Here is a 51,280-nt window from a genome sequence, read left to right on the forward strand (position 1 = left end):
CAGAAACGAAGATCAGATCAAGCTGGCCGGATCACACCGAAACGCGTGGCTGAATGATACCGGAATCGGTGGCCAGACAAACCGAAATACGCACCAATGAAAGCGTATCCCACGCTACCGCAGGCCAACATGGCCAAAGCAATCGGAATACGAATACTCATTAAAACGAGTAGTATGCCCATCATGAGAAAAGCGAGCTGGATATTACTCATAAATGTCATCCTCTCGACGGCTGAGCAGTTGTACTAAACCACAGAGGGTACAAACTGAAAAACTAACGACACCCACAAGATAAACCCACCAGATCTGCAACTCTAAGATCATGGTTTGTTCCCAATATTCTTTGGATTCCATACCACTTAACGCCATACGATAAACGAACAGCGCAGACACTAAGGTAAATAGCAAATGCCCAGTGTTATCTAACAGGCGAATCGTATTCGGATGACAGCCAGAAGTGAAAAGGTCGACGATCACATGACCCTTACGCAAGTAGCACTCCGGTAGAAACAAAAATACCGATATGGCTAAGCCAACTTCCGTCAGCTCATAATCACCTTCTACCGACTGGCCAAAAAAGGTTCTGCCGATGATGCTGACGACCGTAGTGATCGCCAGCGACAGCATGATTAGGCCCCCTAGTAGAGCAAACCAGTAGGAAAGTCTCCTAAGGGCTGCTCCAAATACATCAACTATGTAAAGCTTCATGCGTCTTCACCAGCTCGAATTTACATCGATTCGTATTTTTTAATCAGGCCTTCCGCTTTGTCTAATAGACGTTTTGCGTCGTAGCCATCGTCATTCATTTCTTCGATCCACTGTGCTCTTACCGGAGCCAGTTGCTGTTGCCACTGGTCATATTCTGCTCCTTGAATGTAGTCAAAAGAATTACCGTTATCGACGGCATACTTGCGAGCAAATACCTCATAGTTATCGAACAGATCGCCGATATGGCCTGCTAGGGTGATACCCGAGTTGTCGTCAATCACTTTTTGTAGATCCGCTGGCATCGACTCATAGACGTCTTTATTCATGGCGAAAATGAAGAACTGAGCATATAAACCTCGATCTCCCTTGATCTCAGTGTGGTGTTTTACCAGCTCATAAATTTTGGTCGGCAGCACCACTTCGTAAGGCAAGGCGGATACATCCAGCACGCCTTTGGAAATAGCGCTAGGCATTTCAGTGACCGGCATGAAAAGAGTGTTCGCATTCATCAACTTGAATGCTTCCGCCATCACTTTGTTTGGTGCGCGGACTTTCAAACCATCTAAGTCTGCCGCAGTCTTGATCGCTTTTTCGCGAGAGTGAAGTGATCCAGGAGCATGGGTGTGCATGGCTAACACATGGACATCTTTGAGCTCTTCTTGCATTTCCTGTTCAGCGTATTCTTGTAGTGCCATGCTGGTTGCTTTGGCAGTACCTGGCATAAAAGGTAATTCGAAAACAGTGGCTTTCGGAAAACGACCAGGGGTATAGCCACCCACAGTCCAAGTAATGTCAGAAATGCCTTTGCGTACTTGGTCGAACAGTTGTGGTGGTTTACCACCGAGTTGCATGGCTGGGAACAGTTCGATATCGATACGACCATTGGATTCCGCTTCCACCTTTTCTGCCCAAGGCTGTAGGAATTGGGTATGTGCCATCGACATCGGCGGTAAGAAATGGTGCAGCTTCAGCGTGTAATCCGCTTCCGCCATGGCATTGAAGGAGAGTACTGCGCCTGCAATCAGGCCTAGGCTTTTGCGTCCTACGTACTTCATTTGTCCACCTCACATTTTTCTTTTTATAAGAGATTATTGTTTGCCGTCAGTCCTGTCTGGCTGCGGTTAATATATTTCTGGCATAAATTGTTTAGCTGTTCAACAATTATCTTTATAAAATTTTTGACTAATCCATAACAAAAAGAGAATGCCCTCTAAAAACCTATTTTCGCGGTATAAATTTGTCCAACGAGAAAACAAATTATTTGAAAAATAAATAGTTGTAGTGTACAACAAAAAATAATGATTTAGACGAGCTTGTAGAATCAATAGCTCGCACGCCTAACAAAACTAACAACAGCAGGTGACACATGAGTAAAGTAATAACGATCGATGAAGCTGCGGCACTGATTAAAGACGGCGATTCTGTCGCTTGGTCCACGGTCGGTATGTCATTTTTTGCCGAAGCGATTGCCACTAAACTAGAGCAACGCTACCTCGACACAGGCTACCCCAAAAATCTGACTTTGATCCATGACTGTGGTTGTGGGGACGGTAAAAATGGTGGTATGTCGCACCTTGCTCATGTGGGTCTAGTTAAACGCTTGATTTCTGGCCATACCGGCCAAGCACCAAAAATGGCGGAGTTGGTGGCGAAAGACGCTATCGAGGCTTACCTGCTACCTCAGGGCGTACTAACCACCATGTGGCGTCAGATCGCCGGTAATAAGCCTGGCGTCATCACCAAAATCGGTATGGGCACCTATGTAGATCCATTGGTGAGCGGTGGCAAGGTTACGTCGCTAGCCACTGAAGACCTCGTGAAGCGCATTGAAATCGAAAACGAAGAATGGCTGCTTTACAAAACCTTCCCCCTTGATGTGGTAGTGATTCGTGCGACCACGGCGGATGAAAATGGCAACCTATCCGTCGAAGAGGAAGCCATGTTGGCGGAAATCCTGCCGATGGCTCAAGCGGCCCGTAACCGTGGTGGTATCGTTATTGCCCAGGTGAAATACCTAGCTGAAGCCAAAACCCTGAAACCAAAAGATGTCAAAGTTCCTGGCGTTTTGGTGGATTACGTTACCGTAGCGCCTGCTGAACAGCACATGCAAACCATCGCCACAGTTTATAACCCATCCCTTGCTGGTAATGCCAAAGTGCCACTGAATGCGATCCCGCCAATTCCATTTGGCGAGCGCAAAATTATTGCCCGCCGTGCCGCTTTAGAATTATCTGACAACGCTATCGTTAACTTAGGTATTGGTATGCCTGATGGGGTTGCGTCCGTGGCTGCGGAAGAAGGTGTCGCCGGTCGCTTTATGCTGACTACCGAATTGGGTACTTACGGTGGTATCCCTGCTTCTGGCGGAGACTTTGGTGCAGCCTGGAACGCTGAGGCGATTATTGAGCACGAAGCCCAGTTCGATTTCTACGATGGTGGTGGTTTAGACATTGCCTTCCTTGGTTTGGCGCAGGCGGATCAGCACGGCAACTTGAACGTAAGTAAGTTCGGCCCGAAAGTAGTTGGCCCTGGCGGCTTTATCAATATCTCCCAAAGCGCCAAGAAAATTGTCTTCTGCGGCACCCTAGTGAATGGCGCCAAGCTGGCCTTCGCTGACGGCAAAGTGTCGGTCGTTGAAGAAGGGCGCACCCGTAAATTCGTACAACAAGTAGACCACATTACCTTTAGTGGTGAGTTTGCCCGTGCCAATAACAAGCCGGTTTTATTTGTGACCGAGCGCTGTGTGTTGGAACTGCGCCAAGAAGGCGTGGTGTTAACCGAGGTGGCACCGGGATTGGATCTGGAAAAAGATGTGCTGAGTATGATGGAGTTCACCCCGATCATCGCAGACGACTTGAAAACCATGCCGGCAGAAATTTTCCAAGAAGCTTGGGGCGGGTTAGCGGCTCAAATGGATGCCCAGTAATCAGCTTAATCCAATAACAAGAATAACGGAGTTTAGATATGGCTATGCAAAATGTAGAAATCCCTTACGGTGCTTACTGGAGTACCCCATTTGCCAAGTGGCAGGGTTCGTTGCAGTACCTGCACTCGATGAAATTTGCGGCTCACGTAGCAAAGCAAGAGCTTGCCAAGCGCAATATTGACCCAACCGTATTTGATTCGGGTGTGTTGGGGATGACGATAAACCAATACCAATCTTTTAATGGTGCTCCTTGGCCGCTACATGATTTGGGGGCAACTCATACTCCCGGTCACGCGGTGAATCAGGTGTGTGCTACCAGTGCCCGTGGTTTGTTTGCGGCCGCATCAGAAGTGATGTCGGGCATGGCTAACGTGGCTTTATTCTTAGCAGCGGACCGTTGCTCTAATGGCCCCCACATAGTTTACCCGAATCCCAAAGGTATTGGCGGTGCCGGTGAATCGGAAGATCAAGTGTTCTACAACATGATGAACGACCCCATGGGCGGACATTCCATGATGCAGACCGGTGAAAACGTCGCTCGTCGCTTTGATATCACTCGTGAAGAACTGGATGCAGTGACTCTGCGCCGTTACGAGCAATATCAAGAAGCGTTGAAAGACGATCAAGCCTTCCAGAAACGCTACATGACCTTGCCACTTTCTGTGCCGACACCAAACTTCCAAAAAGAAGCCTGTGTCATGACCGGAGACGAAGGGGTATTTCCAACTACAGCAGAAGGTTTGGCGAAACTCCGTCCAGTACAAGAGGGCGGTGTGATTACCTTTGGTAACCAAACCCACCCGGCGGACGGTAACGCAGCAGCAATCGTTTGTTCCAGCGATCGTGCAGCAGAGTTGGCTACTGATGCCTCGATCAAGGTGGAAGTGCTTGGCTTTGGTCAGGCCCGTGATGACTTGGCTTATATGCCGGCAGCGCCAATTGAGGCGGCTCGTCGTGCTCTACAAAACGCTGGCATTAGTATCGATCAAGTCGATGCGATCAAAACCCATAACCCGTTTGCGGTAAATGATGTGGCCTTTGCTAAAGCCCTTGGTGTAGACGTGATGCAGATGAATAACTACGGCTGTTCTTTAATTTGGGGGCACCCACAGGGCCCAACTGGCTTGCGCGCCATGATCGAAATGATCGAGGAATTGGTGTTGCGGGGTGGTGGCTATGGTCTGTTTACCGGCTGTGCAGCGGGTGATACCGGTATGGCAGTGGTGTTGCGAGTGAGTGACCGTTAATCGTTTTGGTGACGATTTTTCAGCCACGCTTCGGTGTGGCTTTTTTTTGAAGAAACACAATAGTTGAGTTTGACATTTGTTTAGTAGTACAACTATTATTTGTTTAAGATAAATAACAGGTGGGCTTATTAGAGTCTGCTTAGCCCATAAACATAAAAATAGAGGCGCGCTAATGACAACGTACCAATACATCCAATTTTCCGCTGAGAATGGCGTTGGTCATCTTCGCTTGAACCGACCAGAAAAGAAAAACGCCATCAATGATGCTCTCTGTCTAGAAATTGAGCATGCCTTTATCAACCTTCCCGAAGACGTCAACGTCATTGTGCTTTCTGGCGCCGGTCCAGAGTTTTGCGCTGGTCTAGACCTTGCTGAGCACAAAGCCCGTGAGCCATTTGAAGTAGTGAAGCACTCTCGCATGTGGCACCGAGTATTCGGTCACATTCGTAACTCCGGTATTCCCGTGGTGGCAGCCATGCAAGGCGCGGTAATCGGAGGGGGGCTTGAGTTGGCTATCTGTGCCCATGTGCGTGTGACCGAAAAAGGCACTTTCTACCGTTTACCAGAAGGCCGTCACGGTATTTTCGTGGGCGGAGGTGCATCGGTGAACGTTGCTCGTGTGATTGGTACAAGCCGCATGACGGAAATGATGCTCACCGGTCGCGATGTGGATGCTGAGGAAGGTTACCGCATCGGTTTGGGTCACTATGTGGTTGAGAACGGTGAAGCCTTAGCTAAAGCTCAGGAAATTGCCGCAGGCATTGCGAAAAACTCCAAATACTCTAACTGGGCAATGAGTACTGGCTTGGCACGCATTAGTAGTATGGCGGCAGAAGAAGGTCTATACACCGAGTCTCTAATCTGCGGTATCACCCAAACCAGTGACGAAGTGAAAGCTCGCATCGATGCTTTCTTAAATCGTAAGAAAAATCAGTAATCCCCGGGGAGTTTCAATATGCAAATTCAAGATCGTCATTTTGTTGTTACTGGCTCTGCCTCAGGAATTGGTGAAGCCGTAGCGCGTCGTTTACACCGTTTGGGTGCTCGCGTTTCGCTAGCGGATATTAATGAAACCGGTTTGCAGCGTGTTGCTAGTGACTTAGGTGAACGGGCCCAGTACGCGATTACGGATATCGCTGATGAAGCCTCGGTGACCGCTTCTTTAGATCAAGCTGTCGCCGCTTTTGGCGAAATTCATGGGGTGATCAATTGTGCGGGTATTCCAGGTGCAGAGCGCGTGGTTGGTCGTGAAGGCCCGCACCGTTTAGCGACATTCGAGCGTGCCTTGCGCATTAACTTGCTCGGCACCTTTAATATGATTCGTCTAGCGGCGGATAAAATGCAACACAACGAGCAGCAACCGAATTTAGAACGTGGTGTCATTATCAATACTGCATCAGTTGCTGCATTTGACGGGCAAATCGGTCAAGCGGGCTACGCAGCTTCGAAAGGTGGCGTGGTTTCTATGACCTTGCCAATCGCCCGTGAATTGGCACGCTTCGGAATCCGTGTGATGACGATTGCGCCGGGGCTATTCAAAACCCCGATGATGGATGTATTACCCGAGGAAGTGCAGCAATCCTTAGGGGCGGCAGTGCCATTTCCACCGCGTCTTGGTGACCCAGATGAGTATGCACAGCTAGCGCAACAGATCATCGAAAATAGCATGCTCAACGGCGAAGTGATTCGCCTAGATGGTGCTATTCGTATGGCGGCTAAGTAGGAGGCAGTCCATGAGCTATCAAGCCCCTTACCAAGATATGCAATGGCTGATGCAGCAAGCTTACCAAGCCCAGCAGCTAGCGAATTTTGACAGCTTGGCGGATTTCGATCTTGATCTAGCCAACGCCATCATCGACGAAGCCAGCAAGTTCGCTAGTGGCGTGCTTGCCCCGTTGAATGTGGTGGGTGATGAAGAAGGTTGTCATTTTGCCGACGGAAACGTGACCACTCCACAGGGCTGGAAAGACGCTTACGCCCAGTTTCGCGATGCGGGCTGGATTGGCTTAGCTTTACCTGAAGAATACGGTGGTCAAGGTCTACCCAAGTATATCGCCCAGCCAGTCAATGAAATGTGGTTATCGTCCAACTTGGCGTTCGTCATGTTTGCGGCGTTGGCGCAAGGTGGCTCTGAAATTCTGCTGAAATTTGCCTCTGACGAGATCAAAGCCCGTTATTTAAGCCAGATTGTTACCGGCGAATGGACGGTTGCTATGGCGTTGACGGAACCCAATGCTGGTTCGGATCTTGGTGCGCTATCCACCAAGGCTTTGCCACAGGAAGATGGTACTTATCTGATCAAGGGGCAAAAGATTTACATCACCTACGGTGAACACGATATGGCGGACAACATTGTTCACCTGGTGTTGGCCCGTACGCCGGATGCACCAGCGGGCAGCCGTGGTATATCCCTATTTGCCGTGCCCAAGTATCGAGTGCAAGCCGATGGTTCACTAGGCGAGTTCAACGATATCCGTTGTACTGGTATCGAGCATAAGACTGGCCTACACGGCAGCCCGACTTGTTCTATCAGCTATGGCGATAACGATGCCTGCCAAGGCGAGCTCATCGGCGAATTAAACCAAGGTTTAATGGCGATGTTCGTGCTAATGAACGAGGCTCGATTAAGTTGTGGTATGCAAGGTGTTGCCTTGGGCGAACTTGGCTTCCAAAAAGCCCTGCAATATGCACAAGAGCGGGTCCAAGGTGCCGGTTACGATGGTCAGCGCGTTACCATCATTGAACATCCTGATGTGAAACGTATGTTGCTGAGCTTGCGGGCGGAAACCTTTGGTTTACGTGCACTTGGCTATCAAATTGCTGCCATGATCGATGTGGCAGAGCAGAGTGACGACAAGGATCAGCGTCGTGCCATGCACCAGCAAATCGCCTTGCTGACGCCTATTTTTAAAGGCTTCTCCACCGAACAAGCCAACATTATGGCGGGTACCGCGGTGCAAGTGTTTGGCGGTATGGGCTTTGTGGAAGAAACCGGCATTGCACAAGTCATGCGTGATGCTCGCATCATCACCATATACGAAGGCACCACCGGTATTCAGTCTAAAGACTTGGTGTACCGCAAAGTGCGCGCTGACAAAGGTGCAGCGGTGCAAGCTTTGATAGCGAGCATGAAAGCCTCATTAGCGGCGGCTCGTGAAATTGCGCCATTGCAGGCTAGTGCCAGTCGCTTTGACGTGGCCCTAGAGCAATTGGAGATAAGTTTGTCACAAGTGCTATTGGATGAAGCCCAGTCGAATGCCGGTTTAGACGCCTTATCGGTGCCTTTTCTAATGGCGATGGGCGGTATTTGTTGTAGCTGGCAATTGCTGCAAAGTGCTGTTACGGCTTATGGGGAGCTAGCCAACGATGAGACTTACTTCGGTAATGTGATGGCATTGTGTGACTATTACAGCAGCTATCATTTACCCCACGCTCAGGCGTCGTTAACAACCGTAATGAGCGGCTCGCAGGGAGTTGACGCTTATCGGTTTTGATGAGTATTAGGCCCCTTGGAAGGGGCCACAGATCTTCTTTGTATTAATAAGAATAAGAAGTCCGAGGAGTTACCGATGACATCCGAATTCCATCCAATCAAGGTGGTCAGTTTTCCTGTTGCAGTCGAAAAGCGCAGTAATGGGGAAATGATCGTGCGCAGTGAAGAGCCACTTGGCGAATACGCGCGCAGTTTGACGGATCGCTTAGCCTATTGGGCTGAAACGACCCCTGATACCGTGTTTGTCGCCCAGCGGGATAAGCAAGGTGAGTGGCAAACCTACACCTACGCCCAAGCACTAACTAAAGTGCAGCAATTAGCCTCTTGGTTGTTAACCCAGAATGTTTCCGCCGAGCGCCCCATAGCATTTTTATGTGGCAACAATGTTGAGCATTTGTTGTTAGCCTTGGCCGGTTATTACATTGGTGTACCGCACTCACCGGTATCTCCGGCGTATTCGCTAATCGCGACGGATTACACCAAGCTAAAACATGTACTAGATACATTGACTCCAGGATTAGTGGTCGTTGACAAGTTAGCGCCGTATGAAAATGGTATTGCCGCAGCTTGCGCAGCAGATGTGCCGGTGGCCGTGATTGAGGGTGACATTGAAGCTCAGAAAATCAGTAACCCAACCTTGGCCTTTACCGATTTCTGGGATACCGCAGTTGACGTTGCTATCGAGGACCGCAATCAAGCGGTAACTGGCGATACAGTGGCCAAGATCCTATTTACCTCCGGCACTACAGGGATGCCAAAAGGTGTCATTAACACCCAGCAGATGTTGTGTGCCAACGCGGTCATGATTCGTGAAACCATGGCGTTTTTAAAAGACGAAGCGCCAGTCATGGTGGATTGGCTGCCGTGGAACCACACCTTTGGTGGTAACCATAACGTAAGTATCGCTTTGTACAACGGCGGTTCATTCTATCTAGACGATGGTAAGCCTACGGATAAGTTGTTCCATAAGACGCTGAATAATCTAGCAGAAGTTGCTCCGACTGTTTACTTCAACGTGCCGAAAGGCTTTGAGTTGTTGGTGAAAAAGCTGCAGCAGGATGACGAGTTAGCCGCGAAGTTCTTCTCTCGTTTACGCTTTATGTTCTTTGCCGCTGCCGGCATGGCACAGCATATTTGGGATGATATTGATGCGTTATCGATCAAACATACCGGCCACAAGATTCCGATTTTGACTGGTCTTGGTTGTACCGAGACCGCCCCATCGATCACCTTTGCCTCGATCGAAGAAAGCGCGTCGGGTGTGATTGGTACGCCAGCGCCCGGTATCACTTTAAAGCTGGTGCCGAATGCAGGCAAACTCGAAGCTCGGGTGAAAGCGGTGAATGTGATGCCGGGTTACTGGCGTCACCCTGAGCTGTCGGAAAAAGCTTTCGACGAAGAAGGCTTCTACTGCCTTGGTGATGCGTTCGCCTTTATTGATGAAAACGCCCCAAATCGTGGCTTCCGGTTTGATGGGCGCGTGTCGGAGGATTTCAAGCTCGACAGCGGTACTTGGGTTAGTGCGGGTACCTTGCGCAGCAAATTTATCAGTGCCCTAGCACCTTTGGCTCAGGACGTAGTGTTGTGTGGTGAGAATCGCGAATGCATTACTGCGTTGGTATTTCCCGACATGGTGCACTGTGAGGCATTGGTAGCGGGCGGAGCCGAGTTAACCCCAGAAGAGCTTGTCGCCCATCAAGCGGTGCGTACTGCCTTTGCCGAGAAAATGGCGGCCTTTGCGGCTCAGGGAACTGGCGGTTCCACCGTAGTGCAACGCATTATTTTACAACATGTTCCCCCCAGCCTTGATCGCCATGAAGCAACGGATAAGGGTTCCTTGAATCAACGGAATGTGCAGTCCAATCGTGCGGACCAAGTGGAAGAGCTTTATCAGGAACCATTTTCTGAGCGGGTAATTTGCGTGCCCTAGTTGGCAACAGGCAGAAATAGTCAGCAGACAAGTTAAATAGCAGATTTAGGTGACAACAATGAAAGTACTAGTCGGTGTAAAACGCGTAATAGACTACAACGTAAAAGTACGGGTGAAGTCAGACAATACCGATGTGGATCTTGCCAATACTAAGATGGCGATGAATCCATTTTGTGAAATCGCCCTGGAAGAAGCTGTTCGCTTAAAAGAAGCGGGCGTTGCCACAGAAGTGATTGCCGTGAGTGTCGGCACCAGCGCTAGCCAAGAACAACTGCGTGCAGCCATGGCGCTAGGGGCAGATCGTGCCATTTTAGTGGAAACTGATGAAGTGGCTGAACCGCTGCATGTGGCGAAGGCCTTCGCTAAGTTGATGGAGCAGGAAGACATCGGTTTGGTGATGTTGGGTAAGCAGTCCATCGATTCTGATAACAACCAAGTAGGTCAGATGTTGGCAGCGTTGACTGGCCGTCCTCAAGGTACCTTTGCTTCTAAAGTGGTGGTCGAGGGCGAGCAAGTCACAGTTACCCGTGAGATTGATGGTGGTTTACGTACTGTGCGCCTGGCATTGCCTGCCATCGTGACCGCCGATTTGCGTTTGAATGAACCTCGTTTTGCCAAATTGCCTGACATTATGAAAGCCAAGCGGAAACCCCTCGCGACGACTAACTTTGCTGACCTTGGTGTGACTGTGAAGCAAAGTATGCGTCTTGACCGTGTGGATGTGCCAAGCGTGCGCAGTGGTGGCGTCAAAGTAGAGTCAGTGGATGAATTGATCAGCAAACTTAAAGACGAAGCGAAGGTGATTTAAATGACAACTCTATTGATTGCAGAACATAACGGACAACAATTGGCGCCAGCAACATTGAGCGCGTTGACGGCCGCTCAGCAAATCGGTGGCGACATTGCCATGTTAATTGCCGGCGCTGAGGTTACAGCTGTGGCTGAACAAGCTGCCCAATGCGCAGGCGTTGCCCAAGTATTGGTGGCACAAGATGACAGTTTACGTTACGAGTTAGCGGAAAATCTGAGTGCGCTGATCATCTCTTTAGCCGGTGATTACAGTCATATTGTCGCGCCGTCTAATTCCATCACCAAAGATGCAATGCCCCGTGTAGCCGCTTTGCTAGACGTGGGCCAGTTATCGGATATTACTGGTGTGCTAAGCGCGACCCAGTTCCAACGTCCTATCTATGCGGGAAATGCGATTGCCACAGTAACATCATTGGATGATAAGCAGGTGATTACCGTACGTGCTGCCTCCTTTGCCAAGGCTTCCGCACAAGGCGGCAGCGCTACTGTGACCTCTGTTGCCGTGCCAGCGGGCAGTGGTTTATCGACTTGGGTGGCAGATGAATTGACGGTATCCGAACGTCCTCAGTTAACAGCTGCAGATCGTGTTGTTTCTGGTGGCCGTGGTGTAGGTAGCAAAGAAAACTTTGCACTACTTGAGTCTCTAGCCGATAAACTAGGGGCAGCCCTAGGTGCATCCCGTGCGGCAGTAGACGCTGGTTTTGTCTCCAATGACATGCAAGTAGGGCAAACTGGTAAGATAGTGGCCCCCGAGCTGTATATGGCATTTGGTATTTCCGGCGCAATTCAGCACCTTGCCGGTATGAAAGATGCTAAAGTGATTGTAGCGGTGAACAAAGACGAAGACGCCCCGATTTTCCAAGTGGCGGATTACTACTTGGTCGCTGATTTGTTCGATGTGCTACCAGAGCTAATCGAAAAACTATAGTTTTAAGAGGAGTACCCTATGCGTGAATCGATGGAGTTTGATGTTGTAATCGTTGGCGCAGGCCCATCCGGTCTTTCCACTGCCATTCGTTTGAAACAGCTGAATGCGGATCTCAACGTCTGTGTATTGGAAAAGGGTTCAGAAGTGGGTGCGCACATTTTGTCCGGTGCGGTGTTTGAACCACGGGCATTGAATGAGCTGTTCCCAGACTGGCAAGAGCTAGGGGCTCCTCTGACCACGCCAGTAACGAAAGACGAAGTGTATCTGCTTAAAGGTGAACAAGGAGAACGGGAGATCCCTCACGCCTTAGTGCCCAAGCCCATGGTCAATGATGGCAATTACATTATCAGTGTAGGAAATCTCTGTCGTTGGCTGGCGGAGCAAGCGGAAGGGCTGGGTGTTGAAGTGTTCCCAGGTTTCGCTGCCGCTGAGATTCTGTTCCATGAAGATGGTTCCGTCAAAGGAGTCGCAACCGGGGATATGGGGGTTTCTGCCAGCGGTGAGCAGCTTGCTACCTATATGGAAGGGATGGAGCTCCATGCCCGTTATACCGTGTTTTCCGAGGGTTGCCGTGGTCATCTAGGTAAACAGCTGATCGAGCGCTTTAACCTTGATCAAGGCAAAGACCCACAACATTATGCAATCGGTATCAAAGAACTGTGGCAGATTCCCGCAGATAAGCACCAACCCGGTTTAGTGATTCACGGTTCTGGCTGGCCACTTGAAGATGCTAGTGGCGGCTTCTTCCTTTATCACGGCGACAACCAGCAAGTCATGGTCGGGCTGATTGTCGATTTGAATTACAAAAACCCTTGGATGAGTCCTTATGAGGAATTTCAGCGGTTAAAACATCATCCATTATTGGCTCAGTACCTTACGGGTGGTGAGCGGGTGTCCTACGGTGCCCGCGCCATAGCCAAAGGGGGCTGGAATGCACTGCCCTCGATGACCATGCCTGGAGCTCTATTGGTGGGTTGCGATGCGGGCACCTTGAATGTGGCCAAAATCAAAGGGACTCACACTGCCATGAAGTCCGGCATGATCGGTGCCGAAGCCTTGGCTCAGGTATTGGCAGATGAGAGTAAAGCTTGGGACAGCACCTTTGCGCAGCTATTTGATGCCTCTTGGCTAAAAGAAGAGTTATATCAGACTCGTAACTTTGCCCCTGCCATGCATAAGTTTGGCACTTTGTTGGGTGGCGCCTTTAACTTTGTTGATCAAAACCTATTTAAGCTGCCGTTCACTTTACATGACACAAGTTTGGACCATGCTCAGCTGTTGCCAGCGGATCAAGCGCCGAAGATCGATTACCCGAAACCCGATGGTAAGCTCAGTTTTGACCGCCTGTCTTCGGTGTATTTATCGAATACGAACCATGAAGAAGACCAGCCTTGTCACTTGGTATTAAAAGACAGCACTATCCCGACAGGGGAGAATCTCACCCGCTTTGCCGAGCCTGCCCAGCGTTATTGTCCAGCGGGGGTTTACGAGATTATCGAACAAGATGGCGGGCCGAAATTACAGATTAATGCGCAAAACTGTTTGCACTGTAAAACCTGCGATATCAAAGATCCGGCGCAAAACATCACTTGGGTGACGCCAGAGGGTACTGGTGGGCCGAATTATCCGAATATGTAACGCTTTGCCGTTGCTGTATTGTCAAAGCCGAGTCGGGTGTTATGCCTGACTCGGCTTTTTTGTCCTGCCACAAATAACCCTTTTCCGATTCTGACAATCTCGCTGCAATCGGGTATGCTCTGCCCCATTAAACGATTAAACCGTAAGGGAAGGGTGCCAATACCCCATGCGAGAATTTGAGCTGATTCGTAATATTTTCCAAGCATCTACCATGGCCAGCATCGAGGGACGTGGGGATTTACTGCTCGGCATCGGCGATGATTGTGCCCAAGTGCAAATACCTGCCGGTCAGACATTGGTGTTTTCCATGGACACCCTCGTTGAAGGTCGACATTTTCCATTTGATGCGGACCCTGTGGATATTGGCTATCGGGCGGTGGCAACCTGCGTCAGTGACCTAGCGGCGATGGGGGCGAAACCAGCTTTTTTTACTTTGGGCTTAACCTTGCCAGAGTCTGATCCCCAATGGCTCGCAGGATTGGCGCAAGGTATGGCAGAGCTGGCTGAACCTATCGGTTTGGTCTTACTTGGCGGTGATACCACTCGCGGGGCATTGACCATCACTTTGCAGGTGCACGGCTATGTGGAAGCGGAGCAAACCCCAAAGCGCAGTGGCGCAAAACAGGGAGATGATATCTATGTCACTGGTTTACTCGGGGATGCCGCCGCCGCAGTGCCGATTATGACCGGCGAGCTGCAAGTTACTAACGAGCGCTTTGACTATTTCTATGAACGCTTTTGGCGTCCTACGCCACGCCTAATCGCGGGGATGGCATTGAAACGCTGCGTGTCCAGTATGATGGATATTTCTGATGGGCTTGCCCAAGATTTACAGCATATTCTCACGGCGTCTGGAGTGGGAGCTCGCCTTGATCTTGCGAGCTTGCCGGTATCTGAGCCTTTAAAACAGTGGCAGCCCGATCATGCCTATACCCTTGCCCTCACCGGTGGGGATGATTACGAACTGTGTTTTACCGCCCCCGTGGCGATGCGCGACGAGATTCAGTTAATCACCCAAACTTTACATTTGCCCTGTACCCGTATCGGCGAAATCACGGCTTCTGGTTTTGAAGTCGAAGGCTATCAAGGGGATTTGCAGGGCTGGCAGCATTTTTAAGAACCGACGAATTACTAGAAGAGACTTCCCATGAGCAATAAACCTGTTGTGCCGGATTCGGTCTGGCGTAACCCGATACACTTTCTGGCCTTCGGCTGTGGCTCCGGTACGGTGGATAAAGCCCCCGGTACCTTTGGTACACTAGCGGCGATTCCGCTTTATCTGTTGATGCAAAACTGGTCGGACAGTAATTACTTCATGATGTTGCTAGTTGCCACTGTCATTGGGGTATTTCTATGTGATCGTACGTCTAAAGACCTAGGCGTTCACGATCATCCGGGTATCGTCTGGGATGAGTTTGTAGGGTTCTGGATTACCATGTGGATGGCGCCAGCAGGCTGGTTCCCCATTATTCTGGGTTTTGTGTTGTTTCGCGTGTTCGATATCCTCAAACCTTGGCCAATCTCTTGGGTGGATCGTCATGTGCATGGCGGCTTTGGCATTATGCTGGACGATATTTTAGCCGGTGTGATGGCCTTTCTTGCGTTGCAGGGACTGCTTAGCCTATTCGGTATTTAAGGGTGGGCAGTGACTGGGGAACTAATATGAGCACAGATCAGGCACGGCAGATCTACTTGTTGCAACAGATGGGGGTAGTGACTTGGCTACCTAAAGAGCAGCCCCAGCCTGCGCAGGTGGACTTTTTTACCACCCCTTGGCCCACTGCGACCGATGTTGCGTCTGCTGTTCCGTCACCGATTCAGCCTACAGTAGCGAGCTTTGCAGAACCTCCTAAGCCCTCACATGAGCCCAAAGCACCGCCCCAACAGCAGCAACAATCCGTCGCATCACTGCGAGAACAGCTCAACACCGATGACGGTATCTTGGTCGAAGACCTGCAGCCCATTGTTGAAAAAGCGGTTCATATTGAAGTGGATGATGCGCCGATAACGGTTGGTTTGCCTCGCCCGGTACGTATGTTGGGGTATCAACTAACCCAGCGATTATTCCTGCTTACGGATGTGCCACTTGCCTTTGATCAAGACGAGGCCGTCGATCAGCTGGCCTTGAGTCTTGCCAAGGCGTTGTTAAAAGTGGATATCGAAGAATGGCAACGTAGCCAATTTGTCTGGCCGGGACCGTTACGTAATCCCCATTTGATCGTTAAACAGGATTGGGCATTAGGCGCTTTTGCAACCTTTTTAACCCATGGGTTACGGCAACTGGGTGATCAGCCTTGGTGTATTGTAGCAGGAGAGCAAGCCCAAGCTTATTTAGATGGTCTTGATGGACAAGCCTTGGCTGGTGTGCGTCTTGCCCGTATCGACGGTTTGACCAAGCTATTGCGTATCCCGGCTTTGCGTAAAGAGGCATGGCAGCAATTGCAAACCGCTTTTTTCTCTTAGGAGTAATCATGTTTACCCTGCGTGCTGCGCTAGCAGCTGATACGGAATCTATACAGGCGCTTAATCAAATCCATAACCCACACCCTTGGTCATCGAAGCTGGTTAGCGACGCTTTGGCTGAACGTCAGAATTGGGTGCTGCTCAATGGGGAAAATGTGGTTGGCTGGTTAACCTGCTCCAAACTATTTGATCAAAGTGAATTGGAATTAATTCTAACCCACCATGATATTCGTGGACAGGGAGGCGGTGCTCAGCTGATGGCAATTTGGATTAGCTGGGCTAAAGAACAGAAAGTAAGTGAGTGTTTACTAGAAGTGCGTGAGAGCAATTTCGGCGCCATCCATTTGTATAAAAAATTTGGCTTTGAGTCGGTTGGTTTCCGGAAAAATTACTACTCTACAGAAGACGGCGGCTATGAACACGCCTTACTAATGAATTTAACATTGAACTACGAGGATTAGCCCATGACTACGGCTCTAGTTGCCATTGCCAACGGCAGTGAAGATATTGAAGCGGTCACCATTATCGACGTATTACGCCGCGGTGGCGTAGACGTGACCGTCGCTAGTGTGCATGACGTGAAGCAGGTCATTGCCGCTCGCGGCTGTCGCATCGAAGCGGATGTGTTGCTTAGCGAGGTTGCTGGGAAACTGTTTGACGCTGTGGTGCTGCCCGGTGGTATGCCAGGGGCGGAACATTTACGTGATAGCAAAGCATTGATTGATCTCATCGAGCAGCATGATATTCAAGACGCGCTAATCGCTGCTATATGTGCGGCGCCGGCTTTGGTATTGGGAACCCATGGCTTTGTTATGGACAAACAAGCGACTTGTTACCCTGGCTTTGAAGAGCATCTAAAAGGAGCGGAATATCTTACCGATGAACCTATCGTTATGGACGGCAACATCATCACCGCACAAGGCCCCGCCATGGCGATGGCGTTTTCATTGGCTGTATTGGCAAATTTAGAGGGCTATGAGAAAGCTCAAGAGGTAGCAAGCGGTTTGTTGTGCTAGCTCAATCTTGTCTTAATGGTCAAGGAAAATGCCGTAAAATGGCGGATTCTTTCGGGCAAGTAGACGGGTTTCGTATAGACGCTTAGGCGAGATAAGAGTAAAATTGGACAAATTTTTTGGTCGCAGCTGACCATAACCGGCTCGAACTCAGCTGTGATCCCACCGCGATTTCTTTAAAGCGAGATAAACCTCCGGTTTGTCTCGCTTTTTTGCAACCATAGATAGGCTCTAAACGGGAGGTTCCTTTGGCAACATCAGCGATTCTCGCTCTGGAAGACGGCACGATATTTAAGGGAGTGTCGATCGGAGCGGATGGCTCCTCAACCGCAGAGGTTGTATTTAACACCTCTATGACCGGTTATCAAGAAATTCTTACTGACCCTTCCTACGCACGACAAATGGTCACCTTGACCTACCCACACATCGGCAATACCGGCGTTAACTCTGAAGACGAAGAGTCTAACCAAATTTGGTGTGCAGGTTTGATCATTCGTGATTTACCACTACTGGCAAGTAGCTGGCGTAAACAAGAATCCTTAGACTCGTACCTAAAACGCAAAGGCGTTGTCGGGATTGCGGACATTGATACCCGTAAACTAACGCGTATTTTGCGAGAAAAGGGTGCTCAAGCTGGCTGCATTATGGCCGGTGATAACATCAATGAGGAAGAGGCGGTTGCCGCAGCGCGCGCTTTCCCTGGTCTAAAAGGCATGGACTTGGCGAAAGAAGTCACTTCGCAAAAATCTTATGAGTGGACCGAGTCGACTTGGGATCTTGTGAACGGACATACCACCCCAGCTGAATTTCCATTCCACGTTGTCGCTTATGACTACGGGGTGAAAACAAACATTTTACGTATGCTTGTTGAGCGTGGTTGCCGCTTGACTGTCGTACCTGCGAAAACACCAGCGAGCGATGTGCTTGCGCTTAATCCAGACGGTGTTTTCTTATCTAACGGCCCTGGTGACCCAGAGCCATGTGATTACGCTATCGCCGCGATCAAAGCGATCCTAGAGACTGAAATTCCCGTGTTCGGTATCTGTTTGGGTCACCAATTGCTGGCGCTAGCAAGTGGCGCGCAAACCGTGAAAATGAAGTTCGGTCACCATGGTGCGAACCACCCAGTGCAAGATATCAAAACTGGCCGAGTTATGATCACTAGCCAGAACCACGGTTTCGCCGTAGATGAAGCAACGTTGCCAGCTAATCTTGAAGCGACCCACAAATCCTTGTTCGACGGTTCTTTGCAAGGTATTTCCCGCACTGACAAAAAAGCGTTTAGCTTCCAAGGTCACCCGGAAGCGAGCCCTGGCCCACACGATGTAGCGCCTTTGTTTGATCAGTTCATTGAAAACATCAAAGCCACCAAAGCCTAAGCGAGAACGAGAACACTATGCCAAAACGTACTGACATAAAAAGCGTCCTGATCCTAGGTGCTGGCCCGATTGTCATCGGTCAGGCCTGTGAGTTTGACTACTCGGGCGCGCAAGCGTGTAAAGCTCTACGTGAAGAAGGCTTTCGCGTTATCCTGGTAAACTCTAACCCTGCTACCATCATGACAGACCCGGTGATGGCGGATGCCACTTACATCGAGCCGATTGAGTGGAAGACGGTTGAAAAAATCATCGAGAAGGAACGCCCAGACGCGGTGCTTCCAACCATGGGTGGTCAAACGGCATTGAACTGTGCTCTTGACCTTGAGCGTCACGGTGTACTTGCTAAGTACAATGTTGAAATGATTGGTGCAACGGCCGATGCCATCGACAAAGCAGAAGACCGTCACCGTTTCGATGAGGCAATGAAGTCTATCGGCCTGGAGTGTCCACGTGCGGGTATCGCCCACAATATGGACGAAGCGCTGAAGGTTTTAGACGAAGTTGGATTCCCATGTATCATTCGTCCTTCTTTCACTATGGGAGGTACCGGTGGTGGTATCGCCTACAACATGGAAGAGTTCGAAGAAATTTGTACTCGTGGCTTGGATCTTTCGCCAACCAACGAACTGCTAATCGACGAATCTTTGATCGGTTGGAAAGAGTACGAGATGGAAGTGGTTCGTGACAAAAACGACAACTGTATCATCGTCTGTGCCATCGAAAACTTCGATGCCATGGGTGTCCACACCGGTGACTCCATCACAGTAGCACCAGCGCAAACCCTGACCGACAAAGAATACCAAATCATGCGTAACGCTTCTTTGGCGGTATTGCGTGAAATCGGTGTAGAAACAGGCGGTTCGAACGTACAGTTCGGTATGGATCCTAAGACTGGCCGTCTAGTGGTCATCGAGATGAACCCACGTGTATCTCGTTCGTCTGCCCTAGCATCGAAAGCAACTGGCTTCCCAATTGCGAAAATCGCCGCGAAACTGGCGATTGGTTACACCCTTGATGAGCTACAAAACGATATCACTGGTGGTCTAACGCCAGCGAGCTTCGAGCCATCAATTGACTATGTGGTAACGAAGATTCCTCGTTTCACCTTCGAGAAATTCCCAACTGCCAACGACCGCCTAACTACCCAAATGAAATCTGTGGGTGAGGTGATGGCCATTGGTCGTACTTTCCAAGAGTCTGTACAAAAAGCCCTGCGTGGCCTAGAAACGGGCACAGACGGTTTCAACCCAATGCTAGACTTCGCCAAAGAAGATGCCAAAGAAAAGCTAATGGGTGAGTTAAAATCCCCAGGTGCTGATCGTATTTGGTACATCGGTGATGCGTTCCGCTCCGGTATGAGCGTTGACGAAGTTTACGCGGTAACTGGGGTTGATCCTTGGTTCTTGGTGCAGATCGAAGATTTGATCAAAGAAGAAGCTGAGCTATCTGATAAAGGCTTAGCGGATATGGATTACGATTACCTACGTCGTCTGAAGCGTAAAGGCTTCTCTGATAAGCGTATCGCTGATCTATTGCATGTGACCGAGAAGTCCTTGCGCGAGCGCCGTTACCATGTAAACGTCCACCCAGTGTACAAGCGGGTTGATACCTGTGCCGCTGAGTTCGCGTCCAACACGGCTTACATGTACTCCACATACGAAGATGAATGTGAAGCAGCGCCTTCTGATCGTGAAAAGGTAGTGATTCTTGGTGGTGGTCCAAACCGTATCGGTCAAGGTATCGAGTTTGACTATTGTTGTGTGCACGCAGCCCTTGGTTTGCGTGAAGACGGTTTCGAAACCATCATGGTGAACTGTAACCCAGAGACCGTATCTACCGACTATGACACCTCTGATCGTCTCTACTTCGAGCCAGTTACCTTAGAAGATGTACTAGAAATCGTACGCAAAGAGAAACCTAAAGGCGTTATCGTGCAGTTCGGTGGTCAAACTCCGCTGAAAATCGCCCGCGCTTTGCAAAACGAAGGTGTGCCAATCATTGGTACTACCCCAGAAGCCATTGACCGTGCGGAAGACCGTGAACGCTTCCAGAGCATGATCCAGCGCCTTGGTTACAAACAGCCAAACAACGCTACCGTCCGCTCTACTGAACAAGCGATCGCGAAAGCGGCACAAATCGGTTACCCATTGGTGGTGCGCCCATCTTACGTACTGGGTGGCCGTGCAATGGAAATCGTTTACAACGAAGCAGAGCTAATGCGCTACATGGGTTCTGCGGTAAAAGTTTCTAACGACAGCCCAGTACTACTAGACCACTTCTTGAACGCTGCCATCGAAGTCGATATCGACTGTGTTTCTGACGGTCAGCAAGTGGTAATCGGTGGTATTATGCAGCACATCGAGCAGGCGGGTGTTCACTCTGGTGACTCAGCTTGTTCTTTGCCTCCTTACTCCCTACCTGCGGATATCCAAGACCAAATCCGCACCATGATCAAGCGTATGGCGCTTGAGCTAGGTGTAGTGGGTTTGATGAATACCCAGCTTGCCGTGCAAGATGGTGAAATCTACGTGATCGAAGTGAACCCACGTGCGTCTCGTACCGTGCCGTTCGTGTCCAAATGTATTGGACGTTCTCTGGCGCAAATCGCAGCGTTGGTAATGGCGGGTAAAACTTTGGCTGAACTTGGTTTCACTGAAGAAATCATTCCGTCTTACTACAGCGTGAAAGAAGCGGTGTTCCCGTTCAACAAGTTCCAAGGTGTTGACCCTATCCTTGGCCCTGAAATGAAATCTACCGGTGAGGTTATGGGTGTAGGTGATACCTTCGCCGAAGCCTTCGGTAAAGCGGCGCTAGGTGGCGGTACTGTGTTGCCAACTTCTGGCCGTGCCTTTATGTCGGTACGTGATCAGGATAAACCGGGTGCTGTAGATGTGGCGAAACGCTTGATCGAACAAGGTTTCTCCATCGTTGCAACGGGTGGTACGGCGGATTACCTAGCCGAGCACGATGTTGCTGTGAGCAAGGTGAATAAAGTCACTGAAGGTCGTCCACATATCGTTGATATGTTGAAAAACGGTGAGATTGACTACATCATTAACACCACTTCCGGTACCCAAGCGATTGCGGATTCTTCTGTGATTCGTCGCACCGCATTGCAGCGTAAAGTGTGCTACACCACGACACTTGCTGGTGCCGAAGCGACTAGCTTAGCGATCAGCCTAAAAGGTGAGACCGTCGTTAGACGACTACAAGATTTACATTTGGGGAAATAATGAAAAAGGTACCAATGACAGTGGGCGGCGAAGCGCGTCTACGCGAAGAGCTTAACCACCTGAAATCCGTGGCCCGCCCGCGCGTAATCGAAGCGATTGCAGAAGCTCGCGAACATGGTGACTTAAAGGAAAACGCGGAATACCACGCCGCCCGCGAAGAGCAAGGCTTTATCGAAGGTCGTATTAAAGAGATCGAAGGTAAATTGTCTGAATGCCAAGTGATTGATGTGAAAAGCATTCCTCACACTGGAAAGGTAGTGTTCGGTACCACAGTGACCTTATTCAACGTTACGACTGAAGAAACCGTGACTTACCAAATCGTGGGTGATGATGAAGCCGATGTGAAGCAGAAGAAAATTTCTTACGCTTCACCCATCGCCAAAGCCATCATTGGTAAAATGGAAGGGGACGAAGTGTCCATCCAGGTGCCAAGTGGTGAAGTGGTATACGAAATCGAAGAAGTACAGCATCTGTAACGTTTAATTACATTTGTTCACAAAAAGCGCCCTAGGTTAACCTAGCGGCGCTTTTTTATTACCAAATACCCGTTAAGATGAGTCTATCCACGCCGATAAACTGGTAAATAGGCCAAGGTAACGAAGCAAATAAATGAACATCAGTAAAATTTTGCTGGTGCTGATAGGGATATGTGCACTAACGGGCTGCGGGGAAGAAGAAGATATCTACGGCTATAAAGTCGGCGATCCCCGTTCGCCTGCAGCTAGCGGAAACGGTGGTGGCTCGGTAACGACCCCATCGGGTGAGACATCTTCCACTATCACCTTATCCGTTACGCCCGCAAGTACGCAATTTACCGCCAGTTGGAATGCGGTTACTAGTGCAACTTCCTACAGTCTTTATTATGCCGAGGAATCCCTATCGGCTCTCACCAATATTGAAGATTATGCTTCAATCCAGTCTGCCGTTTTGGTACCTAACTTGTCAGCCACTACGCTTTCGCATACGGTGGATTCTCTCAACAACGGCACAATGTACTACGCCGTTATTGTTGCAATGAGTGGAACCAGTATCCTTTCTCAGTCTTCCCAACTAACTGTTACCCCCTCAACTATCACGGCAGAGCTAACCAATGATCAGCTGTTGAACGATACTGGAGCCACCTACTCTGTGACAACTGAGCTCCACGACGTTAAATGCTTAACTGGGCTGAGTGTCGCCCAGCAAGACTGTTCTTTTGGTAGGGATGTTTCCAATTATGACCCGAGCGATGGTGTCGCTGGTTTTAGCTTTGCCAAAATTGATGCTGATGGAAAAGAAATTACAGATTCCACCAGTGACTGGGACTGTGTAAAGGACAACTATACCAAGCTAATGTGGCAGCGTAAGAAAGGTGGTAATGGTGTAGTGGGTGACGAGCATGCACTAAGTGATGCAGACGATGGCTTTACTTGGTACGAGCCATCTCTTTTGGCGAGTGGGGTTACTAGCGGGACTGAATCAGGGAGTACCCCAAACTCCTGTGCCGGATATTCAGCTGGTAACGTGCTGTGCAATACCAGTGCTTATGTGGCACGGGTAAATAGCGCTAAGCTATGTTCCTTTGGTGATTGGCGAATGCCGACATCTAATGAGTTAATGGGTATTGTGCTATATAAATCGATCACTCCCTCAACCACTGTTGACGGAATAGATGAAGATTTTTTTCCATTTCCAGATGCGACGCTGCGTGGGGAATATTGGACGGGGAGCCCTTATAAAAGCGATTCTGGCTCGGAAGCTTGGCGGGTAGTGCTACGGGACACAAGCTCAACCACGAAGGGTAAATCTGTTGGTATTGTGAAGCCGGAAACAAAGGCTTCTACGCTAGGAGTGATTCTTGTGAGGGATGCTAGTAATGATTGACCTTAAGCTATCTCGTTTACTATTCCTTTGTTTCTTAAGCTCTGGTTCTTATGTCGTGTCTGCTGGCTGCAATACGAATATTGCTGAGACGACTCCAACAAGTCGATTTGTCTTCAGTACGACCGATGAAGTAGTAATTGATAAGTCGACGGGCTTGATGTGGAAGCGTTGCATTGAAGGCTATTCAGGTGAGAGCTGCGAAGTAGATGATGGGTTTAAGGCGGTAACCTATGAGCAGGCACTCACCAACGTTGAAACCTTAAATAAAACCGGTTTTGCCGGCTTCAAAGACTGGCGTATGCCAAATATCAAAGAACTGCGCAGTATTGTGGAAGAAAGCTGTTCTGGCTTGGCGCTTAATGAAGAAGTATTCCCTTATCTTAGTAAAGACAGCGTTGAACAGAAATTTAGAGAAATCATGTCTAATACTCCTCGTTCTTACCGAGAGTCGGGGGCGGTTTGGATCTGGGGAATTGATTTTGATGACGGTAGCGTGGTGCCTTTTTCCTTAGAGTCATCGAATCAGGCATCGGACTCAATTAGCGGAGCAGTGCGTTTAGTCAGAAATTACGCAAACTGAGTTGGTGAAAGAATCAGCGACTACGTCAACAATGTAGTCGCTGACACTATTTGATACTAGCTATTCGCCTGCTTAAACGCCGCAATCGCCGCTTGTGTGGAAGCATCCAGCTCTTGGTTATCCGTATCGGCCACCAAACGATTATAGATATCTGTCCCCAACACTTTGCCCAGTTCTACGCCCCATTGGTCAAAGGAGTTAACGCCCCAGATAGTGCCTTGCACAAAGGTGCGGTGCTCATACAACGCAATCAGAGAGCCTACGGTGAATGGGGTCAGTTTGTCTGTCAGTAACAAGTTGCTCGGGCGATTGCCTTTGATCACCTTATGAGGGGCAATGGCTTTCACTTGCTCCTCACTGGCACCCGCTTGGCGTAGTTCCGTTTCGGCTTGTTCCAATGTTTTGCCAACCATTAGTGCTTGTGCCTGACTTAGGCAGTTGGCAAATAGCTGGGCATGGTGGTCCGCCACCGGATTGTGGGTGGTGAGTGGTGCAATAAAGTCCACTGGGATAAGGCGTGTGCCTTGATGCAATAGCTGGTGGTAAGCGTGCTGACCGTTAGTACCGGCACCACCCCAAATTACTGGGCCAGTGTCAGTTTCGACACCACTACCATCCACTAGGTTGGCTTTACCATTACTTTCCATATCCAATTGCTGAATATGCGCTGGCATGGCCCGTAAAAAGTGGTCGTAAGGAATCAATGCATGGGTTTGAGCATTGTGAAAGTTGCTATACCAAACACCAAGCGCTCCCATAATCACAGGTAGGTTGTGCTCAAAGGGCGTGTTTTTAAAGTGCTCATCCATGGCATAAGCGCCATCCAATAGCTCGTAGAAGCGCTCCATGCCGACGGCAACGGCGATAGGGAGGCCAATCGCTGACCATAGAGAATAACGTCCGCCAACCCAGTCCCACATAGGGAAGATATTTTCTTCCGCCATGCCAAACTTCACCGCTTTTTCGACATTGGAGCTGACGGCAGCAAAGTGCTTTTTAATATCGCTTTCCGGTACGCCTTGGTCGATACACCATGCCCGGGCTGCATTGGCATTGTACAGGGTTTCCAATGTGCCAAATGACTTGGAGGAAACAATAAACACGGTGGTTTCGGCGTTAAGTAATTTCAGTTTTTCACTGATGTCTGAGCCATCAATATTGGCGACAAAGTGTACTTTGATATCATCCCGTTTGTAGGGGGTAAGTGCCTCAGCAACCACTTTGGGGCCGAGATAAGAGCCACCAATTCCAATTGAGACCACATCGGTGATTTTTTTATCCGTGTAACCACGCCATTCACCGTTGTGTAGTTGGGTAACAAACGTTTCCATCTGCGCGAGTGTGCTGCGTACTTCGTCGAGTACATTAACACCGTCCACAATCAGAGATTGTTGGGCTTTGGCTGCCCGTAGCGCCACATGCAGTACCGGGCGGTCTTCCGTGTTATTAATGTGTTCACCGTTAAACATGTTCGCAATCGCCGCTTCCATGCCGGACTCCCGTACAAGCTGCGTCAACAATGACAGGGTGGCATCATTGGCGCGGTTCTTAGAGTAGTCCAGCGTCCAGCCTCCGGCATTTGCTTGGTAGCGCTTAGCGCGCTCGGGGTCTTGGGTAAATAAAGACTGGATAGTGACATCGGCCATATCGGCTTGGTGCGAGCGTAACGCTGTCCAAGCGGGGTGATGCGTAGGTGAACTCATTACAATCTCCTTGGTACGTTGAAAAGAAAGTTAAGGCAGTTCGAGCGTGATGTTATCAATCAGTCGTGCTTTGCCTAAAAATGCAGCGGCCAAAATGACCAAGCGTTTCTCTTCCTCTGTCGGTGTTTGTAAATTATGTTGTGCGCGAATTTCAAAATAATCACGACGGAAACCAGCCGCTTCAAGCTTCTGTTGAGCCTGTTCACGGAGCTGATCGTGATCAGCGCAACCTTGCATGAGTTCCTGTTTGGCCCACACAAGGGTTTGGTATAGAGCAGGGGCAACGGCCAATTCTTCCGGGGTTAGGTAACCGTTACGGGAGCTAAGCGCTAGCCCTTGCTCATTACGGGCAATATCCGCACCAATGATTTCGACATTGGAGCTTAAGTCCCGGGTCATATTTTCGATGACTTTCAATTGTTGGTAATCTTTGTTACCAAAAATCGCGACATCGGGTTGAACGATATTAAATAGTTTAGTCACCACCGTGGCGACCCCAACAAAGTGCCCTGGGCGGGAAGCGCCACAAAGAATGTCGGAAAGGCCAGTTACTTCGATTTGGGTTTGACTGCGTTTGCCATCTGGGTACATTTCCCGTGCATCTGGCGCAAACAGAAAGTCACAACCGTCTGCTTCTAAATGGCGTTGATCTTCTGCTAGTGTGCGCGGGTAGCGTTCCAAATCTTCATTAGCGGAGAACTGCATGGGGTTTACAAAAATAGAGGAAACCACCACATCGCCAAGCTCTTTAGCCTTGCGGATCAGTTGCAAGTGGCCGTCATGCAAATTGCCCATGGTCGGTACGAAAGCAATACGTTTGTCTTGTAGGCGCAGGGTCTTTAGCGCTTGACGTAGTTCGGCGACGGTATGAAAGGTTTTCATGAATTGAATCCATGTTCAGGGGCTGGGAAAGTTTGGGATTTCACTTCGCTAACATAAGCCTCGAAGGCTTCTTGAATGCTGCGACCATCGGTTAAAAAGTTTTTTACGAAACGTGGTCGGCGTCCTAGGTTGGCACCCAGCATATCGTGCATCACTAGTACTTGTCCGTCAGTATGTGGGCCAGCGCCAATACCAATAGTGGGTACCGGAACGGCTTCTGTCAGGCTTTTGGCTAGTGTTGTTGGGATGCATTCATACAACAAAATATCCGCGCCAGCGGCCACTAATGCCAGCGATTCTTGCATGATCAAATCTGCAGCTGCTTGATCTTTGCCCTGCAATTTGTAACCACCTAGTTTATGCACCGCTTGAGGAGTTAGGCCAAGATGGGCGCAAACCGGAATGCCGCGTTCACTAAGTAGTTGTACCGTATCGCACAGCCAAGCACCGCCTTCAAGCTTCACCATCTGGGCTCCAGCTTGCATAAGCTTCGCCGCATTATCTAGGGCTAGTTCTGGTTTGCTGTAACTCATAAAGGGCATGTCCGCCAAAATGAAGGCGTTACTGTTACCTTTTTTCACTGCTGCTACGTGGTAACACATATCATCGATGGAAACCGGTAAGGTGCTATCTTGTCCCTGAATGACCATGCCGAGGGAGTCACCTACTAGAATGGTTTCTACTCCGGCCGCATTCATCACATGGGTGAATGTGGCGTCATAGGCCGTGAGGCAGGTAAACTTTTCTTGCTCGGACTTCATCTCCTGTAAGCGAGATAAGGTTACAGGACGAGCCAACTTTTTCGCTGAAGTGTCTGCGTACATAGTAGTTATTCTGTGGCTATGGACACCAGATCAGAGGTGTCGAGTTGCTGTAGATGCTCGGCAACGGTTTTGCCATTGCTTAGGAGCAGCTCGGGAGCGATGTCGAGTAAAGGTCGGATCACGAAGCCTCTCTCGAGCATAAAGGCGTGTGGTACCGTTAACCGCTCGCTTGCAATGATATCATCATTAAACAAAAGAATATCCAGATCCAGTGTGCGTGGCCCCCAATGGCGTTCCCGTACGCGGCGATGGTCTTGTTCAATCGCTTGTAATAAATCTAAGGTCTCTTCCGCAGATAGCATAGTGGCAAAGCGCGCTACAGCATTCACGAAGTCGGGCTGATCTTGTGGGCCTACCGGCTTACTGCGGTACAAGGCTGAGACTTCCAGTTGTTGTATTTCCGGATGTTGGGCCAAGAAAGTTAAGGCGGTTTGTAACTGCTGTACAGGCGTGTCTAAGTTGCTGCCAAGACCGATATATACCAAGTTCATACTTAATCTTCCTGTTGTCGACGCACCGTGTTGCTCTTTCTGCGGTGCCGTGGTCGGCGGCGTTTCTTTGCGTCCCCCGGCTCCTTGCTGGCAGTGACTTTATCTATCAGCTGACGCTGTTGATTTTCTGGTGCATGTTGGAATGATTCCCACCAGCTACCAAGACCGTCAAGGGCTTCACCACTTTCCTCACGAATCAGGAGGAAGTCAAAAGCGGCACGAAAGCGTGGGTGACTAAGTAGGATAAATGGGCGTTTGCCATGACGCTTCGGTAGGCGTAGTTGTAAGTCCCAAATTTCCCGCATTGGGGTAGAGAATCTTCTTGGGATCGAGGTCGAAGCAATTTGATTATCCAACACCATGGTGGCAGCGTGATGCAGAGCAGGAGTCGTTGGCATGCCTTGTTGTTCAAATTCGCTTTGACGCAGCAGCACGCTTGGCCAAAGCATGAACGCATAGAGAAAATACGGAGCGGTTGATTTGCCGCTCTGGATTCGCTCATCGGTGTTTTCTAGGCCGCGCAGAATAAAGCGTTCTGCTGAAAATTGGCCTTGTTTCCATTCTCGGTCAAGCAACGCATCTGCATCCGGGAATAAATACTTAAATAGACCAAACTCTCGCAAGAGGGTGAAGGTGCGCACACCATTACCGCTGCTGAGGAGCTTCAGCACTTCCTCGAACAAACGTGCAGGTGGAATGTGGTCGAGCAAATGGGCCATTTCCTTAATCGGCGCTTTGGTTTGTTCTTCAATCTCGAAGTTCAATTTTGCGGCAAAACGAATCGCCCGTAGCATTCGAACAGGGTCTTCTTGGTAGCGCGCACGTGGGTCGCCAATAATGCGAATTTGGCGCTGCTCAATATCTTTTAAACCGCCGCAATAGTCATGGATAGCGAAGTCTTTGACGTTGTAGTAGAGCGCATTAAAAGTAAAATCTCGGCGTATCGCATCTTCATCAATAGTACCGTAGACGTTGTCCCGCAATATGATGCCATGGGCAGAGCGGGCGGTATCTTTATCTTTTAATGACTTGGGAGCGGTTGGCGCGCTATCAGCTTGATTGGCTCGGAAGGTGGATACTTCGATAATTTCTCGACCATAGGTCACATGTACCAACTTGAAACGCCGTCCAATTAAGCGGGAATTGGCAAAGATGTCATGCACTTCTTCCGGTGTGGCATTGGTAACCACATCGAAATCTTTGGGTTCAATACCAATCAGGTGGTCACGAATGCAGCCACCTACCAAGTAGCTTTCGTACCCCGCTTCCTGTAGGCGATAAAGCACCTTCAAGGCGTTTGGGCTAATGTTTTTTCGGGATAAGGTGTGTTTATCTCGAGGAACCACAATAGGGTATTGGGGCTGTGTTTTCGTACCGAGTAAGGAAACGGTTTTACGAACCAAAGACTTAATTCCTGTCAACATTCTGGGAGGTTTTCACTCATTAATGACTGTGCAGGTATTTTACACGTGAATCAGGGATTTAACAGGATAAACAGGGTATTTAAGAGGGGATATATGAACTAGGTGAGAAAGAAAATAATCGCTTTGGATACATTGAAGATATTAGTTCCGAAAACAAAGTGGGTGCTGCTTCTGCAGTTCTACTCACATCTTATTTTTATTTTTGCTATGTTTTCATTGCCTTATCCAAGGCCGGTATATCTAGAAAGATCAATTATCCAAAGCGATTTTTCATCCATAGCTCCGCGTTTTATTTTTATTGTCCGGAGCTATGGTGTTCCTTGGTGTTGTTTTTATTCTAGGAACGTTACGATGATTAACTTATTGTTATTTTTGTCAATCTTCTTATCGTTGTGCCATGTATAAGGCATTTGTTGTGCCAAAAAGTGCAACTTAATGAAATATAAGGATTTTAAAGAAAATCTGTGCACTTTTTTTACGATTTTAGTGTGTCTATATGGGTATTTTGGTAGCAAGTGTTACCATCAATTTGTTACCTTTCTTGGGATGCCAAGTTTTTGGCGTCGTTCCCAGAGGTTTTTGCGAGAGATGCCCAGTGATTGGGCGAGTTGGGTTTCGGTAAGCTTGTTTTGGTGCGCCAGCACGTATTGTACGAAATAGTCATCGAGGGCATTCCCTGTATTGGGGTGGCTCGTCGCTTCGGTTGCTGGTGTGCTGTCCATGGGAGTTTTTTGGGTCAGACGCGCTAATTTCAAGTTGTCTGGGTCGAGTTTGTGGTCTGGGCTTAAGATAACAGCCCGTTCAATGGCGTTTTCAAGTTCTCGTACGTTACCAGGCCATGAATGGGAGCGAATCGCTTGATCAAAGCGTTTACTGTAATTGGGGATGGGCTTGCTGTGTTTTTGGCATGCTTTGACTAGCAGTGTTTGAGCAATGATAGAGATATCGTCGCCACGCTCTCTAAGGGGAGGTAGCACCAGTTCCATCACATAGAGTCGGTAGTATAAGTCTTCCCGAAATAGTCCCTGGGCAACCATGTGACGCAAATCTCTGTGGGTGGCAGTGACGAGTCGAATATCTACTTTGGTGGAGGTGACAGCGCCAACGCGGCGAATCTCGCCTTCTTGCAATACCCGTAATAAGCGTGCTTGTGCCTCTAAAGGCAATTCACCAATTTCGTCCAGAAATAAAGTGCCTTTGTCGGCGGCAAAAATAAGGCCGTCCCGAGCGGATACGGCTCCGGTAAAAGCGCCTTTTTCATGACCAAAAAGCTCTGATTCAATTAGGTTTTCCGGTATCGCAGCACAGTTAACGCTAATAAGGGCATTGTTTTTGCGTGAAGATAGATTGTGTAATGCTTTGGCGACCAGCTCTTTACCGGTACCGGATTCGCCATGTATCAGCACGGTGGCGTTAGTGCAGGCTACTTTCTCCAGTTCGCGAAACATCTCTTGCATGACAGGGCTTTCGCCAATAATGCCGCTTTCAGGAGAGCCCAGTCGGGCGCCTTGTCCTTTTAGCTGCGAAAATAATTGTATGTCTTCACTGGTATTATGTGGTGTGGTGGTTAGGGAGGCAGTAGTTCTTTCGTTCTGGTCGATAGCGTTAACGACTTGTTCCAACAAGGTGTGGCCATCGGTCGGTAGCGGTAAGTAGTAGCGCGCTCCGTTCGCCATATACTCCACCGCACTGGTCAAGCTAGGGCGCTGATCTAGGATTAAAAACGAGGTGGAGCCAATGTGCTGACGCAGCTCCAACGGTGATAGTTCGCTGCTGGCGTTATCCAGCAGAATCAGGTCAAAGTCCGTTAGCTCGTAGTACTTTTGTGCTTGTTCGAGGCTGGTGCTGTGGTTGAGATGGAAGCCATTTCTGGTCAGGCTGCGCTCCAGCTCTTTGAGCGGTGATTGCTCCGAGCAAATCATCATTATGTGGTACACGTCTGTCACCTCCAGTAACTGTTGTTACCATTGTAAACAGATATTTATTTGGGGTGTTAGTTCAAAATACTAGTGATGCAAGGTCTGGTGGCGATAATTCAATTTTATCTGGGGCAAGCCGCTGTGGAGACCATTGGGGGATGGCCGCGTCTAGGATCCCTTTGGCAGAGTGTGCGGCTTCGTCTACGTTGATCTTTAGATAAGCCAACGCTTTGCGCAGCACCCGAAGATCAGCCATGGGGATCGGCTTGGCATGATTTTGCTTGCTAAGCTTGCGTCCATCGCTACCCATGATTAAGGGGAGGTGGGTCATGGTTGGTGCTTGCCAACCTAGCAGTTGATAGAGATGTAGCTGCTGTGCTGTCGTATCTATCAAGTCTGCACCACGCACGATATGAGTAACGCCCTGTAGATGGTCATCGACTACTACCGCCAGCTGGTACGAGAAGTAACCATCCTTACGTTTTAATACGGGATCGTTAGCTGGTTCTGCTAAAGATAGATAGAGATTTCCTTGAATAGCATCGTGTAGATGGAAGGTGTTGGCAGGGCACGCTAGACGCCAAGAATGGGGTAGTCTGGTATGGCTATCGCAACGTGTGGGGTGCAAGCCCGCTTGAGTTTGCAGTTGTGCCCTAGTGCAGTTGCAAGGGTAGAGCTGATCAAGCTCATGTAGGCGTTCCAGCTGCTGCTGGTAAAGGTTTAAGCGATCAGACTGAAATACTGGAGGAAGATCAGATTCCAACCCGTAACTTGCCAAGGTTTGTAAAATATGGCTGGCGTGTTCCGGCTGACAGCGAGTGCCATCAATATCTTCAATACGTACTAGCCATTGGCCATGGTGTTGGCGAGAATCAAGGTAGCTTGCTAGTGCGGTGACTAACGAGCCAAAGTGCAAAGGGCCGGTTGGCGAAGGCGCAAACCGGCCTATGTAGCTAGAGGCTGACATTAACCGCCGATTTGTTTCTCTTTTAGTTCGGCTAGCGTTTTGCAATCGATACAAAGGGTAGCGGTTGGACGAGCTTCCAAACGACGGATACCGATTTCAATGCCGCACTCATCACAGAAACCGTAGTCGTCATTATCAATACGATCGATGGTCTGAGAGATCTTCTTAACCAGTTTGCGTTCACGGTCACGGGCGCGCAGCTCGAGGCTGAACTCTTCTTCCTGACTGGCACGATCGTTAGGATCCGCATAGTTAACCGCTTCTTCTTGCAAATGATGAACGGTACGGTCAACCTCTTCCATTAGGTTTTGTTTCCAGTTGCTCAAAATACTGCGAAAATGCGCCAACTGTTTCTCGTTCATGTACTCTTCACCGTCCGCCGCAACGTAAGGGGTGAAGTTATTCATCAATGATTCAGGGTTCGTTTTTGGCATAGCATTGCCTCACTTCACAGGTGTTCCTTGTGGTAACCTGCACTGATTGCCTTAGGGTTAAATTTTCGGGCGGGAAAGTTATCAGATAATCGGTCAGTGCTCCACTATTTTTTCTATTTAAACGCGCGCTGACTTTCATCATAGAGATAGAGGAAATATGAGTTCAGATAAGCTGGCGCAACGTGTAGCGCAAATTGCTCCTTTTCAGGTGATGGCAGTATTAGCAAGGGCAAAAGAGCTGCAAGCACTAGGGAAGGATGTGATTCATCTAGAAATCGGGGAGCCAGATTTTACGGCACCGGAACCCGTCGCAGAGGCAGGAATGCAGGCGATTGTAGCCGGTCATACCGGCTATACCGCTGCTCAAGGCTTGCCAGCCTTGCGAGCTAAAATCAGTGATTACTACCAAAAACGTTACCGAGTTAATGTGGCGCCGGAGCGAATTTTTATTACCCCGGGCGCTTCTGGTGCCTTGCTATTATTGAGTTCTTTAATGGTTGATGCGGGGCATGAAGTCTTGATGCCGGATCCAAGTTACCCCTGTAATCGCCACTTTCTCGCCCAAGTAGGAGCCAAAGCTCGGCTGCTACAAGGGAGCCAGAATGCTCCATTTGTGTTGGACTTGGAAACGTTAGTTAAGCACTGGGGGCCTCAAACTCAGGGAGTATGGTTGGCCTCACCGGCGAATCCAACCGGAAGTGTATTACCCCGTGATTATATTGAACAAGCGTGGGGTGTGGTGGAGTCCCTTGGGGGACATCTGTTGGTGGATGAGATTTATCAAGGACTTGTATACGAGGGGGAAGATTTTACCGCCCTTGGTATCAGTGACGAAATCTTTGTAGTGAATAGCTTTTCCAAGTTTTTTGCTATGACAGGGTGGCGTTTGGGTTGGTTAGTGTTGCCGGAGTGGGCCATTGAGGGGACGACGAAACTGGCGCAAAACCTGTTTATCTCAGCTCCTACAGTGGCGCAGTATGCGGCGCTGCGAGCCCTTGACGATGATGTGCTGGAGATTTGCGAGCAGCGTCGTCAAAGTCTAGCGCGTCGTCGGGAAGTATTGGTGAATGGCCTAAAAGGCTTAGGTTTACCAATAGCCTCGCCAGCACAAGGGGCATTCTATGTTTATGTAGATATTTCTGCATATACCGATGACGCAATGCAATGGTGTTTGCAGCTATTAGAAGAGGAGTTTGTTGCGTTGACTCCGGGAGCTGATTTTGGCCACCACGATGCCCACAAGTATGTGCGGTTTGCCTATACCTGTGATGAGGCACGTTTAGATCAAGCGCTAGTGAGGATTGCGCGCTTTATCGGTAAGACTGAATAAAGCGCGCTTTGACTTAATCTGCATAGAAGCGAGTGATGTCTTTTAATACCTCAAGACTGGTTGCGGCCGGCATGGTTTTGTCGGTCGGGTTGAGGTTCGGGTCAGAGACTTCATAATTGCCGGTTGGGTACGTGGTAATAATCCTATCTTGCATTACGACCCCGTAATTAAAGTAGCTGTGTACCAGTGCCCACTGATGTGACACTTCATCAAATAGTGATCTGCCAGTGCTGTACTCAGCCATTGGCGTCGCTATGCCCAACCCTTCATGCATAATTGTTGGCACTAGGTCGTAGTGGGTGGTGCGATGGGTAAAGGTTTGTTGCGCTTTGCCCGGCCATAAAATAAGTAGGGGTACGTGGATTTGATGTTCGGTAAAGTTGCTCCCGTGCCCCCAGTAGTTTTTTCCTGTTTCGTTAAACTCTTCACCATGGTCTGAGGTGATGACTACGATGGTGTTATCGAGCTGGTTAGTCTGTTCTAGGTGCCTTATCACTCGTTCTATTTGAGTGTCAACGTAGCGCAATGCAGTTCGGTAGCGGTTCTTGTAAGGTGCTGGGTCGAAATCCGGCCCCAGTGCCACATGATCTACCCGTTCCCAGTAAGGCTCGAATTTGGGCGCAAAGTCCGGTGGTGGCGCATAACCATGGGCAGCATCATAGAATAAAAAGCTAAAGAAGGGTTTTTCGGCCCCAGCAGAGAAGCGAATAAAGTCGTCAGTAATTTGCTTGTCCCGCTCGTAAGGTGTGTTCCCCGGCGTATCTTTACGTAGGTCTGTTACCGAGCTAAACACATTACGGTGAAAAGTAGGGTTGATTAAGGTGCTAGAGCCATAAATACCAAGTTGGTAGTTGTTTTCCTGTAGGGTGCGAATGAATACCGCTGGGCGCTGTAAGGCGGTAAAACTATCCCAGTAAGTTGGCGGTAGCGCGTAAAACAGGCTAAATACTCCGCCCTTTGTCACATTACCTCCGCTAATATGGTCTTGGAACCATTGTGCATTTTGGCGTTGTGTCAGACTGTAGGTAAACGGCGTGGTGGTTGGATCAAGGTTGTCACCGCGCCAGGCATCGACAGCAAGAAAAACAATATTAGGCGCTGCGTCTGTCGTGATTGGGTAGCCGTGGTCTGGGTAGTTAAGGCTATTGGATGCCGCAACCGTCAGGTTTGGAGTTTGCACCACGGTACGCGGATCAATCCAGCCTTGCCGTGTCAAAAAGTCGACTGCAGTAGCTGGTTGGTAGAGCGGCAAGTGACGAGTCATCGCACGTATTTCGGCATTACCGTGGGCGTCGTACCAAATATGGAGCGCGTTAGCACTAACAAAACAGGCCAACACGATACTAGTGTATAGCCAGCGACTACCGCGCCAGCGATTCTGTAACGTGGTGCGTATCGCCCACCATAAAGCGAGACCGTTGACAGTTAAGATAGCGCCAACTTTTAGGGTGGTAATGAAAATAGTGTACCAAGATAGATCAATGACTTGGCTGGCACCCTCTCCAAATACTAAACTCCAAACGAAAGCGCCAAGGTGGAAGCGGTATAAGCTGTAGACCTCTGTGTCCACATAGAGTAGTAGTAGGCCAGTGCCACTGATGAGCCAAGCAGCAATACTCGCTAGCCAGAGTTGTTTCACAAGCCAGGTTATCAGCACGTTTAGCAGAGTAAATAGCAGGCAAAGTAGTCCGATTTGTCCAATAAACGCAGCAGTTAAATAGGTGTGCCCAAGCCCTGAATAGGTCTGAATGTAAGGCAGGTATTGTAGTGCAAGTAACAAGGCGATTGCGGTAAAGGCTAAGCCATGCAGCATACTAGCTTTGGCCCACTGCCAACGGCTGATTGATATTGGTCTCATTTTGGCGTGTTTCTATCGATACTGTTTGAATTTCATTTTATTGGCGGCATTATACCCGACTCTAACCCATTTCATCTGGAATAGACTGTGGAAGAACGCAAAGTAAATTTATGGCGTCGCTTAGCGGCGGGCTTTTATGATTCATTGCTGCTGATTGCGATGTATTTTTTGGTGGGCTGGCTAATGGTGATGCTAAACGATGGTGAAGCGGTAGAAGGGCCTTGGCTATTCTGGTTGTTGCTGTTGGTAGCAGAGATATTTTTTGCCAAATTTTGGTGTAACCCAGGGCAAACCTTGGGCATGCAGGTATGGAAATTTCGTGTGGAGCAGTTGGATGGGCGTCCGCTAACGTTTCGTCAAGCTACCGCCCGTTTGCTGTTTTCATTGGTGTCTTGGGGATGCTTAGGCTTGGGTTTTCTTTGGGCGTTATTCGACAAAGAGCAGCGTACTTGGCATGACATTTGGTCACAAACCCGTTTGGTATACATCGACCATAAAAAGAACGCAAAAGCCGGCTAGCTTTTGCGTCTGATAAGAATTAAACCAATCGCAAAGCATACCAAAATTGGGATCATTACTCCCATGAATGGTGGGATGCTTGTGAGTAGCGACATGCGCCCAAATAGCGACAACCCGTTTTGAAATGCTACTCCGATAATAACGCCGGAGAAAATGCGCCCCCCCATAGAAGAAGAGCGTAACGGCCCAAACACCGTGGACATGGCAACAATTACTAGGGCGATGGAGGATAATGGTCGCAGCAGCTTCGTCCAGAGCTCTAGGCTGTATGGGCCGTCATTTAGCCCTTCACTAGTCAGGTAGCTGGCATACTCGTACAACTCCGTTAAAGAAAGGTTGGCTGGTTCCTGTGTCGATAGGTAAAGATGGCGCGGCTGTAGCGTTGCTTGCCAGTTTTGCTCCGGCCGTGTTTCTATCATGACCTTATCTGGTGTGAATATTGTTTTGCGGACGCCTTCTAAGCGCCACTCATCATTTCCTAAATAGACGGCTTTGTCTGCGTCGATAATGGCATTCAGCTTTACGTCATCCCGGTCAAAAATTCGCAGGCCATAAAGAACTTGATTCGCATCCGCAGCATTGATGTAGACATAGTTACCGTTGACTTTTACCCATGTACCTCCCTGGAGAGAGAAGTCGTCTACGCGGCGTTGTTCCGACTGTTGCAGAATCAAAGCTTTTTGATCAGCAACGGGAGAAACATATTGAGAAATACCGAGCCCTGCTAATGCGAGCACTAAGATTGGCTGGCAGGCGGAAATGCCGATGCGCCAGATGGGAGTACCGGCTGCGCGAATTACCGTAATTTCGGAAGTGGTTGCAAGTGCTCCCAAACCTACCAACGTGCCAATTAGGCAAGATACGGGTAGGTATTCAGCAAATTTACTGGGCATGCCGTAGCCCAGTACCAGCAACAGGGAGGAGGTGGTAAAGCGCTCATTAACCTTTTGAATTTGATCAATAAAGGTGATGATGAAATCCAATCCGAGTAAGGTGAGCATGACAAATAGCACAGACCAAAGTACGGTCATGCCAACATATCGGTCGATTTTACTTAGTAGCACCATTCACTCCTTGATTTTTGGGTAGCTTGGCGGTTCGTCGACGGAATACTTGGTTAAATCCTAAGAACAGGTAAGCGGCGATGACTGCGAACAAGGCATGTGCCCACCACAAGCCGTACTTAATGGGGATCTGCTGCTTCTCAATGGCAGTTTTTCCCCAGATGAGCAGTCCCAAGTAGCCAATCATGAGTAGAATGGCTGGTAACATTTTGAAGAACCTTCCTTGCCTAGGGTTTACTTGGCTCAGAGATAAGCCAATGATGGCAAGGATAGGGATCATCACCACCAAGGCAATGCGCCAATGCAGCTCGGCTTGATATTTTGGAACATCACTCTGCAAGAGAAACAAAGTGGGCATTGCGAACGCAGCGTTTATAGTTGCTGTTGGCTGTTCTTCAAGGCGGATTGCATAGGTATCAAACTGCATCACTTGATATTCCCGGCTCCCCGGAGTGCCTTGATAGCGAGTCCCTTGCTTGAGCACTAAGTAGTTCGCTCCTTGTCTGCTCTCGATACGAACCTGTTCGCCATAGGTGGCTAGCGTATGAGTGGGAATGCGTTGGTCACCCCTGATTGTATAGTCAGAAACAAAAATATCTCGCATCCACCCTTCTGAGCTTAAACCATCAATGTAAGTGGTTTGTTGGCCGCTTCCTTGGAAACGTCCCGGCTGGATAAAGTCAAATACGGTTAAAGTGTCTTGCTCTTTGTAGGCTTCTTCCACCTTGTATTCTGCGGTTGGTGATAGCCAAAAGTTAATAAAGGCAGACAGTAAGGTCACAAATAGGCTGATACCTAGAGTGTAGCGGGCGAGTTTGAGTTTACTGATGCCGCTGGCGAATAATATGGACATCTCGTTTTCTATATATAAACGTCCATAGGCCAGTAGCAATGATAGAAAAAATGCGAGCGGCAGAATCATCTGAATAAAACTTGGAATGTGTAAACCAAGAATCAGAAACAAGAACTCGAAGGTCATCTTACCCTCGGTAGCTCGCCCCAGATAATTTACAATTCGTCCGCTTAAAATGACGAGAAGTAAGATAAGTGTTACCGCAGTGGTTGACACCAACACTTCTTTCGCCAAGTATCTGAATAATTTCAAAAGTAACCTCTAGTGATAATGCGCAACAGTGTTAGCGGCAGCGCTCTAATCCATTGCCGTTATTATCTCGTGATCGATAGCGTCTTATCCAGCATTTTAACGTGATTAAACAAGGTTTGTTATGAAGACTCAGTTGGTAAAAAGTATTCAATCTGCTCAAGCAGATTTATTGGCGGTGTTTGTATCTAGCGAAGGTGAGCTCGCCCAGTCCTGTGCTTGGTTAGATGAATCGTTGCAGGGGCAAGTTAGTCAGCTGGTTGCCTCTAAAGTGTTTAAAGCGAGTGTTGGTGACACGTTATTGCTGCCGATGACCTCGTTAGAGAAAGCTGTGTTACTAGTTGGGATTGGTAACGAAGCACTATCCGATGCTAAAGCCAAAAAAGCCATCGCTGCGTTAACGTCGCAATTAAAAGCATTACCTTACGAAACCGCTGCTGTGGCTTTGTCTGACCTAACAGTTAAAGAGCGGGATGCTGCTAATACGCTTTCCTTGGCGGCTCAGTGGATCAATGAAGGCTTTTACGAATTTATCGGCTTTAAACAAAGTGACGATAAGAAGCAAATCGCGCTAGAGACACTGTTACTCACGGGTGAAGATGAGCAGGCGTTGGCTGTTGGCTTAGCGGCTGCAAAAGGTGCTTGCTTCGCGCGCCAGCTTGGTAACTTGCCGGGGAACGTTTGTACGCCAAATTACCTTGCCTCTAAAGCGCAAGATTTGGGCGAAGAATATGGCTTGGAAATCGAGTTGCTGGACGAAACCAAAATGGACGAGCTGGGAATGCACAGCTTGTTGTCTGTTGGTCGTGGTAGCGACCAGCCAAGCTACCTGATCGTAATGCACTATCGCGGCGCTGGTGAGGATGTGCCACCACAAGTGTTGCTTGGTAAAGGTATTACCTTTGATACCGGTGGTATCTCATTGAAGCCGGGTCTAAAAATGGATGAAATGAAATACGACATGTGCGGTGCTGCCAGCGTGTTTGGAACCATGATGGCAATCGGTGAACTTAAGCCCAAACTTAATTTCACTGCGGTAATCGCGGCAGCTGAAAATATGCCAAGTGGTCGAGCGACTAAGCCCGGTGACATTGTACGTACTATGTCTGGAAAAACCGTAGAAATCCTTAATACCGACGCGGAAGGTCGCTTGGTACTATGTGATGCGTTAACTTATATTGAACGGTTCAATCCTGCTGCTGTAGTGGATATTGCCACCCTGACTGGCGCCTGTGTCGTCGCCCTAGGTAGTGTTAACTCTGGTATGTACGCCAACAATGATGAGGTAGCGACAGCCCTTAAAGAAGCGAGTCGTGTGGCAGCAGATAAACTCTGGCAAATGCCATTGGATGAAGAATATCAGCAGCAACTTGATAGTAACTTTGCAGATATCGCCAATATAGGTGGACCAGAAGCTGGTTCGGTAACGGCAGCATGCTTCCTATCACGCTTCACTGAAAGCTACCCTTGGGCTCATTTGGATATTGCCGGTACGGCTTGGGCTGGCGGTGCGGCAAAAGGTGCTTCCGGTCGCCCCGTCGGTTTGCTAACTCGCTATTTGCTAGCTAAAGTCTGATAGCTATTTAACAAGACGTACGTGTCGCTCCGTGATGCGTACGTTTTCAATGTTTGCTAACTAATGCTGTGACGCTGATTGTTCGTTATGACTGATACTTACTTCGATATCGATGACCTTGAGTTAGAACCCGATGAAGGGGTTCTTGCAGCGGCTTTGCGCAATAAAGACGATATTCCCATCCTAATGGATGTTGTTAGTGCCAAAGTAACTACCCATGTTAGTCAAGCTGACTACTTGGCCCAGTCCCTGAAAGAAGGGGCGCAAAGCGAAGAAGAGCCAGCCGAGGCGATGTTGAGCCCTGTGTCTCCCGTTGTAGATGAAATCGAGCAGACGTCAACATCTTTAGCCGTTACTCAAGAACAAATATCTCAGGCCATAAGTGCCGTGCTACAACGTCAACTGCCGCAACTGGTGGCAGAAGTCATGACTGAGCTAGACAAGCAGCAACAATAAAGAACGGAACAGTTCGGCTTTCGTGCATCTGGTGGGCAGGCTATAATTCCCACACTTTTACCTATTCATGCCAACAAAGAGCGTTAAGACACCATAATGGATAAGACTTACCAACCCCATAGTATTGAGCAACCAATTTACCAACGCTGGGAAGAGAGCAATTGCTTTGCCCCTCAAGGCAATGGCACCCCATTCTCCATTATGATTCCACCGCCAAACGTCACCGGCAGCTTGCACATGGGGCACGCGTTTCAGCACAGCTTAATGGATGCCATGATTCGTCGCGCCCGTATGCAAGGCAAACGCACCCTATGGCAACCAGGTAGCGACCATGCTGGTATTGCTACTCAAATGGTAGTGGAGCGCCAATTAGCCGCTCAGAACCTAACTCGTGTTGGTTTAGGCCGTGAGAAATTTCTCGAAAAAGTTTGGGAGTGGAAAGCTCAATCTGGCGGCACCATTTCTGATCAAATGCGCGTTTTAGGCGACTCGGTAGATTGGAGCAAAGAGCGCTTCACTATGGACCCAGGTATGTCGGCCGCAGTTCAGGAAGTCTTTGTACGCCTGTATGACGAAGGCATTATCTACCGTGGTCAGCGCCTAGTTAACTGGGACCCGAAACTACATACGGCGATTTCTGACCTAGAAGTGTTGTCAGAAGAAGAAAATGGCTTTATGTGGCACTTCCGCTACCCGCTCGCCGATGGTGTCACAACAGCGGATGGCAAAGATTACATCGTAGTGGCGACAACTCGCCCTGAAACCATGTTGGGTGACTCTGCGGTGGCTGTAGCACCGGATGATGAGCGCTACGCGGAGTTGGTTGGTAAAGAGATTATCCTACCCTTGGTCGGACGTCGTATTCCGATAATTGCGGACGAATACGTTGATAAAGAGTTTGGCACCGGTTGTGTGAAGATTACACCAGCACACGATTTCAACGACTATGAAATGGGTAAGCGTCATAACTTACCGATGATCAATATCTTCACGGATGATGCGGCTATTAATGATGAGGCGCCGGAAAAATACCGTGGCCTTGATCGTTTCGATGCGCGTAAAGTGATCGTGAAGGATTTTGAAGATTTAGGTCTGTTGGAAAAAGTCGTTGATCATAAGCTAAAAGTCCCTCGTAGCGAGCGGGGCAACACGGTGGTTGAGCCTTACCTAACCAATCAATGGTACGTGGCGGTTGAGTCCCTAGCGAAACCTGCCATCGAAGCGGTAGAAAACGGTGACATCCAATTTGTGCCAAAGCAGTGGGAGAATACCTACTTTGCTTGGATGCGTGATCTGCAAGACTGGTGTATTTCCCGTCAACTTTGGTGGGGCCATCAAATCCCTGCTTGGTATGACAACTCAGGCAACTTCTATGTTGGTCAGAGTGAAGAAGATGTGCGCCAGAAATATAATTTGGCTGCAGATCTAGAGCTTGTTCAAGATGAAGACGTCCTAGATACCTGGTTCTCTTCTGCACTATGGACTTTTGCTACCCAAGGTTGGCCGGAGCAAACCGAAGATCTAGAGTTATTTGGCGAGTCAGATGTGCTTGTAACTGGCTTTGACATTATTTTCTTCTGGGTTGCCCGGATGATTATGATGACGTTGAAGTTCACCAACAAGGTTCCGTTCAAAACCGTTTATATCACCGGCCTAATCCGTGATGAACGGGGCGACAAAATGTCTAAGTCGAAAGGCAACGTTATCGATCCGCTGGATTTGATAAACGGTATCGACCTTGAATCGCTCGTTGCCAAACGTACCTACGGCATGATGCAACCCCGTCTAGCAGAGAAAGTCGAAAAGAATACCCGTGAAACCTACCCAGAGGGTATGCCTGCTTACGGCACAGACGCGTTGCGCTTTACCCTATGTTCCTTGGCCTCAGGCGGACGCGACATCAAGTTCGATCTTAATCGTCTAGAAGGTTACCGCAACTTCTGTAATAAGATTTGGAACGCTGCCCGTTACGTGTTGATGAATACCGAGGGGCAAGACTGCGCGCAAAATGGTGGTGAGGTGGAGCTATCGCTGGCAGACAAGTGGATTATTTCCCGTTTGCAGCACGCCGAAGAAGCGGTCAATAAAGCCTACGAGACGCACCGATTCGACCTAGCTGCTCAAGCCGTGTATGAGTTTATGTGGCACGAATACTGTGACTGGTATCTAGAGCTTTCTAAACCTGTGTTGTGGGACGAAAACGCAACACCTGCTCAGCTAGCCGGTACTCGCCGCACTTTGGTTCGTGTATTGGAAGCATTCTTGCGCCTTGCACACCCAATGATGCCGTTTATTACCGAAGAGATTTGGCAGCGCGTGGCGCCATTGGCCGGAGTTACGGGTGATACGGTAATGACTCAAGCTTTCCCTGAATCCGAAGCGGATAAAATCAACCTGACAGCTGAAGCTGACGTCGAGTGGTTGAAAGGCGTGATTGAAGGTATTCGTAACATTCGTGGAGAAATGAATATCGCCCCTTCTAAGCCGCTGGAGATTTTCTTGCGCAATGGTTCTGATCAAGACCAAGCACGCTTGGAAGATAACCTAACCTTCTTACAAAAACTGGCTAAACTGGAGTCAGTAACTTGGTTGGAAGCAGGGGCCGAGGCGCCAATGTCAGCCACTGCGTTAGTGGGTGAAATGGAAGTGCTGGTGCCGATGGCGGGCTTAATTGACAAGGACGCAGAGCTAGCTCGTTTGCAAAAAGAAATTGATAAAGCGAGCAAAGATTTAGAGCGCATCCTTGGCAAGTTGGGCAATGAGTCTTTTGTTGCGAAAGCCCCAGCAGCCGTGGTGGAAAAAGAACAAGCGAAATGTGAAGAGTTGAAATCGATTGTGGCGAAGTTGGAGGAGCAGAAAGCTGCTATCGCCAGCCTGTAGCCTAACAAACGGCGGCTGGGTGACTGCCTAGCCGCCGTATAATAAGAAGAGGCGCGTAATGTCCGAAAGATTGTATGGCAAAGTGAAGTGGTTCAATGACTCGAAGGGAGTAGGTTTCATCAAGCGTGATGGATATCCCGACGTGTTTGTGCACTATAAATCCATTCAGGCGCAAGGACACAAGACACTGCGCAAAGGCCAAAATGTGAGCTTTGAACTTCATCAAACTGAGTTCGGAGTTCAAGCTGCCAATGTGCATTTGGAAATAGAATAGCAAGCCTCCTATGGTCATAGGGGCTTGCGGCTTAGAGAGTGATTATTGTTGTAGCTGTCGGTGTGCTAGCTTCACAAAATCGATCGGAGTGATGATGCCGACTAGTTTGTCATTTTCGACAACAGGCAGGCTGCCGTATTTATTCTCGATGAAAAACTCGGCTGCGGTATCCAGTGCTAGGCCTACGTCAATGGTCAAAATGTCTTTATTCATCGCATTACGCACCGGCGTTTGCTCTTCTTTTTTAGCAAGCTGCTGCGTACCGAATTGACTTACTAAGTAGAAAGCATGTTTCAGGTATTCCCGCTGAGTAAGCATGCCGATACATTTGCCCTCATCATCGACAACGGGCAAGTTGCGAATATTCTTTTCCGACATGAGTTTTTTGGCCATGGCCAACGAGTCTGTTTCCTTTAAGGTGATCAAATTCGTTACCATCAAATCAGACACAGTTTGCACGCTCGGTACTCCATTGTTGTGATCAGCTGCCAGTGTAGGCTAAATAAAAAAAAGAGTGCAACTTATCTTGACTGAGAAAGATCAAAATACTGACGAGCATTGGATGCAGGAAGCTTTGCTAGAGGCAGCAAAAGCAGAAGCGTTAAGCGAGATTCCAGTAGGTGCGATAGTGGTATTGGATGGAGAGATCGTTGGTCGCGGCTATAACTGCCCGATTTCCAGTGTGGATCCTACCGCTCATGCGGAAATCCAAGCACTGCGAGATGCCGCAAGTAGGGTAGGTAACTATCGTTTGCCCGGCGCTACGCTTTATGTGACTTTAGAGCCTTGTTCCATGTGTGCAGGAGCGATTGTTCACTCCCGTGTGGAGCGGGTGGTGTTTGCCGCAATCGAACCCAAGAGTGGAGTAGTGGAGAGCCAAGGTCGCTTTTTCGATGCTCCTTTTCTTAATCATAAAGTGCAATGTTGTGGCGGTGTTCTTCAAGAGGCGGCCAGTCAACAGATCAGTCAATTTTTTCAGTACCGCCGAGAGCAGAAAAAGCGTCTAAAACGTTTATCTTCCCCTTCCCGTGAAGAATAAATGCGAAGAAAGCCTTCTCTAAACTGGCTTACAAATACCCCAATGATTTAAAATAGCGGCCAAATTTCCCCCAACTACCACATGAGGCTAAACTCGACATGCTAACTCTGCATGGTTCCGCAGCGCTATCGGCGTTCCGTAAATCCAAGTTGTTAGCAGGCTTGCAAGACCTGCTTCCCTCCATCACTGATGTTGATGCCCAATTTCTGCACTTCGTTGAACTTAACGAAGGCGTTGAGCTAACCGCTGAACAACACTCAGTACTTGAACAAGCTCTGACTTACGGACCCAAATCAGCGCCGATCCAAGCATCAAGCCATTTTGTGCTAGTGGTGCCACGCTTGGGTACTATTTCGCCATGGTCTTCGAAGGCGACGGATATTTTGCATAACTGCGGTTTGAACGGTATCGCCCGAGTTGAGCGTGGTGTTCAGTATTTTCTTCATGCTGAATCTGAATTGACGGCTGCTGACTTACAAGCCGCAGCGACCCTATTGCATGACCGCATGACCGAAAGTGTGTTACCAACCTTAGATGTGGCTGAGGTCATGTTTAGCCATGCAACGCCTGCTCCAATGACCAGTGTTGATGTGCTAGGTGGTGGCCGTGACGCTTTGGTAGAAGCAAATCAGAAACTAGGTTTAGCCCTTGCAGAAGATGAAATCGACTACTTGGTTGAGTCATTTAAGGAATTGGGGCGTAACCCAAATGACGTAGAGCTAATGATGTTTGCTCAAGCAAACTCCGAGCACTGCCGTCACAAGATTTTTAACGCGTCTTGGACCATCGATGGCGTAGAGCAAGAGCGCTCTTTGTTCAAGATGATCAAGAATACCCACGAACATAACCCTGACGGCACTTTGTCTGCGTACAAAGACAACGCCGCGGTGATGGAAGGCCACAAAGCAGGCCGTTTCTTCCCGAACTCTGAAACTCGCGAATACGATTTCTCCCAAGAGAACATCGATATTCTGATGAAGGTTGAAACCCACAACCACCCAACCGCAATTGCGCCATTTGCCGGTGCGGCGACAGGTTCTGGTGGTGAGATCCGTGACGAAGGTGCGACCGGTATCGGTGCCAAGCCTAAAGCGGGCCTAACGGGCTTTACCGTTTCTGATCTTAAAATTCCTGGCTTCGAACAACCGTGGGAAAGCCAGTACGGCAAGCCAAGCCGTATTGTTACCCCGCTAGACATCATGATTGAAGGCCCTATCGGTGGTGCGGCATTTAACAACGAATTTGGCCGTCCCAACTTGCTTGGTTACTTCCGTACTTTTGAGCAAAAAGTGCAGGGTCCAACTGGCGAAGAAGTACGTGGTTACCACAAGCCAATCATGCTGGCGGGCGGTATCGGTAACATCCGTCGTGAGCATGTAGAAAAGGGTGAGATTGCCGTAGGAGCCAAACTGGTTGTGCTCGGTGGTCCTGCCATGTTGATCGGCCTCGGTGGCGGTGCGGCCTCCTCTATGGCGTCTGCCGATGGTAACGAAGATCTAGACTTTGCTTCTGTACAACGTGGCAACCCAGAAATGGAGCGCCGTTGTCAGGAAGTGATTGACCGTTGCTGGCAGCTTGGCGACAAGAACCCAATCAGTTTTATCCATGACGTGGGTGCCGGTGGTCTATCTAACGCCTTGCCTGAACTTGTAAAAGACGGCGAGCGCGGTGGCAAGTTCGATCTACGCAAAGTATTGAATGACGAACCGGGTATGTCACCACTAGAAATCTGGTGTAACGAATCTCAAGAACGCTACGTTCTTGCGATTCCTGCTGATCGTATCGACGAATTTGCAGCGATCTGTGAGCGTGAGCGTTGTCCATTTGCTGTAGTAGGTGAAGCGAAGGAAGAACTACACCTAGAAGTAGAAGATCCACACTTTGACAACAGCCCAGTTGACCTACCAATGTCTGTGCTATTTGGTAAACCACCTAAGATGCACCGTGAAGCCACTAAAGCAGACGTGAAAGGCGATGACTTTGACGGTTCTGAGGTTGAGTTGGCGGAAGCCGCGAAGCGTGTGCTTAGCCTACCAACTGTTGCCTCTAAGAGCTTCTTGATTACCATCGGTGACCGTACTATCACAGGTATGGTGGCCCGTGATCAAATGGTGGGTCCTTGGCAAGTGCCAGTAGCAGACGTTGCGGTAACGACTTCGTCACTAGATAGCTACACCGGTGAAGCCATGACCATGGGAGAGCGTACTCCTGCAGCGCTATTGAATGCACCAGCGTCTGGTCGTATGGCAGTAGGTGAAGCGCTAACCAACTTAGCGGCGGCGAAAATCACCAAACGTAGCCACATTAAGCTATCTGCTAACTGGATGGCGGCTGCGGGTCACGCGGGTGAAGACGAGAAGCTATACCAAACGGTTAAAGCCGTCGGTATGGAACTGTGTCCTGCACTGGATATCGCGATCCCAGTGGGTAAAGATTCCATGTCTATGAAGACAGTATGGAAAGAAGACGGTGTAGAAAAAGCGGTTACTTCACCATTGTCTCTAGTGATTTCAGCGTTTGCGCCAGTGGAAGATGTTCGTAAGACGCTAACGCCTGAGCTTAAGAAAGCAGACAGCCAATTAATCCTTCTAGATCTTGGTGCGGGTCAAAACCGTTTAGGTGGTTCGGTACTTGCGCAAGTCTTCAATAAAGTAAGTAACGCAACACCTGACGTAGACAGTGCAGCAGTATTGGCTGGTTTCTTCGATACCACTCAAACTTTGAATGGCGAAGGTAAGTTACTGTCTTACCATGACCGTTCCGACGGTGGTCTATTTGCAACACTAGTAGAGATGTCTTTCGCGAGTCACATTGGTCTAGATGTTGATCTAACGAACGTAGCTAAAGACAAAGCATCTCTAGCAGCAGCACTGTTCAACGAAGAACTAGGTGCGGTGATCCAAGTTGCGAACAGCGAAGTGGGTGCAGTACTAGCAGCTTACCAAGCAGCGGGTGTTTCTGCGACAGCGGTGGCGACACTAAACGATAGCGATACCTTGAACTTCGCTTTCCAAGGCGAGCAAGTGCTTTCTCAAGATCGTATCACTTGGCAGCGTACTTGGTCTGAAACAAGCTACCGTATCCAAGCGCTACGTGATAACCCTGATTGTGCCCAGCAAGAATTCGATAACTTGCTAGATGCGAAAGACCCAGGTCTTTCTGCGAAACTAAGTTTCGATATTAATGCGGATATTGCCGCACCTTACATCAATACGGGTGCGAAACCACGCATGGCCGTATTGCGTGAGCAAGGTGTAAACGGTCAAGTGGAAATGGCAGCAGCCTTCCATAAAGCAGGCTTCAACCCAGTTGACGTACACATGAGTGATATTCTGTCTGGTCGAGTTTCTCTAGAAGAATTCCACGGTCTAGTGGCGTGTGGTGGTTTCTCTTACGGTGACGTACTAGGTGCAGGTGAAGGTTGGGCGAAGTCTATCCTGTTTAACTCACGTGCCCGGGAGCAGTTTGAAGCCTTCTTCAACCGTCAAGAAACCTTCTCACTAGGTATCTGTAACGGTTGTCAGATGCTATCTAACTTGCATGACCTGATTCCAGGTGCGCAAAACTGGCCGAAGTTCGTACGTAACCAATCGGCACAGTTCGAAGCACGTCTAGTGCAAGTAGAAGTGAAAGAGTCTAACTCTGTTCTGCTAGCGGACATGGCAGGTTCTATCATGCCAATCGCGGTTGCCCACGGTGAAGGTCAAACGGAATACCGTGATGCCGCACACAAAGGTATCCTGCAAGCAAATAGTCAAGTAGCGCTGCAATTTGTTGATCATTACGGTCAAGCGACTGAGCGTTACCCATTCAACCCGAACGGTTCTTCTGAAGGTATCACAGGTGTTACCTCTGAAGACGGTCGTGTCACTATCATGATGCCTCACCCAGAGCGTGTTTACCGTGCGGTCCAACACAGCTGGAAGCCTGAAGGCTGGCAAGAGCAAGGTCCTTGGTTGCGTCTATTCCAAAACGCACGCAAGTTCCTCGGCTAATATCGGCATGTGTCACAAGTCTGACAACAGCCCATCACTGATACAGTGATGGGCTGTTTGTTTTTTTATCGAAGAGTAAATGCTCCACGAGTGCGTTAACCTCCCTTTGAGCATAACGATTTTGCTCAATGCCATAGTAGCGTCCAATATTGCCCTTGCGTTGAGACAAGGCCACCAAACTACCTGCTTCTAATTCATTTCTTATCAACTCGGCTGGGCAAAGGGCGATACCTTGAGCCGCTAACGTTGCCATTTTTAATAGATGGAAGTCTTCATATAGGGTTTGGGCATGGGGAGTTAGAGTCAGATTCTGATCGGCAAACCATTGCTGCCAGCTCGTGCTGTCTTGATCGTGTAATAAGTCAGCTTGCAAAAATTCTTCTGGCTTATCGAGAGAGTTATGTTGGCTTAGGTAAATAGGACTACAAACAGGGAGAGTTTCACCGGAAAAAATCTTGTGCACGGGATTGGGGATAGTTTGATTTAGGGTGAAGGCGCCGATGCGCACGCTGGATTCATCTAAATATTCTGGGCTAGATGAAAAATAACGGATTGCGAGATTGATATCAGGGTTAGTCTGCTGAAAAGGGATAAGCCGCGGGAGTAGCCAAGGCTCAAGCAAGGATGGAAGACAAAAAATGGTCAAGGATCGACTTTGTTGCAGTGGGCGTTTAACGACTTGATCGATATGATCAAAAGAGGGAGAGAGTTGTTCGATCAGTGTTCGGGCTTCCGGGGTTAAACGAACATTTCTGCCAGCCTTATACACTAGGGTGAAGCCAAGTTGTGACTCAAGTCGTTTGATCTGGTGACTAATGGCTGATTCCGTAAGGTGCAGCTGTTCCGAGACCTGCCTTAATGTACCTAGCCTAGCAATTAAATGGAGTGTGTAGAGCGCTGCGTAAGGAACCTTCATTTCTTAAAACCTGAATTATTGTCAAGTATCTTGACTAAAAGTCATTTTTTTAAAGTGTGGCGGTAATTTAGTCTGAGTCAATCAAAAACGTAGCGGAGCATTACCCATGGCTAAAGTTGAAGCAGCATATCGAGCAGGACCAGGCTCAAAGTTATCTGTCGATATAGAGTTTTATGACTCATTAAAAGAAGGTAAGGCGAAGCGGACACTCGTTGAAACGGTGAATATTCCGATTCGTGAAGGCAAAGCTTGGCAAGTGCCAGCGGGTCATATTTTCCGCATACGTGTACCCGAGGGGCCACAAGTTGGCGACTTTAATATGTGGAATTTACATGACCCCCGCGAGCGTATGTGGGCGTCACGCACGCGCCAACTTCAACGAGCTCATGTCAGCACCTATGATCGCATTTGGTCAACGTTACCATTTCTGCGTCCGATGGCGACCATCATCGATGATACTCTGGCAAACTACGGACAGGACGAGCAAGGGGGAAGAGTGCACGATCTATTAGGCACTCGTTGTGATCCTTACGTGAATCACCTATTAACCGGTGAAGATTTCGATCATCACTGTCACTCTAATCTAGTGCGAGCGGTGTTACCGTATGGCCTGACCGAGTTCGATGTACACGATGTGCTGAATATCTTTCAGTGTACGGGCCTTAATGAAGACGATAAGTATTTTATGAAAGCCTGTCCGGCGCAGCAGGGAGACTATTTGGAGTTCTTCGCAGAAATTGATCTTCTCTGTGCGTTATCGTGTTGTCCTGGAGGAGACTTATCGGTTGATCTTTGGGGGCCAGATGCAAAAGACCCACTTGCTACCTGTCACAGGTTAGAGGTGGAAATATTTCAAGTTGACCCGAGCGCCTTAGAAGGGTGGTGTGAGCCAAAAAGTCCGGCATATAAGGGTGGTCATGGCCTGAAGGTCCCTTCCATTGACTGGGAAGAAGAGAAAAAGCGTCTTAAATAGACAAATAACTTGCGCAACCGGGTGTGGGAGACTGATTTTTGACCACTTTAGTGGGTGTGAAGCACTTTTTTAAAATAATTGAAAAAAGTGCTTGCGTTAAAAATTCTCGGCTGTAATATACGCACCCACTGACACGGCAGGCCGCTAAGGACTGCAAAACACTAGCTAGATTAGCTTAGTTTGAGGTGTCACCGCTCTTTAAAATAGATAATCAGATAATTTGTGTGGGCGCTCGCTGGAGACTTCTCAAAAAACTTGAAGTCTTATATGAGTGACCATGTCAATTCGCTTTACGTTCTTTAATCTTCGGGTTGAAGAATATGGTTAAAGTCAGACGTGATTCACGAGTTTGAGCAAACTTTTTAAACTGAAGAGTTTGATCATGGCTCAGATTGAACGCTGGCGGCAGGCTTAACACATGCAAGTCGAGCGGTAGCACAGAG

General features: G+C 48.9%; 43 protein-coding genes and 1 rRNA gene. 29 read left to right on the forward strand and 15 right to left on the reverse strand.

Translation table 11 applies throughout. The annotated features are described in order from the left end of the window. Positions 1-204: 204 nt before the first annotated feature. Positions 205-708: a TRAP transporter small permease gene (locus FJM67_RS11485; RefSeq protein ID WP_140589431.1), complete on the reverse strand. Its 504-nt coding sequence runs from the start codon at positions 706-708 to the stop codon at positions 205-207. 20 nt (positions 709-728) lie between these two features. Next, entirely contained in the window at positions 729-1,763 is a 1,035-nt protein-coding gene (locus FJM67_RS11490) for a TRAP transporter substrate-binding protein (RefSeq protein ID WP_140589433.1), read from the reverse strand. Positions 1,764-2,074: 311 nt separating this feature from the next. Here FJM67_RS11490 and FJM67_RS11495 point away from each other — a divergent pair, with 311 nt between their 5' ends. From FJM67_RS11495 to FJM67_RS11585, 19 genes are all read left to right on the forward strand, one after another. Then, a complete protein-coding gene (locus FJM67_RS11495) occupies positions 2,075-3,634 on the forward strand; it encodes an acyl CoA:acetate/3-ketoacid CoA transferase (RefSeq protein ID WP_140589435.1) in 1,560 nt (519 codons plus the stop codon). Positions 3,635-3,672: 38 nt separating this feature from the next. Continuing rightward, on the forward strand, positions 3,673-4,881 hold the full coding sequence (locus tag FJM67_RS11500) for a thiolase family protein (protein WP_140589436.1): 1,209 nt from the start codon (positions 3,673-3,675) through the stop codon (positions 4,879-4,881). 172 nt (positions 4,882-5,053) lie between these two features. Continuing rightward, positions 5,054-5,818, forward strand: a complete 765-nt coding sequence (locus tag FJM67_RS11505; RefSeq protein WP_140589438.1) for a crotonase/enoyl-CoA hydratase family protein — start codon at positions 5,054-5,056, stop codon at positions 5,816-5,818. An 18-nt stretch (positions 5,819-5,836) separates the two neighbouring features. Beyond that, complete coding sequence (locus tag FJM67_RS11510; RefSeq protein ID WP_140589439.1) at positions 5,837-6,604, forward strand: 3-hydroxyacyl-CoA dehydrogenase; 768 nt, start codon at positions 5,837-5,839, stop codon at positions 6,602-6,604. Positions 6,605-6,614: 10 nt separating this feature from the next. Then, positions 6,615-8,375, forward strand: a complete 1,761-nt coding sequence (locus tag FJM67_RS11515) for an acyl-CoA dehydrogenase (protein WP_181161484.1) — start codon at positions 6,615-6,617, stop codon at positions 8,373-8,375. Between the two features lie 75 nt (positions 8,376-8,450). Beyond that, positions 8,451-10,304: a feruloyl-CoA synthase gene (locus FJM67_RS11520; protein WP_140589443.1), complete on the forward strand. Its 1,854-nt coding sequence runs from the start codon at positions 8,451-8,453 to the stop codon at positions 10,302-10,304. Between the two features lie 58 nt (positions 10,305-10,362). Then, the gene (locus FJM67_RS11525; protein ID WP_140589444.1) at positions 10,363-11,112 is read left to right on the forward strand and encodes an electron transfer flavoprotein subunit beta/FixA family protein; all 750 of its coding nucleotides are present in this window, start codon (positions 10,363-10,365) and stop codon (positions 11,110-11,112) included. Next, positions 11,113-12,042 (forward strand): electron transfer flavoprotein subunit alpha/FixB family protein, encoded by a 930-nt coding sequence (locus tag FJM67_RS11530; protein WP_140589446.1) that lies wholly within the window; start codon positions 11,113-11,115, stop codon positions 12,040-12,042. It abuts the gene before it with no gap. A gap of 18 nt (positions 12,043-12,060) precedes the next feature. Next, on the forward strand, positions 12,061-13,680 hold the full coding sequence (locus tag FJM67_RS11535; protein ID WP_140589448.1) for an electron transfer flavoprotein-ubiquinone oxidoreductase: 1,620 nt from the start codon (positions 12,061-12,063) through the stop codon (positions 13,678-13,680). Between the two features lie 166 nt (positions 13,681-13,846). Beyond that, entirely contained in the window at positions 13,847-14,797 is a 951-nt protein-coding gene (gene thiL / locus FJM67_RS11540; protein WP_140589449.1) for a thiamine-phosphate kinase, read from the forward strand. Between the two features lie 30 nt (positions 14,798-14,827). After that, positions 14,828-15,316, forward strand: a complete 489-nt coding sequence (locus tag FJM67_RS11545) for a phosphatidylglycerophosphatase A family protein (RefSeq protein ID WP_140589451.1) — start codon at positions 14,828-14,830, stop codon at positions 15,314-15,316. Positions 15,317-15,342: 26 nt separating this feature from the next. Next, complete coding sequence (locus tag FJM67_RS11550; protein WP_140589453.1) at positions 15,343-16,143, forward strand: hypothetical protein; 801 nt, start codon at positions 15,343-15,345, stop codon at positions 16,141-16,143. Between the two features lie 8 nt (positions 16,144-16,151). Then, positions 16,152-16,604, forward strand: coding sequence for a ribosomal protein S18-alanine N-acetyltransferase (rimI, locus tag FJM67_RS11555; RefSeq protein ID WP_181161485.1), 453 nt, complete (start codon positions 16,152-16,154; stop codon positions 16,602-16,604). A gap of 3 nt (positions 16,605-16,607) precedes the next feature. Beyond that, complete coding sequence (locus FJM67_RS11560) at positions 16,608-17,159, forward strand: DJ-1 family glyoxalase III (protein ID WP_140589456.1); 552 nt, start codon at positions 16,608-16,610, stop codon at positions 17,157-17,159. A gap of 245 nt (positions 17,160-17,404) precedes the next feature. Next, positions 17,405-18,535, forward strand: a complete 1,131-nt coding sequence (carA, locus tag FJM67_RS11565; protein WP_140589458.1) for a glutamine-hydrolyzing carbamoyl-phosphate synthase small subunit — start codon at positions 17,405-17,407, stop codon at positions 18,533-18,535. A 17-nt stretch (positions 18,536-18,552) separates the two neighbouring features. Further along, on the forward strand, positions 18,553-21,768 hold the full coding sequence (gene carB, locus FJM67_RS11570; RefSeq protein WP_140589459.1) for a carbamoyl-phosphate synthase large subunit: 3,216 nt from the start codon (positions 18,553-18,555) through the stop codon (positions 21,766-21,768). Continuing rightward, complete coding sequence (greA, locus tag FJM67_RS11575; RefSeq protein ID WP_140589461.1) at positions 21,768-22,244, forward strand: transcription elongation factor GreA; 477 nt, start codon at positions 21,768-21,770, stop codon at positions 22,242-22,244. Before carB ends, greA begins: the two co-directional genes overlap by 1 nt. 133 nt (positions 22,245-22,377) lie before the next feature. Next, positions 22,378-23,631 (forward strand): Lcl C-terminal domain-containing protein, encoded by a 1,254-nt coding sequence (locus FJM67_RS11580; protein ID WP_140589463.1) that lies wholly within the window; start codon positions 22,378-22,380, stop codon positions 23,629-23,631. Further along, on the forward strand, positions 23,624-24,211 hold the full coding sequence (locus FJM67_RS11585; RefSeq protein ID WP_181161486.1) for an Lcl C-terminal domain-containing protein: 588 nt from the start codon (positions 23,624-23,626) through the stop codon (positions 24,209-24,211). Before FJM67_RS11580 ends, FJM67_RS11585 begins: the two co-directional genes overlap by 8 nt. 56 nt (positions 24,212-24,267) lie before the next feature. Here the strand turns inward: FJM67_RS11585 and pgi are convergent, their stop codons facing one another. The 8 genes from pgi to dksA form a co-directional block, all read right to left on the reverse strand. Continuing rightward, entirely contained in the window at positions 24,268-25,914 is a 1,647-nt protein-coding gene (pgi, locus tag FJM67_RS11590; RefSeq protein WP_140589466.1) for a glucose-6-phosphate isomerase, read from the reverse strand. Between the two features lie 30 nt (positions 25,915-25,944). Beyond that, complete coding sequence (gene panC / locus FJM67_RS11595; protein ID WP_140589469.1) at positions 25,945-26,796, reverse strand: pantoate--beta-alanine ligase; 852 nt, start codon at positions 26,794-26,796, stop codon at positions 25,945-25,947. Beyond that, positions 26,793-27,620, reverse strand: a complete 828-nt coding sequence (panB, locus tag FJM67_RS11600) for a 3-methyl-2-oxobutanoate hydroxymethyltransferase (protein WP_140589471.1) — start codon at positions 27,618-27,620, stop codon at positions 26,793-26,795. Before panB ends, panC begins: the two co-directional genes overlap by 4 nt. Before the next feature lie 5 nt (positions 27,621-27,625). Continuing rightward, complete coding sequence (gene folK / locus FJM67_RS11605; RefSeq protein ID WP_140589473.1) at positions 27,626-28,111, reverse strand: 2-amino-4-hydroxy-6-hydroxymethyldihydropteridine diphosphokinase; 486 nt, start codon at positions 28,109-28,111, stop codon at positions 27,626-27,628. A 2-nt stretch (positions 28,112-28,113) separates the two neighbouring features. Beyond that, on the reverse strand, positions 28,114-29,535 hold the full coding sequence (gene pcnB / locus FJM67_RS11610) for a polynucleotide adenylyltransferase PcnB (RefSeq protein ID WP_140589475.1): 1,422 nt from the start codon (positions 29,533-29,535) through the stop codon (positions 28,114-28,116). A 524-nt stretch (positions 29,536-30,059) separates the two neighbouring features. Next, a complete protein-coding gene (locus tag FJM67_RS11615; protein WP_328591931.1) occupies positions 30,060-31,472 on the reverse strand; it encodes a sigma-54-dependent transcriptional regulator in 1,413 nt (470 codons plus the stop codon). Between the two features lie 61 nt (positions 31,473-31,533). Next, on the reverse strand, positions 31,534-32,421 hold the full coding sequence (gene gluQRS / locus FJM67_RS11620) for a tRNA glutamyl-Q(34) synthetase GluQRS (RefSeq protein ID WP_140589477.1): 888 nt from the start codon (positions 32,419-32,421) through the stop codon (positions 31,534-31,536). Next, the gene (gene dksA / locus FJM67_RS11625) at positions 32,421-32,855 is read right to left on the reverse strand and encodes an RNA polymerase-binding protein DksA (RefSeq protein ID WP_140589478.1); all 435 of its coding nucleotides are present in this window, start codon (positions 32,853-32,855) and stop codon (positions 32,421-32,423) included. The genes gluQRS and dksA overlap by 1 nt, the downstream gene beginning before the upstream one ends. A gap of 157 nt (positions 32,856-33,012) precedes the next feature. On the opposite strand from dksA, the gene FJM67_RS11630 reads away from it, so the two are divergent. Then, positions 33,013-34,185 (forward strand): aminotransferase class I/II-fold pyridoxal phosphate-dependent enzyme, encoded by a 1,173-nt coding sequence (locus tag FJM67_RS11630; protein ID WP_140589480.1) that lies wholly within the window; start codon positions 33,013-33,015, stop codon positions 34,183-34,185. A gap of 13 nt (positions 34,186-34,198) precedes the next feature. Here FJM67_RS11630 and FJM67_RS11635 read toward each other — a convergent pair whose 3' ends face one another. After that, a complete protein-coding gene (locus tag FJM67_RS11635) occupies positions 34,199-36,043 on the reverse strand; it encodes a sulfatase-like hydrolase/transferase (protein WP_140589482.1) in 1,845 nt (614 codons plus the stop codon). Positions 36,044-36,130: 87 nt separating this feature from the next. On the opposite strand from FJM67_RS11635, the gene FJM67_RS11640 reads away from it, so the two are divergent. Further along, positions 36,131-36,562: an RDD family protein gene (locus tag FJM67_RS11640; RefSeq protein WP_140589484.1), complete on the forward strand. Its 432-nt coding sequence runs from the start codon at positions 36,131-36,133 to the stop codon at positions 36,560-36,562. Here the strand turns inward: FJM67_RS11640 and lptG are convergent. Then, positions 36,559-37,629 (reverse strand): LPS export ABC transporter permease LptG, encoded by a 1,071-nt coding sequence (gene lptG / locus FJM67_RS11645; protein WP_140589485.1) that lies wholly within the window; start codon positions 37,627-37,629, stop codon positions 36,559-36,561. The two genes, FJM67_RS11640 and lptG, sit on opposite strands and share 4 nt — an antisense overlap. After that, positions 37,613-38,731, reverse strand: a complete 1,119-nt coding sequence (lptF, locus tag FJM67_RS11650) for an LPS export ABC transporter permease LptF (protein ID WP_140589487.1) — start codon at positions 38,729-38,731, stop codon at positions 37,613-37,615. Before lptF ends, lptG begins: the two co-directional genes overlap by 17 nt. A 121-nt stretch (positions 38,732-38,852) precedes the next feature. On the opposite strand from lptF, the gene FJM67_RS11655 reads away from it, so the two are divergent. From FJM67_RS11655 to FJM67_RS11670, 4 genes are all read left to right on the forward strand, one after another. Then, positions 38,853-40,304, forward strand: coding sequence for a leucyl aminopeptidase (locus FJM67_RS11655; protein WP_140589489.1), 1,452 nt, complete (start codon positions 38,853-38,855; stop codon positions 40,302-40,304). A gap of 87 nt (positions 40,305-40,391) precedes the next feature. Continuing rightward, positions 40,392-40,760, forward strand: a complete 369-nt coding sequence (locus FJM67_RS11660) for a hypothetical protein (RefSeq protein ID WP_140589490.1) — start codon at positions 40,392-40,394, stop codon at positions 40,758-40,760. Positions 40,761-40,856: 96 nt separating this feature from the next. Continuing rightward, positions 40,857-43,640, forward strand: coding sequence for a valine--tRNA ligase (locus tag FJM67_RS11665; protein WP_140589492.1), 2,784 nt, complete (start codon positions 40,857-40,859; stop codon positions 43,638-43,640). 58 nt (positions 43,641-43,698) lie between these two features. Further along, positions 43,699-43,914 carry a cold-shock protein gene (locus FJM67_RS11670; protein ID WP_140589494.1) on the forward strand — a complete coding sequence of 72 codons (216 nt, stop codon included), beginning with the start codon at positions 43,699-43,701 and terminating at the stop codon, positions 43,912-43,914. Positions 43,915-43,956: 42 nt separating this feature from the next. Here FJM67_RS11670 and FJM67_RS11675 read toward each other — a convergent pair whose 3' ends face one another. Next, on the reverse strand, positions 43,957-44,373 hold the full coding sequence (locus FJM67_RS11675) for a CBS domain-containing protein (protein WP_140589495.1): 417 nt from the start codon (positions 44,371-44,373) through the stop codon (positions 43,957-43,959). A 67-nt stretch (positions 44,374-44,440) separates the two neighbouring features. On the opposite strand from FJM67_RS11675, the gene tadA reads away from it, so the two are divergent. Beyond that, positions 44,441-44,953, forward strand: a complete 513-nt coding sequence (tadA, locus tag FJM67_RS11680) for a tRNA adenosine(34) deaminase TadA (RefSeq protein ID WP_219845968.1) — start codon at positions 44,441-44,443, stop codon at positions 44,951-44,953. A 98-nt stretch (positions 44,954-45,051) separates the two neighbouring features. Beyond that, the gene (gene purL / locus FJM67_RS11685; RefSeq protein WP_140589497.1) at positions 45,052-48,948 is read left to right on the forward strand and encodes a phosphoribosylformylglycinamidine synthase; all 3,897 of its coding nucleotides are present in this window, start codon (positions 45,052-45,054) and stop codon (positions 48,946-48,948) included. 34 nt (positions 48,949-48,982) lie between these two features. Here purL and FJM67_RS11690 read toward each other — a convergent pair whose 3' ends face one another. Beyond that, entirely contained in the window at positions 48,983-49,864 is an 882-nt protein-coding gene (locus FJM67_RS11690) for a LysR substrate-binding domain-containing protein (RefSeq protein ID WP_140589499.1), read from the reverse strand. Between the two features lie 106 nt (positions 49,865-49,970). On the opposite strand from FJM67_RS11690, the gene FJM67_RS11695 reads away from it, so the two are divergent. Next, positions 49,971-50,837, forward strand: a complete 867-nt coding sequence (locus FJM67_RS11695; protein ID WP_140589501.1) for an urea carboxylase-associated family protein — start codon at positions 49,971-49,973, stop codon at positions 50,835-50,837. 364 nt (positions 50,838-51,201) lie between these two features. Continuing rightward, positions 51,202-51,280 (forward strand): 16S ribosomal RNA (locus FJM67_RS11700); the annotation flags it as partial.

Origin of the sequence: Maribrevibacterium harenarium (assembly GCF_006385675.1) — a bacterium.
GTDB classification, from domain to species: domain Bacteria; phylum Pseudomonadota; class Gammaproteobacteria; order Pseudomonadales; family Marinomonadaceae; genus Marinomonas; species Marinomonas harenarium.

Coding starts and splice junctions, on each gene's coding strand:
- FJM67_RS11525 (WP_140589444.1), top strand. CDS start 10,363: ATGAAAGTACTAGTCGGTGTAAAACGCGTAATAGACTACAACGTAAAA.
- FJM67_RS11665 (WP_140589492.1), top strand. CDS start 40,857: ATGGATAAGACTTACCAACCCCATAGTATTGAGCAACCAATTTACCAA.
- FJM67_RS11550 (WP_140589453.1), top strand. CDS start 15,343: ATGAGCACAGATCAGGCACGGCAGATCTACTTGTTGCAACAGATGGGG.
- gluQRS (WP_140589477.1), bottom strand. CDS start 32,421: ATGTCAGCCTCTAGCTACATAGGCCGGTTTGCGCCTTCGCCAACCGGC.
- FJM67_RS11560 (WP_140589456.1), top strand. CDS start 16,608: ATGACTACGGCTCTAGTTGCCATTGCCAACGGCAGTGAAGATATTGAA.
- FJM67_RS11660 (WP_140589490.1), top strand. CDS start 40,392: ATGACTGATACTTACTTCGATATCGATGACCTTGAGTTAGAACCCGAT.
- FJM67_RS11580 (WP_140589463.1), top strand. CDS start 22,378: ATGAACATCAGTAAAATTTTGCTGGTGCTGATAGGGATATGTGCACTA.
- FJM67_RS11485 (WP_140589431.1), bottom strand. CDS start 708: ATGAAGCTTTACATAGTTGATGTATTTGGAGCAGCCCTTAGGAGACTT.
- rimI (WP_181161485.1), top strand. CDS start 16,152: ATGTTTACCCTGCGTGCTGCGCTAGCAGCTGATACGGAATCTATACAG.
- FJM67_RS11520 (WP_140589443.1), top strand. CDS start 8,451: ATGACATCCGAATTCCATCCAATCAAGGTGGTCAGTTTTCCTGTTGCA.
- FJM67_RS11500 (WP_140589436.1), top strand. CDS start 3,673: ATGGCTATGCAAAATGTAGAAATCCCTTACGGTGCTTACTGGAGTACC.
- pgi (WP_140589466.1), bottom strand. CDS start 25,914: ATGAGTTCACCTACGCATCACCCCGCTTGGACAGCGTTACGCTCGCAC.
- carB (WP_140589459.1), top strand. CDS start 18,553: ATGCCAAAACGTACTGACATAAAAAGCGTCCTGATCCTAGGTGCTGGC.
- FJM67_RS11490 (WP_140589433.1), bottom strand. CDS start 1,763: ATGAAGTACGTAGGACGCAAAAGCCTAGGCCTGATTGCAGGCGCAGTA.
- FJM67_RS11510 (WP_140589439.1), top strand. CDS start 5,837: ATGCAAATTCAAGATCGTCATTTTGTTGTTACTGGCTCTGCCTCAGGA.
- FJM67_RS11545 (WP_140589451.1), top strand. CDS start 14,828: ATGAGCAATAAACCTGTTGTGCCGGATTCGGTCTGGCGTAACCCGATA.
- pcnB (WP_140589475.1), bottom strand. CDS start 29,535: ATGTTGACAGGAATTAAGTCTTTGGTTCGTAAAACCGTTTCCTTACTC.
- FJM67_RS11655 (WP_140589489.1), top strand. CDS start 38,853: ATGAAGACTCAGTTGGTAAAAAGTATTCAATCTGCTCAAGCAGATTTA.
- thiL (WP_140589449.1), top strand. CDS start 13,847: ATGCGAGAATTTGAGCTGATTCGTAATATTTTCCAAGCATCTACCATG.
- FJM67_RS11530 (WP_140589446.1), top strand. CDS start 11,113: ATGACAACTCTATTGATTGCAGAACATAACGGACAACAATTGGCGCCA.
- FJM67_RS11495 (WP_140589435.1), top strand. CDS start 2,075: ATGAGTAAAGTAATAACGATCGATGAAGCTGCGGCACTGATTAAAGAC.
- purL (WP_140589497.1), top strand. CDS start 45,052: ATGCTAACTCTGCATGGTTCCGCAGCGCTATCGGCGTTCCGTAAATCC.
- greA (WP_140589461.1), top strand. CDS start 21,768: ATGAAAAAGGTACCAATGACAGTGGGCGGCGAAGCGCGTCTACGCGAA.
- FJM67_RS11515 (WP_181161484.1), top strand. CDS start 6,615: ATGAGCTATCAAGCCCCTTACCAAGATATGCAATGGCTGATGCAGCAA.
- dksA (WP_140589478.1), bottom strand. CDS start 32,855: ATGCCAAAAACGAACCCTGAATCATTGATGAATAACTTCACCCCTTAC.
- FJM67_RS11585 (WP_181161486.1), top strand. CDS start 23,624: ATGATTGACCTTAAGCTATCTCGTTTACTATTCCTTTGTTTCTTAAGC.
- panC (WP_140589469.1), bottom strand. CDS start 26,796: ATGAAAACCTTTCATACCGTCGCCGAACTACGTCAAGCGCTAAAGACC.
- panB (WP_140589471.1), bottom strand. CDS start 27,620: ATGTACGCAGACACTTCAGCGAAAAAGTTGGCTCGTCCTGTAACCTTA.
- FJM67_RS11635 (WP_140589482.1), bottom strand. CDS start 36,043: ATGAGACCAATATCAATCAGCCGTTGGCAGTGGGCCAAAGCTAGTATG.
- FJM67_RS11535 (WP_140589448.1), top strand. CDS start 12,061: ATGCGTGAATCGATGGAGTTTGATGTTGTAATCGTTGGCGCAGGCCCA.
- lptG (WP_140589485.1), bottom strand. CDS start 37,629: ATGGTGCTACTAAGTAAAATCGACCGATATGTTGGCATGACCGTACTT.
- FJM67_RS11690 (WP_140589499.1), bottom strand. CDS start 49,864: ATGAAGGTTCCTTACGCAGCGCTCTACACACTCCATTTAATTGCTAGG.
- FJM67_RS11630 (WP_140589480.1), top strand. CDS start 33,013: ATGAGTTCAGATAAGCTGGCGCAACGTGTAGCGCAAATTGCTCCTTTT.
- FJM67_RS11695 (WP_140589501.1), top strand. CDS start 49,971: ATGGCTAAAGTTGAAGCAGCATATCGAGCAGGACCAGGCTCAAAGTTA.
- folK (WP_140589473.1), bottom strand. CDS start 28,111: ATGAACTTGGTATATATCGGTCTTGGCAGCAACTTAGACACGCCTGTA.
- FJM67_RS11505 (WP_140589438.1), top strand. CDS start 5,054: ATGACAACGTACCAATACATCCAATTTTCCGCTGAGAATGGCGTTGGT.
- FJM67_RS11670 (WP_140589494.1), top strand. CDS start 43,699: ATGTCCGAAAGATTGTATGGCAAAGTGAAGTGGTTCAATGACTCGAAG.